The sequence below is a fragment of the Bradyrhizobium sp. UFLA05-125 genome, assembly GCF_059803515.1.
Window position 1 is genome coordinate 1 of record NZ_JBANBJ010000069.1, and the last position, 45,441, is coordinate 45,441.

The 45,441-nt window shown below is 63.9% G+C and carries 48 protein-coding genes and 1 pseudogene; 29 read left to right on the forward strand and 20 right to left on the reverse strand.

Annotated elements, in window-relative coordinates; all coding sequences use genetic code 11:
- On the reverse strand, positions 1-259 hold a 259-nt coding region (locus SO156_RS36300), incomplete at its 3' end, for a DUF4142 domain-containing protein (RefSeq protein WP_498538135.1).
- 94 nt (positions 260-353) lie between these two features.
- On the reverse strand, positions 354-581 hold the full coding sequence (locus SO156_RS36305; protein ID WP_458150618.1) for a hypothetical protein: 228 nt from the start codon (positions 579-581) through the stop codon (positions 354-356).
- 181 nt (positions 582-762) lie between these two features.
- Here SO156_RS36305 and SO156_RS36310 point away from each other — a divergent pair, with 181 nt between their 5' ends.
- The 13 genes from SO156_RS36310 (at position 763) to SO156_RS36370 (ending at position 13,828) form a co-directional block, all read left to right on the forward strand.
- Positions 763-1,122, forward strand: a complete 360-nt coding sequence (locus tag SO156_RS36310) for a PRC-barrel domain-containing protein (protein ID WP_458150619.1) — start codon at positions 763-765, stop codon at positions 1,120-1,122.
- A gap of 25 nt (positions 1,123-1,147) precedes the next feature.
- On the forward strand, positions 1,148-1,306 hold the full coding sequence (locus SO156_RS36315) for a hypothetical protein (RefSeq protein ID WP_283036784.1): 159 nt from the start codon (positions 1,148-1,150) through the stop codon (positions 1,304-1,306).
- Positions 1,307-1,509: 203 nt separating this feature from the next.
- Positions 1,510-2,676, forward strand: a complete 1,167-nt coding sequence (locus SO156_RS36320) for an HlyD family secretion protein (protein ID WP_498538136.1) — start codon at positions 1,510-1,512, stop codon at positions 2,674-2,676.
- Positions 2,673-4,292 carry a DHA2 family efflux MFS transporter permease subunit gene (locus SO156_RS36325; RefSeq protein WP_498538137.1) on the forward strand — a complete coding sequence of 540 codons (1,620 nt, stop codon included), beginning with the start codon at positions 2,673-2,675 and terminating at the stop codon, positions 4,290-4,292. Before SO156_RS36320 ends, SO156_RS36325 begins: the two co-directional genes overlap by 4 nt.
- 213 nt (positions 4,293-4,505) lie before the next feature.
- Positions 4,506-5,243: an SDR family oxidoreductase gene (locus tag SO156_RS36330; RefSeq protein ID WP_498538138.1), complete on the forward strand. Its 738-nt coding sequence runs from the start codon at positions 4,506-4,508 to the stop codon at positions 5,241-5,243.
- 59 nt (positions 5,244-5,302) lie between these two features.
- Positions 5,303-6,304, forward strand: a complete 1,002-nt coding sequence (locus SO156_RS36335) for an NAD(P)H-dependent flavin oxidoreductase (protein ID WP_458150493.1) — start codon at positions 5,303-5,305, stop codon at positions 6,302-6,304.
- Positions 6,305-6,529: 225 nt separating this feature from the next.
- A complete protein-coding gene (locus tag SO156_RS36340; protein ID WP_498538162.1) occupies positions 6,530-8,050 on the forward strand; it encodes a flavin monoamine oxidase family protein in 1,521 nt (506 codons plus the stop codon).
- Positions 8,050-8,472: a c-type cytochrome gene (locus tag SO156_RS36345; protein WP_498538139.1), complete on the forward strand. Its 423-nt coding sequence runs from the start codon at positions 8,050-8,052 to the stop codon at positions 8,470-8,472. The genes SO156_RS36340 and SO156_RS36345 overlap by 1 nt, the downstream gene beginning before the upstream one ends.
- Positions 8,473-8,496: 24 nt before the next feature.
- Positions 8,497-8,991 (forward strand): RidA family protein, encoded by a 495-nt coding sequence (locus SO156_RS36350; protein WP_458150495.1) that lies wholly within the window; start codon positions 8,497-8,499, stop codon positions 8,989-8,991.
- A gap of 95 nt (positions 8,992-9,086) precedes the next feature.
- On the forward strand, positions 9,087-10,523 hold the full coding sequence (locus SO156_RS36355; RefSeq protein WP_498538140.1) for a M20/M25/M40 family metallo-hydrolase: 1,437 nt from the start codon (positions 9,087-9,089) through the stop codon (positions 10,521-10,523).
- 135 nt (positions 10,524-10,658) lie between these two features.
- The gene (locus tag SO156_RS36360; protein ID WP_498538141.1) at positions 10,659-11,069 is read left to right on the forward strand and encodes a hypothetical protein; all 411 of its coding nucleotides are present in this window, start codon (positions 10,659-10,661) and stop codon (positions 11,067-11,069) included.
- Positions 11,070-11,279: 210 nt separating this feature from the next.
- The gene (locus SO156_RS36365) at positions 11,280-12,854 is read left to right on the forward strand and encodes an alkaline phosphatase D family protein (RefSeq protein ID WP_498538142.1); all 1,575 of its coding nucleotides are present in this window, start codon (positions 11,280-11,282) and stop codon (positions 12,852-12,854) included.
- Between the two features lie 155 nt (positions 12,855-13,009).
- Positions 13,010-13,828 carry an aldo/keto reductase gene (locus tag SO156_RS36370; RefSeq protein ID WP_498538143.1) on the forward strand — a complete coding sequence of 273 codons (819 nt, stop codon included), beginning with the start codon at positions 13,010-13,012 and terminating at the stop codon, positions 13,826-13,828.
- A gap of 57 nt (positions 13,829-13,885) precedes the next feature.
- Here SO156_RS36370 and SO156_RS36375 read toward each other — a convergent pair whose 3' ends face one another.
- Together SO156_RS36375 and SO156_RS36380 are read right to left on the reverse strand one after the other, a co-directional pair.
- Positions 13,886-14,110 (reverse strand): hypothetical protein, encoded by a 225-nt coding sequence (locus SO156_RS36375; protein WP_498538144.1) that lies wholly within the window; start codon positions 14,108-14,110, stop codon positions 13,886-13,888.
- A 106-nt stretch (positions 14,111-14,216) separates the two neighbouring features.
- On the reverse strand, positions 14,217-14,663 hold the full coding sequence (locus SO156_RS36380; protein ID WP_498538145.1) for a hypothetical protein: 447 nt from the start codon (positions 14,661-14,663) through the stop codon (positions 14,217-14,219).
- A gap of 171 nt (positions 14,664-14,834) precedes the next feature.
- Between SO156_RS36380 and SO156_RS36385 the strand changes: the two genes are divergently transcribed.
- Entirely contained in the window at positions 14,835-16,115 is a 1,281-nt protein-coding gene (locus tag SO156_RS36385; RefSeq protein WP_498538146.1) for an amidohydrolase family protein, read from the forward strand.
- Positions 16,116-16,203: 88 nt separating this feature from the next.
- Positions 16,204-16,476, forward strand: coding sequence for a helix-turn-helix domain-containing protein (locus tag SO156_RS36390; RefSeq protein ID WP_458150503.1), 273 nt, complete (start codon positions 16,204-16,206; stop codon positions 16,474-16,476).
- A gap of 8 nt (positions 16,477-16,484) precedes the next feature.
- On the opposite strand, the gene SO156_RS36395 is transcribed toward SO156_RS36390, so the two are convergent.
- Together SO156_RS36395 and SO156_RS36400 are read right to left on the reverse strand one after the other, a co-directional pair.
- Positions 16,485-17,720: an aminotransferase-like domain-containing protein gene (locus SO156_RS36395; protein ID WP_498538147.1), complete on the reverse strand. Its 1,236-nt coding sequence runs from the start codon at positions 17,718-17,720 to the stop codon at positions 16,485-16,487.
- The gene (locus SO156_RS36400; RefSeq protein ID WP_498538148.1) at positions 17,717-18,283 is read right to left on the reverse strand and encodes a DUF3124 domain-containing protein; all 567 of its coding nucleotides are present in this window, start codon (positions 18,281-18,283) and stop codon (positions 17,717-17,719) included. The genes SO156_RS36395 and SO156_RS36400 overlap by 4 nt, the downstream gene beginning before the upstream one ends.
- A gap of 67 nt (positions 18,284-18,350) precedes the next feature.
- Here SO156_RS36400 and SO156_RS36405 point away from each other — a divergent pair, with 67 nt between their 5' ends.
- From SO156_RS36405 to SO156_RS36420, 4 genes are all read left to right on the forward strand, one after another.
- The gene (locus tag SO156_RS36405; protein WP_498538149.1) at positions 18,351-20,075 is read left to right on the forward strand and encodes a cation:proton antiporter domain-containing protein; all 1,725 of its coding nucleotides are present in this window, start codon (positions 18,351-18,353) and stop codon (positions 20,073-20,075) included.
- A gap of 171 nt (positions 20,076-20,246) precedes the next feature.
- Positions 20,247-21,323, forward strand: a complete 1,077-nt coding sequence (ribB, locus tag SO156_RS36410) for a 3,4-dihydroxy-2-butanone-4-phosphate synthase (RefSeq protein ID WP_458150507.1) — start codon at positions 20,247-20,249, stop codon at positions 21,321-21,323.
- A 128-nt stretch (positions 21,324-21,451) separates the two neighbouring features.
- Positions 21,452-22,666 carry an acyl-CoA dehydrogenase gene (locus SO156_RS36415; RefSeq protein ID WP_458150508.1) on the forward strand — a complete coding sequence of 405 codons (1,215 nt, stop codon included), beginning with the start codon at positions 21,452-21,454 and terminating at the stop codon, positions 22,664-22,666.
- Between the two features lie 140 nt (positions 22,667-22,806).
- Positions 22,807-23,730 carry an MBL fold metallo-hydrolase gene (locus SO156_RS36420; protein WP_458150509.1) on the forward strand — a complete coding sequence of 308 codons (924 nt, stop codon included), beginning with the start codon at positions 22,807-22,809 and terminating at the stop codon, positions 23,728-23,730.
- Positions 23,731-23,758: 28 nt separating this feature from the next.
- Here SO156_RS36420 and SO156_RS36425 read toward each other — a convergent pair whose 3' ends face one another.
- On the reverse strand, positions 23,759-24,613 hold the full coding sequence (locus tag SO156_RS36425; RefSeq protein ID WP_458150510.1) for a DUF1499 domain-containing protein: 855 nt from the start codon (positions 24,611-24,613) through the stop codon (positions 23,759-23,761).
- 262 nt (positions 24,614-24,875) lie between these two features.
- Complete coding sequence (locus SO156_RS36430; protein ID WP_498538150.1) at positions 24,876-26,504, reverse strand: fatty-acid--CoA ligase; 1,629 nt, start codon at positions 26,502-26,504, stop codon at positions 24,876-24,878.
- Between the two features lie 64 nt (positions 26,505-26,568).
- Between SO156_RS36430 and SO156_RS36435 the strand changes: the two genes are divergently transcribed.
- Positions 26,569-27,663: an extensin family protein gene (locus SO156_RS36435; RefSeq protein WP_498538151.1), complete on the forward strand. Its 1,095-nt coding sequence runs from the start codon at positions 26,569-26,571 to the stop codon at positions 27,661-27,663.
- Positions 27,664-27,697: 34 nt separating this feature from the next.
- On the opposite strand, the gene SO156_RS36440 is transcribed toward SO156_RS36435, so the two are convergent.
- Positions 27,698-28,381 (reverse strand): L,D-transpeptidase, encoded by a 684-nt coding sequence (locus tag SO156_RS36440; RefSeq protein ID WP_498538152.1) that lies wholly within the window; start codon positions 28,379-28,381, stop codon positions 27,698-27,700.
- 344 nt (positions 28,382-28,725) lie between these two features.
- Here SO156_RS36440 and SO156_RS36445 point away from each other — a divergent pair, with 344 nt between their 5' ends.
- A complete protein-coding gene (locus tag SO156_RS36445; RefSeq protein ID WP_458150514.1) occupies positions 28,726-29,703 on the forward strand; it encodes a magnesium transporter CorA family protein in 978 nt (325 codons plus the stop codon).
- Positions 29,704-29,891: 188 nt separating this feature from the next.
- A complete protein-coding gene (locus SO156_RS36450; RefSeq protein ID WP_498538153.1) occupies positions 29,892-30,110 on the forward strand; it encodes a hypothetical protein in 219 nt (72 codons plus the stop codon).
- Between the two features lie 122 nt (positions 30,111-30,232).
- On the opposite strand, the gene SO156_RS36455 is transcribed toward SO156_RS36450, so the two are convergent.
- Genes SO156_RS36455 through pdxH form a run of 3 tightly spaced genes read right to left on the reverse strand, consistent with a single transcriptional unit; the run spans position 30,233 to position 32,438 of the window.
- Positions 30,233-31,003 (reverse strand): class I SAM-dependent methyltransferase, encoded by a 771-nt coding sequence (locus SO156_RS36455; protein ID WP_458150516.1) that lies wholly within the window; start codon positions 31,001-31,003, stop codon positions 30,233-30,235.
- A 26-nt stretch (positions 31,004-31,029) separates the two neighbouring features.
- The gene (locus tag SO156_RS36460) at positions 31,030-31,782 is read right to left on the reverse strand and encodes an SDR family NAD(P)-dependent oxidoreductase (protein WP_458150517.1); all 753 of its coding nucleotides are present in this window, start codon (positions 31,780-31,782) and stop codon (positions 31,030-31,032) included.
- Positions 31,783-31,796: 14 nt separating this feature from the next.
- Positions 31,797-32,438: a pyridoxamine 5'-phosphate oxidase gene (gene pdxH / locus SO156_RS36465; protein WP_498538154.1), complete on the reverse strand. Its 642-nt coding sequence runs from the start codon at positions 32,436-32,438 to the stop codon at positions 31,797-31,799.
- Between the two features lie 113 nt (positions 32,439-32,551).
- Here pdxH and SO156_RS36470 point away from each other — a divergent pair, with 113 nt between their 5' ends.
- The gene (locus SO156_RS36470) at positions 32,552-32,962 is read left to right on the forward strand and encodes an RT0821/Lpp0805 family surface protein (protein WP_458150519.1); all 411 of its coding nucleotides are present in this window, start codon (positions 32,552-32,554) and stop codon (positions 32,960-32,962) included.
- Between the two features lie 112 nt (positions 32,963-33,074).
- Complete coding sequence (locus SO156_RS36475; protein WP_458150520.1) at positions 33,075-34,028, forward strand: DnaJ C-terminal domain-containing protein; 954 nt, start codon at positions 33,075-33,077, stop codon at positions 34,026-34,028.
- A gap of 343 nt (positions 34,029-34,371) precedes the next feature.
- Here SO156_RS36475 and SO156_RS36480 read toward each other — a convergent pair whose 3' ends face one another.
- Both SO156_RS36480 and SO156_RS36485 read right to left on the reverse strand, forming a co-directional pair.
- Positions 34,372-35,142 carry an anti-sigma factor family protein gene (locus SO156_RS36480; protein ID WP_458150521.1) on the reverse strand — a complete coding sequence of 257 codons (771 nt, stop codon included), beginning with the start codon at positions 35,140-35,142 and terminating at the stop codon, positions 34,372-34,374.
- 112 nt (positions 35,143-35,254) lie between these two features.
- Complete coding sequence (locus tag SO156_RS36485; RefSeq protein WP_449378652.1) at positions 35,255-35,743, reverse strand: sigma-70 family RNA polymerase sigma factor; 489 nt, start codon at positions 35,741-35,743, stop codon at positions 35,255-35,257.
- A 173-nt stretch (positions 35,744-35,916) separates the two neighbouring features.
- Here SO156_RS36485 and fabI point away from each other — a divergent pair, with 173 nt between their 5' ends.
- The 5 genes from fabI (at position 35,917) to SO156_RS36510 (ending at position 41,560) form a co-directional block, all read left to right on the forward strand.
- The gene (gene fabI / locus SO156_RS36490; protein WP_498538155.1) at positions 35,917-36,732 is read left to right on the forward strand and encodes an enoyl-ACP reductase FabI; all 816 of its coding nucleotides are present in this window, start codon (positions 35,917-35,919) and stop codon (positions 36,730-36,732) included.
- Positions 36,733-36,807: 75 nt separating this feature from the next.
- The gene (locus SO156_RS36495; protein WP_458150523.1) at positions 36,808-37,407 is read left to right on the forward strand and encodes a histidine phosphatase family protein; all 600 of its coding nucleotides are present in this window, start codon (positions 36,808-36,810) and stop codon (positions 37,405-37,407) included.
- A 177-nt stretch (positions 37,408-37,584) separates the two neighbouring features.
- A complete protein-coding gene (aroC, locus tag SO156_RS36500) occupies positions 37,585-38,673 on the forward strand; it encodes a chorismate synthase (RefSeq protein ID WP_498538156.1) in 1,089 nt (362 codons plus the stop codon).
- Between the two features lie 64 nt (positions 38,674-38,737).
- Positions 38,738-39,934 (forward strand): adenylate/guanylate cyclase domain-containing protein, encoded by a 1,197-nt coding sequence (locus tag SO156_RS36505; RefSeq protein ID WP_498538157.1) that lies wholly within the window; start codon positions 38,738-38,740, stop codon positions 39,932-39,934.
- A 444-nt stretch (positions 39,935-40,378) separates the two neighbouring features.
- The gene (locus SO156_RS36510; protein WP_498538158.1) at positions 40,379-41,560 is read left to right on the forward strand and encodes a radical SAM protein; all 1,182 of its coding nucleotides are present in this window, start codon (positions 40,379-40,381) and stop codon (positions 41,558-41,560) included.
- A gap of 80 nt (positions 41,561-41,640) precedes the next feature.
- Here SO156_RS36510 and SO156_RS36515 read toward each other — a convergent pair whose 3' ends face one another.
- The 6 genes and pseudogenes from SO156_RS36515 to SO156_RS36540 form a co-directional block, all read right to left on the reverse strand.
- The gene (locus SO156_RS36515; RefSeq protein ID WP_498538159.1) at positions 41,641-43,119 is read right to left on the reverse strand and encodes an FAD-dependent monooxygenase; all 1,479 of its coding nucleotides are present in this window, start codon (positions 43,117-43,119) and stop codon (positions 41,641-41,643) included.
- 508 nt (positions 43,120-43,627) lie between these two features.
- Positions 43,628-43,933, reverse strand: a complete 306-nt coding sequence (clpS, locus tag SO156_RS36520) for an ATP-dependent Clp protease adapter ClpS (protein WP_498538160.1) — start codon at positions 43,931-43,933, stop codon at positions 43,628-43,630.
- Between the two features lie 39 nt (positions 43,934-43,972).
- Entirely contained in the window at positions 43,973-44,314 is a 342-nt protein-coding gene (locus tag SO156_RS36525; RefSeq protein ID WP_458150529.1) for a DUF190 domain-containing protein, read from the reverse strand.
- A gap of 2 nt (positions 44,315-44,316) precedes the next feature.
- Positions 44,317-44,745, reverse strand: coding sequence for a fluoride efflux transporter CrcB (gene crcB / locus SO156_RS36530; protein WP_498538161.1), 429 nt, complete (start codon positions 44,743-44,745; stop codon positions 44,317-44,319).
- 5 nt (positions 44,746-44,750) lie between these two features.
- The gene (crcB, locus tag SO156_RS36535) at positions 44,751-45,140 is read right to left on the reverse strand and encodes a fluoride efflux transporter CrcB (protein ID WP_458150531.1); all 390 of its coding nucleotides are present in this window, start codon (positions 45,138-45,140) and stop codon (positions 44,751-44,753) included.
- Between the two features lie 25 nt (positions 45,141-45,165).
- A pseudogene (locus SO156_RS36540) lies at positions 45,166-45,441 on the reverse strand (MFS transporter); the annotation flags it as partial.

A 45,441-nucleotide genomic window follows, 5' to 3' on the forward strand; every position in this document is an offset into this window, starting at 1 on the left:
GCTTCAGCTCCGTCGAGGTCTTGGTGTGATCGGTCACCATCTGCTGCGCGAAGGTCTTCTCCTGCGCATAGCCCTTCTGCTCGGCGAGCTTGCTTGATTCGATTTCGAACATGTCGCTGATCGCAACTTCCTTGACGAAATCGGCCGCGGCGGGAGCCACGCCGAGCACCGAGTTCACGCCGGTCTTCTCGCCAACCGATTGCGCGAGCACGGGGCTTGCGAGCAGGCAGCAGCCGAGTGCGATCAGTGTGCTTCTCATGATCCTCCGAACTTGACGGCGTACAGAAACCGGTCGCCGCACTGGTTTTGTGCGGCGACCAACATTCGGGTTGAGCGCTTGTTCCAATGCGCCGCTAGTCGGTCGGATTGCGGCCGGCGCGCGGGTTAAGCGGCTTGGTCGGCGGCCGGCGCAGCCCTTCGGGGAGGAACGGCTCGTCGGCTTGCGCGCTCGGCATCGCGCGCACGTCGGCGTAACGCTGTGCCCTTTCGTGCGGTGTCTCGTTGTTGTTGATCCGCCGCTTCACGTCGACGCCGTCCACGGGATCGTTGACGCCATGCTGGATGTCGCGAAAGTCGCTCATGTCTCACTCCTTTCCCGGCATGATGGATTCGAACACTGGTGCTCTTGAATTCGCGTCAGGGAAAACTGCTGCTTTTCAGCGTTGTTCCAGGCCGCAGCGGGGAACACGTGGCGAGAGCGCCGGAACGATCGCTTCGCGGCTTGGTTGATCCGTAAAAGCGAGTCTCAACGGAGATCTCAAGATGATGGATCAAGGTGAAACAGGCGCTCTGATCGGCAGCGACAAGGTCGAGGGGACTTCGGTCTATGGCGTCGACCACAACAAGATCGGTTCGATCGAGCGCGTCATGATCGACAAGAAGAGCGGCAGGGTTTCTTACGCCGTGCTCGGCTTCGGCGGGTTCCTCGGGCTCGGCAACGATCATTATCCGCTGCCCTGGCAGTCGCTGAAATACGACACCGACCTCGGCGGCTACGTCACCGGCATCACAGCCAAGGAGTTGCGCGGTGCCCCGCACTATGGGGAGGCGGCCGAGTGGAACTGGAGCGACGAGGCCAGGGTGCGCGCGCTGAACGCCTACTATGGCGTGCCGATCATCTAGCGCAGGTTTCGAACAGGAGTTTCCGATGAGCAGGGAAAAGCCCACGGACGATCCCCGGCAGCAAAACGACTGGGGATCGCACGCACAGACGGACAAGCCCTGGAAGGGCAATCCGGAGAAAGAACAGAGGTCGGGTGAGGCGAAGCCCGATCTGGAGAAGTGGCACGAGAGCAAGACGCATTGAGTGTGTGATTGATGAGCCGCGCGCCACGCACTCCGACGTCATGTCCCGGCTTGACCGGGCGATCCAGTACGCCGCGACGGTCGTGATGAAACTCGCTGTCTCTTGAATACTGGATGCCCCGGTCAAGCCGGGACATGACAGCAGTGGTTGGCGCTTGGGCCGAACGAGCCATGACACCTTTGAACTGACCGAGGAATGAAGCCGTGGATGCTCAAACACGAGCGCGTGGGCCATCCGCGGAGCAGCCGCAACAGCCCCCGCACAAGGACGGCCCTCAGGACGCCTCGGACAAGGCGCACAAGGCGCCCGATGCATCGCGCGCGGCAACACCCGCACCCTCGTTGCGCGACCGCCTGCGCGAGCACTGGTTGCTCACGACAGCGGGTGCCCTTGTTCTGATCGCCGTGCTCGTGGCAGGCCTCGTCTACTGGCTGAACATCCGGCACTATGAATCGACCGACGATGCCTTCATTGCCGCGCGCAGCTTTTCCGTCGCCTCGAAGGTCGGCGGCTACGTCACCGAGATCCCCGTCACCGACAACCAGCACGTCAATGCCGGCGATCTGCTGGCGCGGATCGACGAGCGCGACTATCAGATCGCGCTCGACCAGGCTGAGGCGCAAGTTGCGGCCTCGCAGGCCAATATCGGCAACGTCGAGGCCCAGATCGAGTCCCAGAAGGAGCAGATCAACGAGGCCAAGTCCCAGCTCGAACAGGCCCAGGCACAGCTCAAATTTGCGCAGGAAGAAGACGCGAGGGCGCAGGATCTCGTCCAGAAGGGCGCCGGAACCGTCCAGCGCGCGCAGCAGACTCACTCCGACCTTCAGGCGCAGCAGGCCAACACGGAGCGTGCGAAGACTGCGGTAACCAGCGCCGAGCTCGGAATCAAGACGCTCGAGGCGCAGCTCAAAGGTGCGAAGGCGCAATCGAAGCAGGCCGAGGCGCAGCGCGATCAGGCCAGGCTGAACGTCGACTACACGAGCGTGCTCGCAGCCCAGCCGGGGCGCGTCGTCAAGCTCAGCGGTGCCAAGGGCACCTACGTCACGCCAGGTCAGAGCCTGATGATGTTCGTGCCCGACGATGTCTGGATCGTCGCGAACTACAAGGAAACGCAGCTCAAGGACATGCGGCCCGGCCAGTCGGTCGAGATCCGCATCGACGCTTATCCCGATCGCAAGCTCACCGGTCACGTGGCGTCGGTGCAGCCGGGCTCCGGCACGGCGTTCAGCCTGCTGCCGGCAGAGAACGCGACCGGCAATTACGTCAAGGTGGTGCAGCGCGTGCCCGTGAAGATCGTGGTCGACAGCTGGCCGGCCGATCTGCCGGTGGGGCCGGGCATGTCGGTCGTGCCCTGGACGAAGGTGCGATGACCGACATCGCGCACGGCGGGGCGGCGGCTGGCGGCTGGTCGCCGGAGCGCTCCGCTGCGGGCGGACACAATCCCTATCTGATCGCCTTCGTGGTGTCCATCGCCACCTTCATGGAGGTGCTCGACACCACCATCGCCAACGTCTCGTTGCGCCACATCGCCGGCGGGCTCGCGGTCGGCCTCGACGAGAGTACCTACGTCATCACGAGCTACCTCGTTGCCAACGCCATCGTGCTGTCGATCTCGGGCTGGCTCTCCACCGTGATCGGCCGCAAGCGCTTCTACATGATGTGCGTTGCCACCTTTTCGGCGGCATCGCTGCTCTGCGGCTTGGCCTGGAGTCTCGAGGCCCTGGTGCTGTTCCGAATCTTGCAGGGTCTCGGTGGGGGCGGCATGGCGACCAGCGAGCAGGCGATCCTTGCCGACTCCTTTCCGCCGCACAAGCGCGGGCAGGCGTTCGCGATCTATGGCGTCGCCGTCGTGGTCGCGCCCGTGATCGGCCCGACGCTCGGAGGCTGGATTACCGATACCTATTCCTGGCACTGGGTGTTCTTGATCAACGTGCCGATGGGCCTCGTCTCGCTGTTCCTGGTCGGCACACTGATCAAGGAACCATCGGGTGCGGAAGAGGAGAGGGCAGCCCTGCTCGCCAAGGGGCTGCGTGTCGACTATATCGGCTTCATCCTGGTGGCGATCGGACTCGGTTCGCTCGAGTTCGTGCTCGATGAAGGCCAGCGCAACGATTGGTTCGGATCGAACATGATCGTTGCCTTTGCCTGTCTTTCCGCGTTTTGCCTGTTAGCGCTAATCCCCTGGGAATTGCTGCGCGACGATCCCATCGTCGATATTCGCCTGCTCGGGCGGCGGCAATTCGGCGCCTGCTTCGTGGTCATGCTGGGCACCGGCGCGGTGCTGATCTCGACGACGCAGCTCATACCGCAGCTCTTGCAGACAGAGCTGAACTATACGGCGATGCTTGCGGGTCTCGCTCTGTCGCCCGGCGGCATCGCAACATTGGTTCTGATGCCGGTGGTCGGCCGCCTCGTCGGCATGGTGCAGTCGAAATATCTCATCATGACGGGTGCGGCCATCTGCGCGGTCGCGATGTGGCATCTCACCGGAATCAACGGCGACATCACCTATGGCTATGCGGCGATGGTGCGCATCCTGCTCGCGCTCGGTCTTCCCTTCCTGTTCCTGCCGGTGACGACGGCCTCTTATGATGGCGTGCCGCCGGACAAGACCAACCAGGCATCTGCGCTCATCAACGTCGCGCGCAATATCGGCGGCTCGATGGGCGTTGCGCTGGCGCAAACCATCCTCGCCCAGCGCCAGCAATTCCACCAGAGCCGGTTGATCGAGCATCTCGCGCCGTCCGATCTCGGCTATCAGCAGAGTATAGACGCAATGACGCAGTTCTTTCAGGCGCAGGGCTCGAACGCGTCGGATGCGGCTTCGCAGGCGATCGCCTGGGTCGGCAGGACCTTGCAGCAGCAGGTCGACTTCCTTGCCTATATCGACGTGTTCTGGACGCTCGCGATCATCGCCGTCCTGATGATCCCCGTCGCTGCGATCATTCGCCCGATCGACCTGCGCACCCCGGCCCGCGGGCATTGATTGCTTTGCCGGGTTCGCAAGAGCTAGCGCGGTAAGTTGGGAAAAGAAACTTATGTGAAAGATCAGGATATTTTGGCCTGACTTATGGCCAGTGCGCCGAGAATTTGACAGTTCTGTTTTAGAACTATACGTTCGATATCAATATCACCGAACGGCCTGCGCTGTGTAGGCGGGCGACACCGCCGTGGCGCGGCCCCTCAGAGGGAGGCGAGCTTGTCCAAGCGAAACGCCACGGCTGCCATCATCGGCGCCGGTGACTATATCGGCACCGATATCGCCAAGAAGTTCGCATCTGAAGGCTTCACCGTCTTCGCCGGCCGTCGCAATGGCGACAAGCTCGCGCCGCTGGTAAAGGAGGTTGAAGCGGCCGGCGGCGAGATCCACGCCCGCTCGCTCGATGCGCGCAAGGAGGAGGAGATCATTTCCTTCCTCAATGAGGCCGACAAGCAGGCGCCGCTCGAGGTCTGCATCTTCAACGTCGGCGCCAACGTCAATTTTCCGATCCTCGACACCACCGAGCGCGTATTCCGGAAAGTCTGGGAGATGGCATGCTATTCCGGCTTCCTCGCGGGGCGCGAGGCGGCACGGTTGATGCTGCCGCGCGGCGGCGGCAACATTTTCTTCACCGGCGCAACCGCGTCGTTGCGCGGCGGCAGCGGCTATGCCGCGTTTGCCAGCGCCAAGTTCGGCCTGCGCGCGGTCGCCCAGGCGATGGCGCGCGAATTGGGACCGAAGAACATCCATGTCGCGCACCTCATCATCGATTCTGGTGTCGACACCGAATGGGTACGGCAGCGCCGCCTCGAGGCGCTCGGCCCCGGCGCGCTCGACAATCCCGATCTCCTGATGCCGCCGGCCTCGGTCGCGGAGTCCTATTGGCAGCTCTATCAGCAGCCCAAGAGCGCCTGGACCTTCGAGATGGAGATCCGTCCCTTCGGAGAGAAATGGTGACCGCGGCGCAGGACTACGGCTAAACTCGCGCCAGGCAAATCATCCCGGAGGACGTCTACGTGAAGACCGCGATCACCGAACTGTTCGGCATCGAGCATCCGATCATCCAGGGCGGCATGCATTTCGTCGGCTTTGCCGAACTCGCCTCCGCCGTCTCCAATGCCGGCGGGCTCGGCATCATCACCGGACTCACCCAGAGGACGCCGGAGCTGCTTGCCAAGGAGATCGCGCGCTGCCGCGAAATGACCGACAAGCCGTTCGGCGTGAATCTCACTTTCCTCCCGACTTTCTCGGCGCCGCCTTATCCGGAATACATCGCCGCGATCGTCGAGGGTGGTGTCAGAATCGTGGAGACCGCAGGCCGCAGCCCGGAACAATACATGCCGGCGCTGAAGGCAGCCGGCGTCAAGGTGATCCACAAATGCACCTCGGTGCGCCATTCCCTGAAGGCCGAGCGAATCGGCTGCGACGCGGTCAGCGTCGATGGCTTTGAATGCGGCGGACATCCCGGCGAAGACGACATCCCCAACATGATCCTGCTGCCGCGTGCGGCCGAGGAGTTGAAGATCCCCTTCGTTGCCTCCGGCGGCATGGCCGACGGCCGCAGCCTCGTCGCCGCGCTGTCGCTGGGTGCCAGCGGTATGAACATGGGCACGCGCTTCATCGCCACCAAGGAAGCCCCGGTGCACCAGAACGTGAAGAACGCGTTGGTCACTGCGACCGAGCTCGACACCCGTCTCATCATGCGCGCGCTGCGCAACACCGAACGCGTGCTGAAGAATGCCAATGTCGATCGTCTGCTCGAGATCGAGCGCGAAAAGGGAGGAAAGCTGAAAATCGACGACATCCACGACCAGGTTGCGGGCGTCTATCCCAGGATCATGATCGAGGGCGAGATGGATGCCGGCGCCTGGAGTTGCGGCATGGTCGCAGGCCTCATCCACGACATTCCTTCCTGCAAGGAACTCGTCGACCGCATCATGAGCGAGGCCGACGAGATCATTCGCGACAGGCTGATGGGCTTCCTCGACGGCAAGGCGGCAACGCGCAAGGTCGCGTGACGTCGAATCTGCGGCGCAAACGATGAGGACCGCGATCAGCGATTCTCATCGCGCCGCGCGAAGGCGCGCTGATCAACAACGCGTGTGTTGCCTCGCTACGCGGCGTGCTGTTTTCTGACGGCTCAGGACTGGGCCCTTTCCCGTAACGCCATGCGAAGCGAACCCGTGACCGTCAGGCGACGTGATCTTCTTGCGTTGATCGGCACGGTGGCCGGCAGCGCGGCCATGTACCATGCGATGACGAGCCTCGGGCTCGCATCGGAATCGCGGTACAAGGGGCCGATCCGACTGGAAGGCGATCCCAAGGGCGCCTCCGTGCTCGTACTCGGTGCGGGCCTTGCCGGCATGACCGCGGCGCTGGAGCTGCGCAAGGCGGGGTACAGTGTCCAGATCCTCGAATTCAACAGCCGCCCCGGCGGCCGCAATTGGACGCTGCGGGGCGGCGACGTCTTCACCGAGCTCGGCGGCCACAAGCAGGTGTGCGAGTTCGAGGACGGGCTCTATCTCAATCCGGGGCCGTGGCGCATTCCCTATCATCACCGCGCGCTGCTCGACTATTGCAGGCGGCTGGGCGTCGCGCTCGAGCCGTTCAACCAGCTCAATCACAACGCTCTCTTGCATTCGGTGCGCGCCTTCGGCGGCAAGCCCCAGCGTCTGCGCGCCGTAAAGGCTGATTTCCAAGGCCAGATCGCCGAGTTGCTTGCAAAAGTGACGCAGCAGGGCAAGCTGGATGAGAGCGTGTCGAAGGAAGATCAGGAGATCCTGCTCCAGGCGCTGCGCTCGTGGGGCGCGCTCGACAATGGCTATGGTTACAAGGCCAATCTGATCTCGGCGGAATTCCGCGGCTACACCAAGGATCCCGGCGGCGGATTGACGGCGATGCCGGAGCCGAGCGAGCCGGTTGGCCTGTCGGAAGTGCTGAAGTCGCGGCTCTGGCGCTATTTGCGCGGCTTTGCGCACTACAATTTCCAGACCACGATGTTCCAGCCGGTCGGCGGCATGGACATGATCGGCAAGGCCTTTGCGAAGGAGGTCGGCGATCTCATCCGCTACAACGCCAAGGTGACGCAGATCCAGCAGGACGCCCGCGGCGTCACCGTGAGCTATGTCGATGCCAAGAAGCCGGGCGCGGTGCAGCAGGTGCACGCCGACTGGTGCGTCTGCACGATCCCGCTGACGATCCTGAGCCAGTTGCCGCTCGACGTCAGCGCCGCCATGAAATCGGCGATCGATGCTGTTCCCTATGCCGCGTCCGTGAAGATCGGCCTGCAATTCAAACGCCGGTTCTGGGAGGAGGACGAGGCGATTTATGGCGGCATCAGCTACACCGATCTGCCGATCCGACAGATCGCCTATCCGAACTACGACTACAACCGCGCAGGGCGCGGTGTGCTGCTCGGCGCCTATCTGTTCGACGGTCCGAACTCCTACGAATTCAGCGCGATGTCTCCGGCGGAGCGGGTCGCACGCGCCGTCGAGTTCGGCGCCGTCATTCACCCGCAATACAAGAGCGAATTCGAAAACGGCATCGCGGTCGCCTGGCACCGGGTGCCCTTCGTGCTCGGTTGCAGCGGCGACTGGAGCGATGAGGCGCGCGCCGCGCACTACGACAATCTCTGTCAGATCGACGGCCGCATCGTGCTCGCGGGCGAGCACGCCTCGGCGCTGCCGGCCTGGCAGGAGGGCGCGATCCTCTCCGCGCTCGACGCGATTGCGCGGCTGCATGACCGCGTGGTGAGAACGTGATGAGTAAGGGTTTTCGATGGGAGCGATGGCCGGTGCGGCTTGCCATGTCGACACTCATGATGCTGTCGGCAACGGCGCGGGCGCATGACGGCCCCGAAAACCGCATCTTCAGCTCGGGCTTCAATTTCGCGGAGACGACGGGTGAGGAGCTGTTCGCCAATATCTGCCAGGGCTGCCACATGCCCGATGCCGGCGGGGCCTCCGGCGCCGGCGCCTATCCGTCGCTCGTCGCCGACAAGAATCTGGAAGCGCGCGGTTATCCCATCTATCTCGTGCTCAACGGCCGGCGCGCCATGCCGCCGTTCGGCGAGATGATGACCGACGCGCAGATCGCCGCCGTCGTGAATTATCTGCGCACGCACTTCGGCAATGCTTACGATGATGTGGTGACGGCGAACGAGGTGAGGGACGCGCGTCGCTGACGCACCGGCAAGAAGGGGGAACCAATGAATTTCAAAACCGGCGCCGTCATTGGCGCGTTGCTCGCGATTTCCCATGCGGGTACGGCTCACGCCGAGGTCATCCGGCATCCCATTCCGAACTCTACCTTTCCGATCGCGCAGGCCGTGCAGGTCACCGGCAATGCTACGACCTATTATGTCAGCGGCCAGGTGCCGCCGGTCGCCAACAAGGATGCCGATGCCCAGAGCCGAGAGGCCTATGGCGACACCAAGACTCAGACCGTCGGCGTCCTAAACCGCATCAAAGGCATTTTGGAGGGGCTCGGCCTCACCATGGGCGACGTCGTCAAGATGCAGGTCTTCCTGGTGCACAATGCGTCTGCACCGATGGACTTCAAGGCCTTCATGGAGGGCTACACCCAGTTCTTCGGCGGCAGCCAGCCCAACCTGCCGGCCCGCTCGGTGGTCGGGGTCGCCGCGCTCGCCAATCCAGGCTTCCTGGTCGAGATCGAGGTGATCGCGGTGAAGGACGCGAAATAGGCCGGGGGCCGTTGCAAAAACGGCAGAACGATCGCGCTTGCCAAAGCGCGCCTGCGCTGTCTGAATTCAGCGAGGCTGCATTCTGGGAGCACGAGATGAAGAAGACGATCACCAACGACGATTTCTCGTGCCGTAACGCGCTGCTCGCGGTGGCTTGCACGGCGCTGCTGCTCACCGGCGGGGCGGCCGCCGAAGGCCTGAGCCCGCAGCAACAGCTCTCCCACGACGTCTACAAGGAGCTCGTCGAGATCGATACCACCACCGCGACTGGCGACACTGCGCGCGCGGCCGAAGCGATGGCGGCGCGGCTGAAGGCGGCGGGCTTTCCCGATTCGGACGTGCACGTCTTCTCGCCCGCGCCGCACAAGGGCAATCTTGTCGCCCGCCTGCACGGCAGCGGCGCCCGCAAGCCGATCCTGCTGGTCGCGCATCTCGATGTCGTGCCCGCGCTGCGCGAGGATTGGTCGGTCGATCCGTTCAAGTTCACCGAGAAGAACGGCTACTACTACGGTCGCGGCACAGCCGACGACAAGCACATGGCGTCCGCCTTCATCACCAGCATGATCCGTTTCAAGCAGGAGGGCTACAAGCCCGACCGCGACATCATCGTTGCGCTGGAGACGGACGAGGAGATATTCGACCGGGACGCCCTCGGCATCCAGTGGCTGATACGGAACAAGCGCGACCTCATCGATGCCGAGTTCGCGCTCAACGAGGGCGCCGGCGTGGGCCTGAAGGACGGCAAGCCGATCCGCGTCGGCGTCCAGACCAGCGAAAAAATCCCCGTCAGCTTCCAGCTCGACGTCACCGATCCCGGCGGTCACAGCTCGGTGCCGCGCAAGAGCAACGCGATCTACAAGCTGGCCGAGGGCCTCGTGCGCCTGTCCAAGTTCAACTTCCCGCTCAAGCTGAACGCGACGACGCGCGGCTATTTTGAGAAGAGCGCGCAGTTCGAGAACGACCAGACCGCGGCCGACATGCGCGCCGTGATGTCGGATAAGCCTGATCCTGCGGCGCTATCCTTTGTCCGGCTCGCTGCGAACCCGGTCTACAATGCCCAGCTCCGCACGACCTGCGTTGCGACGATGCTCCAGGGCGGGCATGCCATCAACGCGCTGCCGCAGTCGGCGAGTGCCAAGGTCAATTGCCGCATCATGCCGGGCGAGCCGGTCGAGGAGGTCAAGGCGACGCTGGAGCAGGCGCTGGCGGATCCCGACATCAAGCTGACGCAGATCGATACGGCTGTGATCAGCGCGCCCAGCGAGCTGCACGAGGAGATCATGGGCGCGATCGAGAAGCTCTCGGGCGAATTCTTCCCCGGCGCCATCGTGCTCCCGGTCATGAGTTCCGGCGCCACGGACGGCAGCTACCTGCGCAATGCGGGCATCCCGACCTACGGCCATTCCGGCATGGCGATCGACATTGGGGAAAACCGCATCCATGGCAGGGACGAGCGTGTTCCCGTGACGTCGTTTTACAACGGACAGGAATATCTCTACCGGCTGGTCAAGATGCTAGCCGGCGGTTCCTGAGCGTGCGAAAGGCCTGAGAATCCGAGGTCGGCTTCGCTGGCCAGTAACCCTGACGACAATCTGCCGCTGGAAATCCGGCTCACGCCTCCTAAATAAGGGTAAAATTGGCCCTTAATTGATTTCAGGAGGCATCTCTTGGTCCTGAAAGGCGTTTCTTTCGGTCTCGCCACCGCGCTCATGCTGGCATGCAGCAGCGCGGCGATGGCTGACGACTACAAGCCTGACGACTATCTCGGCCTCGATCTCTCCAAGGCGGTGCTGTCGCCGAAGCGGCTCGGCCCTGCGACGCAATTCGCGCCGGTCCGGGTGGAAGCAAGAAGTGACGCGGCGCGTGCCGTGCCTGACGTCACGCCGAAGACGGTCGCGACCGAGCGCGTGAAGGCGCCGGAGCCGTGGGTTGCTCACGCGAAGAGCGCGCAACCGCGTGGCGCTGCTCGTGCCAAGCTGGTGCATCGGCACACGAATCCGCTGGATGCGCAGGCGATGGACACGCGCGTCCAGACCTGGCCGTGCAGATCGGGCGGCATCTGCAACTGGAAACGCTGAGCGTGGTCCTGCCCGAAGGGCCGCGTTAGCGCAAAGTGTGAAACGGTTTTCCCTCGCGACAAACGCGGAACGCGTTTGCGCGGAGATCATGCTCAAATAATTAGGCGTCATCCGCCCGTCGCAAAACGGTAGGCGCGGAGTCAAAAAACCGTCGGTTTGGAGTCAAGGAGCTCAGGCACCTTTCGTCGCGATTCGGCGAAGGTTTTCTGAATGGCAACGCTCCGCGCCTCGCGCGCATGGACCCGGCGGCAGTTTCTGGTCCGCTCCACATCCTCCCTCGCGCTCGCCGGTCTCGGTTCTCTCGCCAAACCATATCTCAGCCGCGCCGCTGATCGACCGCTGATTGCAGGCGGCATCCAGTCGGGCGACGTGTCCGAAGGCTCTGCCGTCATCTGGGCGCGCGCCGATCGGCCTGCGCGAATGCAAATCGAATGTGCCACCGCCGAAAGCTTCAAGACGATCCTGTGCACGGCGTCCATTGACGCGCTGCCGGATGCCGACCTCACCTCGAAGGTGCTGCTGCGCGACCTCCCGCCCGGACAGGACATCTTCTACCGCGTGCGCTTCGACGACATCGCGACCGGCGTTGCCGGCGAGACGCGCACCGGACATTTTCGCACCGCGCCGGCTGCCGGCAGGTCGATCTCGTTCGTGTGGTCTGGCGACACCGCCGGGCAGGGATGGGGCATCGATACGTCGCGCGGCGGCATGCGCAGCTATCGGACCATGCTCGACAATCGCCCGGATTTCTTCATTCATTCCGGCGACCACATCTATGCCGACTGCACCATTCCTGCCGAGTTGAAGCTGCCGAACGGCGAGATCTGGCGTAACCTCGTCACCGAAGAGAAATCGGAAGTCGCGCACACGCTGGCGCAGTTCCGCGGCAACTACAGATACAACCACCTCGACGAGAACTTCCGCGCCTTCCATGCGGAGGTGCCGATGTTCGCGCAATGGGACGACCACGAGGTTACTAACGACTGGTCGCCCTATGGCAGTGTCGACGAGACAGGATTTGACGCCGACGGCACCTCACGCCTCGTCGCGCGCGCGAGGCGTGCGTTTTTCGACTTCATGCCGGTCCTCGAGATTCCGCGGCAGCAAGGCCGTATTTATCGGAAGATCGCTTGCGGACCGCTGCTGGACGTCTTCATGATCGACATGCGCAGCTACCGCGATGGTACCTGGAACAAGGGCGAGGACCACGACGGCTGGATCCTGGGCCGTGATCAGCTCGCCTGGCTGAAGCGGGAACTTGCCGCTTCGCGCGCGACCTGGAAGGTGATCGCGGCCGACCTGCCCATTGGCCTGATCAGCCTCGATGCCGTCGCGCTCGGCGACGGACCGCCCGACCGGCGCGAGCACGAGATCGCGGATCTGCTGTCCTTCATCAAGCGCGCCAGCGTGCGCAACATCGTCTGGCTCACGGCCGACATGCACTACACCGCGGCGCACTACTACGATCCCAACCGCGCGGTGTTCTCCGATTTCGAGCCGTTCTGGGAATTCGTCTCAGGTCCTCTCCATGCCGGCACCTGGGGGCCGGGTGAGCTCGACAACACCTTTGGACCGGTCGCGCTGTACCAGCATGGCTGCAATGCCGAGCAGGGCGAGAACCTTGCGCCTTGCTTCGGACTCCAGTTCTTCGGCCGCGTCGACATCGACGGCGGCACGGAGGTCATGACAGTGACGCTGAAGGACGTCGACAATCGCGACCTCTGGTCGGTCGACATCCACCCGCAGCCGCAAGGGCGATCTGCTGTGGTGGCACAGCATTCGTAAGAGGCTGGCGCCAACTAACCCGATCTTGATTGGCCGCGCGGTGGCCGCCCCGCTATAGTGGTCGTCCCGCCACCGCCCTCCATTACCGAAAAGTCTGTATGCGCGGCCTTTGTTGGTGCGCGTCCGGCGGCCTGGAATTCGTCAGGAGTGTTTCCATGGAAAGTCTGAAAACCCAGGGCATCGGCATGCCCAAGCTCGGCCTCGGCACGTTCCGCATGCAGGGCGATGTCTGCCGCGCCGCAGTCGAAAGCGCGCTGTCGCTCGGTTATCGCCATATCGATACCGCCGAGATGTACGCCAATGAAGAGCCGATCGGTGCGGCGATTGCCGGCGCCGGCGTGCCGCGCGGCGAGCTGCACGTCACGACGAAGGTCTGGCACGAGAACCTCGCGCCGGAGGCGATCCGCCGCGCCTTCGACGCCAGCCTGGACAAGCTACGGCTCGACCACGTCGACCTCTATCTCGTGCACTGGCCGTCGCGCAATGCGAACTGGCCGGCGGTTTTCGAGACGCTGATGAAGCTGAGGGAAGAGGGCCGCACCCGCGCCATCGGCGTCGCCAATTTCAATACTGCGCTGCTCAAGCTCGCCGTCGAGGAGATCAAGGCGCCGATTGCCTGCAACCAGATCGAATATCACGTGATGCTCGATCAATCGAAGGTCATCGACTATCTCGCCGCAAAGTCGATTCCGCTGGTCGCATACTGCCCGCTCGCGCAGGGACGCATCGCCTCCGATGAGGTCTTTGGCGAGATCGGCCGCAAGCACGAGGCGACCGCCGCGCAGGTCGCGCTGAAGTGGTTGCTCGATCAGAAAGGTGTCGCGGCGATTCCGAAGGCGTCGCGGCGAGAGAGCCAGCAGGCCAATCTCGACGCTCTGAAGATCACACTCGACGACGACGATCGCAGAAAAATCGCGGCGCTGCCAAAGGACAGGCGCTGCGTTAGTCCCGGCTTTGCGCCGGCGTGGGATTGATCTCATAATAAATGGACGCAAGGAAATGGCCCCGTCGGGGCCATTTCAGCGTGCGCATCAATAGTCGTAGTGGCGATGACCGCGCTTGATCACCACGACCCTGTCGCCGTGATGATGCCAGCCACGATGCATGCCGTAGTCGCGGTGCTCGCGGAATTCGGCGCGGGCGCCGTAGGGGCCGTGATGATGGTTCTTGATCACCACCGTCTCGGCGCTCGCCATCGTCGGCACCGCGATCGCAAGTGCACCGATGGCAGCGACGACATAGCCAAGCTTCCTCATAATATCCTCCTCCAATGAACGCCAATTTAAACCGCGCATGCGCGTGAACGTTCCGGAGGAACTGCAAGGAGAATTCTGAACGGCTGTTCAGCTTCGGCCTTCGCGCTCACGTGCTGTTGCCGCAGCGGTGCTGCGCAGGTGTCGGCACGCCGGTCTTCACGAACTTGCCGTCGCGGATGGTGTAGTCGCCGCGCTCGCCGCGATTGTACATCGCGCGCAGGTTACCGTCCTCCTGCAACGCGAGGCCGAACTCGCGCGCCTGATGCAGCGATGGGAAGAACACGATGATGTTGAGTTGGCCGTCTGCGTCGGTCGAAGCACCAACGACTTCGTTCTCGTCTGTGGCATCACCGAAGTTGCGGCGGTACATCACCCTGCCGTCCGGCCTGACCTCGTAGGTGAGCACTGCGCCCTTGTCGCGGCCGGGCGGGAGCGAGCAATCGATCGCCCAGGTGCCGAGCAGCCCCCAATTGATAATCGTTGCCGCCAGCGTCTCGGCACCGGCTGTGTGTATGAGCGCAAGCCAGACCAGCGCCGCGCTGGCCCCGCGCATCAAGAACAATCCCGTCACTTCTGAAAATCCCCGCTATTGCCCGCCGCAATGGCTTGAAGCCTAGCATTGTTATGCCGCACTGCAACTCGGCACGCTTATGCATGGTGCTTGCACCCGCACACCGCGGGGCGCATCATCTCCACAACAAACAGATGAAGGGGGAACGTCGCCATGACCGAGTTGTCGCGTCGCCAGCTTCTCATGTTCGCCGGATCGTCTGCAGCGGCGGCCCTCTCGGGCCGAGCCGAGGCGGCCATGGGGCCGGTCGACAAGTTCGATCTCGTTATCAAGAGCGGTGATGTGATCGATCCTAGCCAATCGTTTCGCGGCAAACGCGATATCGGCATCCGCTGGGGCGTGATCGAGGCGGTCGAGTCGGAGATTCCGGCGGAGCGTGCCCTGAAAAGCATCGACGCTTCCGGCAAGCTGGTAATGCCCGGACTCGTCGACTTGCATTGCCACGTCTATCCCTATGGCTCGGCGATCGGTATTCCCGCCGACGAGCTGGTGCAGTTTCAGGGTACCACCACCGTGGTGTCGGCCGGCGATGCCGGCGTCAACAATCTCGCGGCGCTGCGCCGCTACATCGTCGCGCAGTCACGGGCGCGCATCTACGCCTTCGTGCATATCGCCAACAACGGGTTATCGGCATTCCCGGTCGCCGAGCTCTACAACATCGACAATGCGCAAATGGAAGCGTGCGCGATGGCGCTGGCGGAAAATCCGGACTTTCTCATCGGCGTCAAGGTGCGGATGTCCGAGAACGTCATCTTCAAGCACGGGCTCGAACCGCTCAAGCGCGGCATCCAGGCCTGCGAGCTCTGTGGCTGGCCGGCCAAGATGATGGTCCATATCGGCGGCGTCGAGACCAAGGAGCTGATGTCCGACATCCTCAACCTGCTGCGCCCCGGCGACGTGCTGACGCATTCCTATTCCGGCGCGCCGAACATGTCGGGCGCTTTTACCAACATCGTGCAGGACGGCCGGCTGTTGCCGGCAGCGCTTGCCGCCAAGCAGCGCGGCGTGATCTTCGATGTCGGGCACGGCGGCGGCAGCTTCGATTTCACGGTCGCCGAGGTCGCGATTCCCGGCGGCTGCACGCCGGACACCATTTCGTCCGACATCCACGTCTTCTCCGGCAACTCGCCGGGGATACCGTTCCTCCCCAACGTCATGAGCAAGTTCATGACGCTCGGCTTCACGCTCGAGCAGGTGGTGTCTATGACGACCAGCGCGCCGGCGAAGATCATCAACCGGGCGCCCAAGCTCGGCACCCTTCAGCTCGGCGCCCCCGGCGACGTCGCGATCATGGAGCTGGTCGAGGGCCCCGTTACCTTCGTCGACACCCGCAACAACAAGCGCGACGGCAAGGCCTACCTGAAGCCGGTGCAGACCGTGATCAACGGCGTGCCGTTCGGCCGGCCCTACCAGGCGCCGTTCGCGGTGCGCTAGCCGATCGCTCCGCTATTTGATCCGCGTCAATGAGACGGCCCGAAGTCGCGCCATAATGCACTTTCGGGAGGCGATCGTGGATAGATCAATGCTGGATGAAGTCACCGATTTTGCGGGCGAAGCGCTGCCGGGCGGTAACGCCGTCCCGCCTTACTCGGAAACCGAATTCTTGGCCGAACTCGGCGAGCGGGTGCGCTCCTCGCGCATGCGCTGCGAGCTCTCGCGGCGGGAGCTCGCGCGCAAGTCGGGAATTTCCGAGCGCTACATCGCGCAGATCGAGGCGGGCAAGGGCAACGTCTCGATCGTGCTCTTGTTGCGGCTGGCGTCCGCGATCCACGGCAGTCAGGCGCAGGCCGCCTGACGCCTGTCTCAAGCGCGTGCCTTCTCGACATTCGCGATCCGCGCCGGCACGCCGAATTCCCTGCGGCAGATCTCGGCGAGCGCGGCGACGCCCTCGCGGATTTGCTGGTGTGTGGGACTGGCAAAGCAGAGCCGCAGCCGCGCACCTGAATGGCTCTTGCTGGTCGACCATTCCGGACCCGGATTGATCGAGACGCCGGCCGCGAGCGCGGCCTGGTACAGTTTTAGCGTATCGACATGGTCCGGCAGCTTCACCCAGAGGAAGATGCCGCCCTTGGGCTCATCGAACTCGGCCGCGGTTCCGAACTGCTCGTTCAGTGCTTCCATCAACGTGTCGAGTTTTGTGCGCAGCGTACGGGTGAGTGCCGGCACGTGGATCGAAAAGTGCGGCCGGCAATATTCGGCGAGCACCATCTGCTCCAGCGCGCCGGAGCCGGCGTCCGTCTTCAGCGCAAGCATCCGCGACATCACCTCCCAGGGCGCAACGATGAAGCCGACGCGGAGCGCTGGCGCGATCGATTTGGAGAATGATCCGATATGGATGACGCCGCCCGTATCGCTCATCGCGTGGATGGCGGGCGGCCGTTCTCCTGACCAGACGAGGTCGGCATAGCAATCATCCTCGAAGATCGGGACACCGTAGTCGGCCGCAAGCCGCAACAGCTCTGCGCGGCGGCTTTCCGGCATGATGCTGCCAGTCGGGTTCTGCACTGTCGGGATGGTATAGATGTATTTCGGCCGGATGCCGCGGCTTCTCAGCTCGGTAAGCGCAGACGCCAAAGCGTCCATACGCATGCCCTCGCCGTCGAGGGGAATGCCGACCGTATTGACGCCGAGCCGTGTCAGGCGGTTCAGCGCGCCCTGATAGGTTTCCTGCTCGACGATCACGGTATCGCCGCGCGCGAGCAGCGTGTGGTTGACGAGGTCGAGCGCCTGCAAGGAGCCCGAGACGATCAGGAGATCGTCGACCGTACAATTGATGCCGGCGTCGCGCTTCAGCTTCGCGCTCAGGAATTCGCGTAGCGGCAGGTAACCCTGCGGACCATGCGCCAGTCCGTAAGTGGCGAGGCTGCGGCCCTCGCGCCGCAGCACCGCATCGACCGCCGCGATCAGGTCATCGACCGGCACCTGCTCGGAATCATTGTTGCCGCCGACGAAGCTGTATTTGGCAAGCCCGGTCCAGCGTGCAGAAGGAGCAGGCAGCCCCGGCGGGAACAGGGGCGCGAAGTCGAAGTGGGCAGTCATGGGCAGTTTCCTCTGTTCTTGTTGAGCCAGCCGGCATTGCCGACCGTCCGGGTCGGGCGGCCTTGGCTGATGAAAGCGTAGTGCGCATTGGCGACGCCGCCAACCATCAAGGCCTCGACCACGGGCTCGGCGATCTCGCCGGTGGCCGCCCAGTCGACGACGAAGTTGGCGCCGGTGCCGCCGCGCACGTCCTCGGTCGGGATGACGACGGAGATCGTCGCGAGCGGCTTCAGGGCGACCGGCGATTTCAGGTAGCTCTCGATCATCTTGCCGGCGGTGTCGAAATAGGCGATCCGCTTCAGCACCAGGGGCTGGGTCTCCGACGCATTGTGGACGCTCAACGTCACCGAGAAGTCGACGCGTAGCTTGCCCTGGCTCATCGCGACGCTGGAATAGGCCGGTACGTAGAAGCCGCCGAAGGCGACGAGTTCCTCCCTGGGCATCGCCGTCAGCGAATCTGCAAAAGCCTGTTCGATATTCGCCTTCGGCTGCGCCGCGGCAGGCAGCGCCATGCCGCGCAGGCCGCCTATCAATGCGAGCACGATTGGCAACACGATCGGCATGTGACGAATTGCTCGTTTGCCGCGCTGCGAGCCGCCTCTAGGGTGCGGCAAAAAGGGCTGCTTTGAGATGCACGAACTCATTGGTGATATCACTCTTTGTATCTTGTTCGCTTGGATGCTCGGGCTTTTGGCCCATTTCTCCCGTCAGCCGCTGATCCTGGCCTACCTTATCGCCGGCTTCTGCATAGGTCCATTCGGCGCTGGCTGGGTCAAGTCGCAGGAATCGATCAGCATCATTTCCGAGCTCGGCTTGATCTTCATGCTGTTCATGATCGGGCTCGAGATCGATTTGAAGAAGATCGTGCGGGCGGGACGGGTGATCCTGTTCGCGGCCGGTGGCCAGCTCCTCGGCGGCTGCCTGCTTGGCATCCTGTTTTTCGCCGCCATCGGCTTGACGTTCGGCGGCGGTCATTTCGATGCGCTCTATCTCTGCGTCGCCTGCGCGCTCTCCAGCACGGTCATCATCGTCAAGGTGCTCTATGAGAAGCGCGAGCTGGACACGCTGCCCGGCCGCATCACCCTTGGCGTGCTGGTGCTCCAGGACATCTTCGCCATCCTGTTCCTCGCCGTGCAACCGAGCCTTGGCGATCTGCAGGCGAGCGTCATCCTGCTCTCGATCGTGCGCGTCGCAGTGCTGGTCACGGCCGCGCTCCTCGTCAGCCGTTTCGTGCTGCCGCGCTTGTTCCACCAGATCGCCCGCCGCCCCGAGCTGATCCTGCTCGGCGCGCTCGCCTGGTGCTTCCTGGTCGCCGAGACCGCAGAGCGGCTGTCGCTGTCGCGCGAGATGGGAGCGCTGATCGCCGGAGTCTCGCTTTCGACTTTCCCATATGCGCTCGACGTCACCGCCAAGGTCACCACCTTGCGCGATTTTTTCATCACGCTGTTCTTCGTCGCCCTGGGCATGACCATTCCCGTGCCGAACATGTCGGTGATCGGGCTTGCCCTGATGATCGCGGCCTTCACGGTGGTGAGCCGGCTGGCGACCACCTTCGTGCCGCTCTATCTGATGCAGCAGGGCCTGCGCGCCAGCCTATTGCCGGCGATCAACCTGGCGCAGATCAGCGAGTTCTCGCTGGTCGTGATCCAGACCGGGGTCGCCGACAACCACATCGCCCAGGAGACCGCCAACGCCGCCTCCTTCGCCTTCGTGGTGCTCGCGGTGCTCTCGACCTTCGTGATGGTGAGGAGCGACGAGATCACGCGCCGGGCGATCGGCCCCCTGAAGCGGTTCGGCCTGCGCGACCTCGATCACGCTGACGCCGAGGAGGGACACGAGGGCGGCCATGGCGAGGCGCGGCGCATCATCATTCTCGGCTTTTTCCGTGCGGCGAGCGCGCTGCTCGCGGAGATCGAGCGGCAGGCGCCGGTGCTGCTGGAGCAGATCACGGTCGTCGATTTCAACCCCAATGTGTACCAGACGCTGCTTTCGCGCGGCCTGCACGTCATCTACGGCGACATCAGCAATGTCGACACGCTTGTTCATGCCGGCGTCGGCAAGTCCGAGATGATCATCCTCAGCGTGCCCGACGCGCTGTTGAAGGGGGCTACCAACGAGAAGCTCGTCCGCCACGTCCGCGTGCTCAACCCGAAAGCACTGATCGTTGCAACCGCCGACCTGTTGTCCGACGTCGGCGAGCTCTACACGGCGGGCGCCAACTATGTCACCGTCACCCGCCTCAGCGATGCGCATGAGCTGTTCACGGTCATCGAGGCAGCTCAAGCTGGCCTTCTCGAGGACAAGCGGACCGAGCTTGACCTGCGATTGAGCGAGCGGCGCGAAGTGCTGCCATAGGCTCGCTCGGCGGCCTTCCAGGCGGCCGGGCTCGACCTATATCTCTGGTATTTCCGGTGCAAGCCTGGGTGCTGGCGGGACCTCCCGAAGGCATAAGCGGTTGCGTCCGGGACACTAGCGCGCGGATCGAAGTCCGGCTAAGCCTCCGGCCACCATAGCCAGAGATTGGACATGCCCGATACCGTACAGGAAGTCTTGCAGGCCTTTGCCAAGGGTGAGCTCGTCGTCGTCACCGATGACGAGGACCGGGAAGGCGAGGGCGATCTGATCGTCGCCGCTTCGCTCTGCACCGCCGAGAAGATGGCGTTCATCATCCGCCATACCTCGGGCATCGTCTGCGCGCCCGTCACCACAGAGGACGCGCGCCGTCTGCGGCTCGATCCGATGGTTGCCCACAACGACTCCGCCCACACCACGGCCTTCACGGTCTCGATCGACTACAAGCCCGACGGTGGCACCGGCATCTCCGCCGAGGAGCGGGCCTCATGCTGCCGCGCGCTCGCCAATCCCAATGTCGGCGCCGGCGATTTCGCCCGTCCCGGGCACATCTTTCCGCTGATCGCCAAGGATGGCGGCGTGCTGCTGCGCTCCGGCCATACCGAGGCCGCCGTCGACCTCTGCAAGCTCTCGGGCCTGCCGCCGGTCGGTGTCATCAGCGAGCTGATGAACGACGACGGCAGCGTGATGAAGGGCGAGCAGGTCGCGCAATTTGCCGCCCGGCACAAGCTCAAGCATGTCACGATTGCCGACCTGATCGCATACCGCCAGGCGCGCGAAAAGCTGATCGAGCGGGTCGCGACCTTCGTGACCGAAAGCCCGATCGGGCCGTTGCAGGGCTATGCCTACCGCTCGCCTTTCGATTCCATCGCCCATGTCGCCTTCGTCTACAACGGCGTCGGCGACGGCAAGAACGTACTGACGCGCTTCCACAAGCCGAACATCGTCAAGGACATCTTCACCGGGCACAAGCGCATGCAGCTCGTGCTCGATCATTTCAAGACGGCTGGTCGTGGCGTCCTGGTCTACTTGCGTGATGGCGCCGCCGGCGTTCCCGTGGAGCCCTTGCCGGATGAGTCGACGGCGGAGGCCGACCGCAACCGGCAGTGGCGCGAGGTCGGCGTCGGCGCGCAGATCCTGCGCGATCTCGGCGTCACGTCGATCCGGCATCTGACGTCGTCGGTGCATGACTACAAGGGCCTCTCCGGCTTCGGCATCGAGATCGTCGCCAACGAGCAGCTCGAGACCTGACGCGCGGTCATTCCGTGCGCGCGCCACGCGGCTCCGGAATGACCGAAACCAGGACGCAATTGCAACTGGCGCTGCGGCGCTTTAATTTAATGGTCAATTAGACGGAACCAGACGCGAAAGGACGTTTCATGAGCGTGCGCCCTCAGGCCAAGGACAAGCCGGCTGCGGCTTCTTTCCAGTGGGACGATCCGTTCCTGCTCGACGAGCAACTCACCGAAGACGAACGCATGGTGCGCGACACCGCGCGAGCCTACGCCCAGGACAAGCTGCTGCCGCGGGTCACCAAGGCTTATCTGGAAGAGAAGACCGATCGCGAGATCTTTAACGAGATGGGCGAGCTCGGCCTGATCGGGATCACGCTGCCGGAGGAATATGGCTGCGCCAATGCGGGCTACGTCGCCTATGGCCTCGTCGCCCGCGAGATCGAGCGGGTCGATTCCGGCTACCGTTCGATGAACTCGGTGCAGTCCTCGCTGGTGATGTATCCGATCTACGCCTATGGCGACGAGAGCCAGCGCAAGAAGTACCTGCCGAAGCTCGCCAGCGGCGAATGGGTCGGCTGCTTCGGCCTCACCGAGCCCGACGCCGGTTCCGATCCCGCCGGCATGAAGACCCGCGCCGAGAAGGTCTCGGACGGTTATCGCCTCACCGGCAGCAAGATGTGGATCTCGAATGCGCCGATCGCCGACGTGTTCGTGGTCTGGGCCAAGTCGGCCGAGCACGACAACCAGATCCGCGGCTTCGTGCTGGAGAAGGGCATGAAGGGCCTCTCGGCGCCGAAGATCGGCGGCAAGCTGTCGTTGCGCGCCTCCATCACCGGCGAGGTCGTGATGGATGGCGTCGTCGTTCCCGAGAGCGCGCTGCTGCCCAACGTGTCCGGCCTGAAGGGTCCGTTCGGCTGCCTCAACCGCGCCCGCTATGGCATTTCCTGGGGCGCGCTCGGCGCGGCCGAGGATTGCATGCACCGCGCCCGGCAGTACACGCTCGACCGCAAGCAGTTCGGCAAGCCGCTCGCCGCGACCCAACTCGTGCAGAAGAAGCTTGCGGACATGGAGACCGAGATCGCACTGGGCCTCCAGGCAAGCTTGCGCGTCGGCCGCCTGATGGACGAAGGCAAGTTCGCGCCCGAGATGATCTCTATCGTCAAGCGCAACAATTGCGGCAAGGCGCTCGACATCGCCCGCGTCGCGCGCGACATGCACGGCGGCAACGGCATCCAGATCGAGTATCACGTGATGCGCCACGTCCATAACCTCGAGACGGTCAACACCTATGAGGGCACGCACGACGTCCACGCCCTGATCCTCGGCCGCGCGATTACGGGCATCCAGGCGTTTTTCTGAGCGCGCGCCTGCGTGCGGCGCCATAGAACTCTCCAAGCGTCATGGCCGGGCTGTGTCCCGGCCATCCACGTTCTAGCCCGCACGAAGAACGTGGATGCCCGGCACAAGGCCGGGCATGACGAAGTCAGCAAGGCACGAGCATGTCCGACAACGACGACGTCCCGTTCAACCGCAATTTTCCGCTGAAGCCCGGCGTCGTCGAGGAGGTCCGTCCCGGCGTGCGCCGCGTGCTTTGCAACAATCCGAGCCCGTTCACCTTCACCGGCACGGTCAGCTACATCGTCGGCCAGGGCAAGGTTGCGATCATCGATCCAGGTCCCGACAACGAGACCCATGCGGCGGCGCTGCTCGATGCCGTCAGCGGCGAGACCGTGACCCACATCCTGGTCACCCACACCCATCGCGACCATTCGCCGAACACTGGCCGCATCAAGGCGGCAACCGGCGCGACTGTCTATGCGGAAGGCCCGCATCGCGCCTCGCGCCCGCGTTTCGAGAGCGAGAAGCACAATCCGGAATCGGGCTCCGATCGTGACTTCGTGCCCGACGTAAGGGTAGGGCATGGCGACGTCATCGAAGGCTCGGGCTGGCGGCTCGAAGCCGTCGCCACGCCGGGCCACACGGCCAACCACCTCGCCTTCGCCTGGCCCGAACGGAAATTCAGCTTCGTCGGCGATCACGTGATGGGCTGGTCGACCTCGATCGTGGCTCCGCCCGACGGCTCGATGATCGATTACATGGACTCGCTCAACCGGCTCGCTTCGCGCGAGGAGGATCTCTATTTCTCCGGCCACGGCGCCGAGATTCCTGAAGGGCCGCGCTATGTGCGCTTCCTGATCCGCCACCGCAAGGCGCGCGAAGCGTCGATCCTGCATCGCCTCGCCAAAGGCGAGGCCGACATCCCGACCATGGTGCGCGCGATTTATATCGGCATCGATCCGAGGCTCACGACCGCGGCCGGCTATTCCGTCCTGGCGCATCTGGAGGACCTCGTTGCGCGCGGCGTGGTGACGACGGACGGGGATCCCGTGATCACGGGGACGTACAGGATGGCAAGCGACTGATCGTGATGCCGGGAATGACGCTATCGCGTCATTTCTTTACCGTCTTCGCCGGCGGCTTGACCGGCACGACTGGCGTCTTCTTCGCCGGCTTGAGCGCGTCGGCGTCGGCTGCAGTGTTGAGATCGTCGATGAACTTGCTGACGCGCGCGGCGTTGCTGCCGAGGTCGCTGTCGAAGTAGCGCGAGGCGGAGCGGATATCGACGCGGGAATCGTCGCCGTCAGGCACGACGCGGATCGAGACATCCTCGCGAAAACCCATGATAGGCGTGCGGGCCACTGCCTCGATGCGGCCGATGCGGCGCGGCAGCTGCGGTGGACGCTCGTCGATGATCAGCCATTTGCGCTTGTTGGCGATCTGGAGCGACAGTGCATAGGCGCGGTCGACGGAAATCTCGAGCTCGATCGGCTCGATGTCAGGATAGAAATGGCGTTGCTGCTCGGCCGAATAGAGGCCGGCATAGACGGCCGGATTGGCGCCGTCGCCGGTGCGAAGTCGCGCCAGCGCCTCGAAGCGCGGCGGGTCGATCGGATCGGTGGTGATGTCGTGGATCGCCGGCAGCCTGCGGTATTGGAAGGCGAGATAGGCGGGATAGGCGAGGATCAGCGCGTTGATCAGGAAGGCGAACAGGATGCGCGCCATGCCGCGCGACCCGTTCTGCCAGATCGCCGCAAAGCCCGCGAGCCCGAACAGGATGGAGAGCCCTGCGATCGAAAGCCCGCCGAAGAAGGTCGCCAGCGCCGGCTTGATCTCCAGAAAGCCGAAGCGGACGACGAGGATCGAAACCAGGACCGCCACCACCGCGAACACGGCCAGATTGCGCGCCCAGCTGGCGAGCCCGGACACGGGCTCCGACTGGTAGGGAGCGGAAAACCTGCGGGCCATAATGTTCCATCACCGGTGTCAGTCGCCGGTTGCGGGGCACGGGCGACGGGAGCAAGCTGACCTAGCGCATTTTCCGCAGGGCTGTGAAGCGGTTTATCCCCCGCCTTTATCCCCGTTCCGGCTCCCCTGTGGTGGTCGAACAAGCGGATGTTCTTCAGCCGGCGGGAGGCGGACTTTCGCTGCTCGCAATTGCAAGCGCTCGAAAACGGCGCGGCCCCTGCCGATGCCGTAGGGGCCCCGCCGCCGATGCTCTTGCAATCCCCTACGCCACCGCGTTCGGGAAGCGGTAATCCCTGAACTGGTCGCGCAGCGCGGTTTTCAGGATTTTGCCGGTCGCGGTATGCGGGATGCCGTCGACAAAGGCGACGTCATCGGGCATCCACCATTTGGCGATCTTGCCGTCCATGAACTTCAGGATGTCCTCGCGTGTGGCCTGCTGGCCCTGCTTGAGCTGCACGATCAGCAGCGGGCGCTCGTCCCATTTGGGATGGAAGACGCCGATTACGGCCGCTTCCGCCACCGCGGGGTGGCCGACCGCGAGGTTTTCCAGATCGATCGAGGAAATCCACTCGCCGCCCGACTTGATCACGTCCTTGGAGCGGTCGGTGATCCGCATGTAGCCGTCCTGGTCGATGGTGGCGACGTCGCCGGTGTCGAAGAAGCCCTCTTCATCAAGGATGTTGGCGTCGACGCGGTAATAAGCCTTGGCAACCGCGGGCCCCGACACCTTCAGGCGGCCGAACGTCGTGCCGTCCCAAGGTAGTTCCTTTCCGGCGTCGTCGGTGATCTTCATCTGCACGGCGAACGGCGCATAGCCCTGCATTTGGAGCACATCGAGCCGCTGCTCGCCCGTCGCGTTGGCAAACGGCGGCTTCAGCGCCGATACGCTGCCGATCGGGCTCATCTCGGTCATGCCCCAGGCGTGGCGCACGCTCGAGCCCATGTCGAGGAATGCCTTGATCATCGAGCGCGGCATCGCCGAGCCGCCGCAGATCACCATCTTCAGATGCGGCAGCTTCAGATTGTTGGCGGTCATGTGTTGCAGCAGCATCAGCCACACGGTCGGAACGCCTGCGGTGTGCGTCACCTTCTCGGTCTCGAGCAGCTCGTAGACCGACGCGCCATCGAGCTTGGCGCCGGGCATTACGAGCTTGGTGCCCTGCGAAGGCGCGGAGAAGGCGATGCCCCAGCTGTTGGCATGGAACAGCGGCACCACCGGCAGCATTGTCTCGGAGGCGCTGGTGCCGAGCGCGTCGACATTGTTGGCCATCAGGGCGTGCAACACGTTGGAGCGATGCGAATACAACACGCCCTTGGGATCGCCCGTCGTGCCGGAGGTGTAGCACATGGCGGCGGCCGTGTTCTCGTCAAAATCCTTCCATGCGAACTTGCCGTCGGCCCTCGCGATCCACTCCTCATAGGCGACCGCGTTCTTCAGCGTGGTCTGCGGCATATGCGCCTTGTTGGTGAGGACGACGTAGCGCTCCACGCTTCCGAGCTTGTCGGCGATCTTCTCCAGGATGGGCACGAAGGTGATGTCGGTCATCACGATGCGGTCCTGCGCATGGTTGATGATCCAGGCGATCTGCTCGGGGAAAAGGCGGGGATTGACGGTATGGCAGATGGCGCCGATGCCCATGATGCCGTACCAGACCTCGAGGTGGCGCCAGGTATTCCAGGCGATGGTCGCAACGCGGTCGCCGAGCTTGATGCCGTCGCGCTCCAGCATCTGCGAAACCTTCAGGGCGCGCGCGTGGATTTCGGCATAGTTGGTGCGATGGATCGGCCCTTCGACCGAGCGTGTGACGACCTCCTGGTTGCCATGAATCCTGGCGGCATGTTCGATGATCCGGTGGCAGAGCAGGGGCCAATCTTGCATCAAACCAAGCATTCCGACGTTCCTCCGAGTAGGGCTGGACTTGTTATCGCTGTCAGCTCTGGGCCAAATAATTGTCATGAATTTTAGCCTGCCGGACTTTTGCCGCAAATGGTCTTGTCGCGGCTATATGTCCGCCGCCGCAGCAATGGTTACCGCCGCGCTGGTGTTGTCGCTTGCGCCTGCCGAGGCGCGGAAATATGCCGCGCCGCTCGACCTGTTCGGCTTCGGCTGGCCGCGATCTCGCGGCACCGTTCATCCGGCCAAGATTCCGGCCAAAATTCCCTTGCCGAGACCGCGTCCGGATGATGCGCCCAAGGAAGTGGCCAAGCCCGCAACGCAGCAGCCGGCGGTCGAAGGAAGACCTGCGGCCGACAAGCCGGCCGAACCTGCGGCACCGCCAGAAAAGCAAGCCTCGGCCTGCCGCCTCGCCCTGACCGAGGAGATTGCGATTGCGCCCTCGATTCCCGACATTCATGGCCCAGGCGGCTGCGGGGGCGTGGATCTGGTGCGGCTCGAGGCGATCGTGCTGCCGGACAAGCGCAAGGTGCAGGTCAAGCCGGCCGCGATCCTTCGATGCAGCATGGCATCGGCCATTGCCGACTGGGTTCGCTCGGACATGGCGCCGCTTGCGGCGAACCTCGGGAGCACCATCAGCGATCTCGACAATTTCGATTCCTTCGAGTGCCGTGGCCGCAACCGCATCGTCGGCGCCATGCTGTCCGAGCATGGCCGCGCCAATGCGCTCGACGTGCGCGCGTTCAAGCTTGCCAACGGACAGTCGATCGGGCTGACCGACCGCAGCGTGCCACGGGAGTTGCGCGAGCGCGTCCTGCATTCGGTCTGCGCACGCTTTTCAACCGTGTTGGGGCCGGGATCGGACTGGTATCACGAGGACCACATCCATCTTGATCTGATGCAGCGCCGCAATGACTACCGGATCTGCCAGTGGAACGTCTGGGATCCGCTGCCGCAGGTCGCCCCGCTGCTGCCGGCCGAGCGGCCGGAGGAAGCCCCGCCGCGGGAGGTGGCGGCCAAATCGGATGCAAAGCCGGAGGAGACCAAGGATGGCGCGGAGCAGGGCGATGCGGCGAAGTCCGGCGCGCCACAGCCGGACGAGCCTGCCGGCGCCGCCCAGGCGCCCCGAAAGTCGGCAACAAAAAGGCGCCGGTAGCGAGCCGGCGCCTTTTCGAAAGCCTCAGGAAAGCTCAGTACTGTGAAGTGCTGTTGCCGCCACCACGCAGGGCGAGCTGCGAATTGTACGGGGAGTCGCCGTGCTTCGGCTCGAGCACGACAACGATGGTGCCGACCTTGACGCGGTTGTAGAGGTCGATCGCGTCCTCGTTGGTCAGGCGGATGCAGCCCGAGGAGATCGAGGCACCGATATATTCAGGCTGGTTCGTACCGTGGATGCGGAACAGCGTGTCCTTGCCGCCCGAGTAGAGATACATCGCGCGGGAACCCATCGGATTGTCAGGACCGGGCGCCACATAGGTCGGCACGCCCAGGCGCGAAATTTCGCCCGGGGTCGGATGCCAGGCCGGCCATTCGGTCATGCTACCGACTTTGGCGATACCCGACCAGGCCATGGCCTCTTCGCCGACGGTAATGCCGTAGCGGATCGCCTTGCCGCCATCCATCACGTAGTAGAGGTAATGATTGTCGGAATCGACCACGATCGAGCCCGGCGATTCCTTGCGGTGGTAATCAACGATGGCGCGCCGGAACGGCTCGGCGACGGGGGTGTTTTCATACCGAATTTTGGCAAGGAGTTCCTTGTCCTTCGGCTTGAAGGCCTTGGTATCGGTCGCCTCGTAATGCGTGGCCTGCATGCAGCCCGACAGCATCAGGCCGGCGGCCAAAATTCCCAACTTAACTTTCAGCGACGACATTGGCAGGTTCCAATCGAAACAAATACCCATGCGCAGACCCTGAGCTTACCGCCCAAGTTCCACGATTCCGATGGAGCTATTATCGGTTGAAACCTGCCACAATTCCAGCTTTTAGGGCTTTATCCCGCGCTGCAAGGCCCAAGCTGTGGCTTTTTTGCCGCAAGTTTTGAGGCCCTGCGGTCATTTTTGGGCAAGAAATGCCCTGCTCTCGGTTCCGCGCCATGGTTACGCCACCGGCCGGCCACAAATGCAAACACCTCGTTAATGTGATTGTCATCCTGCACCTGTCAGAATCGCGCTAAGGGCCGTAAATCGGCCTTTTCGGTCCCCCGCTGGAGTTGTTCATGTTTTCGGTGTTCGTTCCCTCCGAGTCCTCCCTGAAGAAGGCCGTCGTCGAAGATCTCGCGGTGCTGCCGGAGAACGCGGTGTGGATCGACCTATTCAATCCCACCGCCGCCGAGGACAAGGCGGTGGAACGGCTCGCAGGTATCGCGATCCCGACCCGGGAGGACATGCAGGAGATCGAGATCTCCAGCCGCCTCTATATCGAGAACAGCGCGCGCTACATGACGGCGACGCTGATGTGCCACTCCGATACCGACATGCCGCGGACCACGGCGGTCACCTTCATTCTCGGCGATCATCGCCTGGTGACGGTACGCTACGACCTGCCGAAGCCCTTCGCGCTGGTCGAGGCCAAGCTGGCCCGCTCCTGTACCCCCGCCATCACCGGCGAGATGGTGCTGATGGAACTTCTGGATGCCGTGATCGACCGCTGCGCCGACATTCTGGAACGCTGCGGCGCCGACATCGACCAAGTCTCGCACGACATCTTCGAGCCCGAGAGCGAGCGCCACGGTCACGCCAAGCAATATTCCCAGATTCTGATTGCGATCGGCCGCAAGGGCGACCTGACCTCGAAGGTTCGCGAAAGCCTGGTGTCGATCGGCCGCGTCGTCACGTTCCTCTCGGCCATCGTGGAGGGCGTGAAATGGTCCAAGGACATGCGCGAGCAGCTCAAGACAATGCAGCGCGACGTGGCTTCATTGACCGACCACGCTTCGTATCTCTCCAACAAGATCACCTTCGTGCTCGACGCCATGCTCGGCGTCGTCAATCTCGAGCAGAACAACATCATCAAGCTGTTCTCGGTGATGGCCGTGGTCCTGATGCCACCGACATTGATCGCGTCGATTTACGGCATGAACTTCAAGGCGATGCCGGAGCTCGAATGGGCGCACGGCTATCCGATGGCGCTGGTGATGATGATCGCTGCGGCGATTGTTCCGTACTGGATATTCAAGTGGAAGAAGTGGCTGTGAGATAGCTACCGAACTGTTACGCCGCTCACGGAGAGACGGTGAACGCGCGTTGTGAAATGTGGCGCTACGTAGACCGTAGCTGGGTCACATTCTCTGCCTCATTTCCTCAGCTAAAATTTGAGCGTTGGGCTGAACGTTTGGGCGAAACTTGTCTGCGATAAGCAGCGGGTAAGCCGCGAGGAACAGCCATGGTTGAAAAACGCATAACGACGCCCCGCAACGTCATCGATCTGGCGAGCCATCGCCAGGTCCTGGCGAACGGCAAGGCGTCGTCGATGTCGGCACGGCTGTGCCGGCACTGTGGTGCTCCGCTGCTCGATGGTGAGAACGACGACGACTGCTCGACCGCATTCAATGCAGCCGCTCCGCGGCTGCGCGAGACATCGCGTCGGATTCGTGCCGATTGAGAAACGGGAGGGGTTAAGGCAATCCGGGTCTTGCGGCGGCTTTGTCTGGATTGCCTTGCTTCCGTCCCCAAACACGGATCATTCTGGGAAGCCCGCCGCATCGCCGTGCAATTCCAGCGCCCTTAGCGCCTCACGATCTCGGCCACGGCTAGCAGCGTTTCGGTAATCACACCGTCGCGGCAGAATGGCCTAAGACGCTCCTCGACATCGCGCAGCATCGCCTCGACGTTGTCACCCAATGCTCCGGGCGATGACGAGGAAAAGGTGAGCACACGCCGCGCCAGGTCACTTACGCTGATCTCGTGCCTCGTCTCGACCCTGATCACATCCGCTACCGTGAATGCGCTGCCACGGAAGAAGGTCGGCAGGTCGCGGTGTGTTCGCTCGCCGCGGCCAGCATCCTCCCAGAGGCCTGCCGGCGACCAGTTGCGGCGCACTGCATTGTAATCGTCGAGCCACGGATTGCGGCCATCGGGGGTTGAAAACGATGCGCAGATGGCGATCGCGCCGTCCTGCGCGACCAGCCGCTCGAACACTGCAAGGATAGGCGTACGATCCATCCAATGCAGGGCGCGCCCGATCGTCACGAGGTCGAAGAGGCCGATGTCGGCGGGAAGCATCTCGGCTTTGCCCTCGATCAGCCCGAGATCCTGGCCGGCGCGCGCGGCCGCACGCCGTGCGGCATCGAGCATGTCCGGTTCCGGGTCGACGCCGACAATGCGGCCGACATAAGGCGCGAAGCCGAGCGCGAGCAATCCGGGCCCGGTACCGAGGTCGATCAGCGCGGATCGCTCGGTGAGGGCGAGCCTCTGCGCGACGCTCCGAAAGAATTCCGGTGGGTAGGGCGGCCGCAGGTTCTCGTAGAGCGCCGCCGTAGTCGCAAACCGACCCATTGCTTCGCCCGCAGTCCTTTCCTCACCTACACGTGCTGGCCGCCGTTGATGTGAATCTCGGCGCCGTTCACGTAGGACGACGTCTCCGTGCATAACACGTAGATGATCTTGGCAACCTCGTCGGGGGTGCCGAGGCGGTGCATCGGGATTTGCTGGTCGACGATCTTTTCGGTGCCCGGCGACAAGATCGAGGTGTCGATCTCGCCCGGCGCGATCGCGTTGACGCGCACGCCGACGCGGCCGAAGTCGGAGGCCATCTCGCGCGTCAGCGCGGCGAGCGCGGCCTTCGAGGTGGCGTAGGCCGCCCCCGCAAAGGGATGCACGCGCGAGCCGGCGATCGAGGTGACGTTCACCACCGATCCCCTCGCCGCCTTCAACTCCTCGATCAGCCCGCGCGCCATCATGATCGGCGCGAAGAAGTTGACGTGGAAGACATGCGTCCAGGTGTCGAGATCGGTATCGACCGAGCCCAGCCTGGAGCCGCCGGGGCCCTTCGGCGAGATTGCGGCGTTGTTGACGAGCGCATGCAGCGTGCCGTCTTCGAGCCGGCGCCGGATTTCGTTGATTGCGCGCGCCGTGTCCTCGGGATCGGCAAGGTCGACCTGGATGTGATCCTCAGGGCCGGCGTCCCACGGGCAGTCTTCCGGAAACGGATGCCGCGAGCAGGTGATGACGCGCCAGCCCGCCGAGGAGAAGCGGATCACGGTGGCGTGGCCGATGCCGCGACTCGCCCCGGTCAGGAGCAACGTGCGGCGTGGCGCATTGGACGAATGCGGCATGGAGGTCTTTCGGCTCAGGGATACATCCGCGTCTTGGACCATGGCTGGCCCGCCGCGTCACGTCGAAATTCGATGCGATCATGCAAGCGGAATGGGCGGTCGTGCCAGAACTCGATACGCAAGGGCGTGATGCGCCAGCCGCTCCAGCCCGGAGGCCGCGGCACCTCGCCGATGACGTATTTGGCAGCGAACTTCGCGATCGCCTGCTCGAAGGCGAACCGGCTCTCCAGCGCCTCGGACTGCTTGCTGGCCCAGGTGCCGATCTGCGCCTGCTTGGGGCGGGTGGCAAAATAGGCGTCCGCTTCGGCGTCGGTCACCGGCGTCACGTTGCCGCGGATGCGCACCTGCCGACGCAGCGACTTCCAGTGAAAAAGTAACGCGGCCTTAGGATTTGCGGCGAGTTCGCGGCCCTTCTGGCTTGCGATGTGGCTGTAGAAGACGAATCCGTTGGAATCGAAGCCTTTCATCAGCACCATGCGCACGTCGGGGAGGCCCTCCGCGTCGACGGTCGAGAGCGCCATGGCGTTCGGATCGTTCGGCTCGCTCTTGATCGCCTCGTTCAGCCAGGCCTCGAACAGCGCGAACGGCTCGTCGGCGGCGGTGAAATCACCGGATGTTAAGGGTGTCTGGTGTTTCATCGAGGTCGTATCGGTCATGTCTGGAGTCCGAGTTGCGTTCCGCGGCCCAAAACGCGTTGTCGTCCGCTTCTGCCCTATATAGGGCATGGGGCAGCGTTGGCCTATCGGCGATCCGGCCCTGCAGCCTCGTCATGACAATGATTCTAATCGGGCTCGGCACGGGCGGCTGTAGTTTCTCCCGCAATGACGGGGGCATCCTTGCCAAGGGGCCGTTCGCCAAGATGGACGAGAGCGACGTTACCGGCTCGATCACCTCTCGGGCGCCGACCGAGAGCGATCTCGCCTTCGCCCGCAACGCTGCCTCCGACGTGCTGAGCCAGGGCGACAAGGATGCCAGCCAGCACTGGGAAAATCCGGAGACCGGCGCACGCGGCTCGGTGACTCCGATCGCGCAGTCCTACGCCGCCGAGGATGGTCGGAAATGCCGGGATTTCCTGGCCAGCTACGTCAACGGCCGGACCGAAAGTTGGCTCCAGGGCGCCGGTTGCCAGAGCGGCCATGGCCGTTGGGAGATTCATACGCTAAAGCCATGGCGGAGCTAGGATTCGCTCCGCGACCTAGTTGCAAAAATGCCACGGGCACCCCAGATGATCCTCAGACGGGGGCGGGGAGCCCTTTTGACACTATCGATTTCCGTGAAGGGAGACGTGACGGATGCGCGACCCCTATGAGGTCTTGGGGGTGCCGCGGAGCGCCAACGCTGCCGCGATCAAGAGCGCCTATCGCAAGCTCGCCAAGAAGCATCATCCCGACAGCAACAAGAACGACCCGAAGGCAGCCGAGCGCTTCGCCGAGATCAACACTGCGAACGAGATTCTCGGCGACGAGGACAAGCGCAAGCAGTTCGATCGCGGTGAGATCGACGCCGAGGGCAAGCCGCGCTTCCAGGGCTTTCCGGGCGGCGGGGGCGCGCGCGGGCGCGCTGGCCCGGGCGGCTTCGAATATTCGTTCCGCTCGGGCGGAGGTGGTCCGGGTGGAGGTGCGTTCGAGGACATCCTCAACAGCATGTTCGGCGGCGCGGCGCGCGGTGCGCGGGCCGGTGGCGGCGGACCCCAGTTCGAGTTCGACACCGGCGGGGTCGGGGTCGATCTCGACCTCAACGTCGCCATGACGGTGTCGCTTGAGGAGGCGGTCAATGGCGGGGACAAGCGCGTCCGGCTGCCGACCGGCAAGGAGCTCAACGTCAAGATTCCGGCCGGGGTCACCAGTGGCCAGCAGATCCGGCTGAAGGGGCAGGGCGAGACTGCGCCAGGCCATCCGCCGGGCGATCTGCTCATCACCGTCACCATTGGCCCGCACCCGTTCTTCAAGGTTGATGGCGCCGATTTGCGGATCGATCTGCCGGTCACGCTCTATGAAGCGGTGCTCGGCGGCAAGGTCCGCGTGCCGACGCTCGGCAATGCGGTCGAGCTGACGATCCCGAAAAACACCTCGAGCGGCCGGACTTTCCGGCTGAAGGGCAAGGGCCTGCCGAAATCAGGCGGAACCGGCGACCTCTTCGTCACCACCCGCATCATGCTGCCGGACGGGAACGATGCCGAGCTTGAAGCATTGATGCAGAAGTGGCGGGACCAGCACCCCTACAATCCGCGTAGTGGGCTCGGCTAACGCATGGATCGGGACGAGCGGGGCGCGCTTGTCGAAACGGATCATGCGCTCGCAGAGAGCATTCTTTCAGCAGGTAATGCTCCAATAGACGCATGGAGCGCGGTAGCGCTTCGACGCTATCGTGTCCGGCGTGCCGGCTGCCGCAATGCAGCCGCGAAAAGAGTGCGGCCTCGAGAGGGGGACCAGCGCGGTACCAAAAACCCCAATCGAGGCCGCCTGCGCCGATCGGCGGATCGAACGCTGCTCATTTTCGCGTGATCATCCGGTGCGATAATGAGACGTGTCGATGTCTTCATTCCAAATTTTCAATGACCGAATTTTGGCGAATGCGCCTTTGCGTTGCTCAGGTGCCGTTCTTCTCCGCCTGGTCGTAGACGGCGCGCGCCACCTTGGTGAGCCGGTCGCGGTCGCCACCGCCGCTGACGACATAGCCGACGCCGCGGTCGGCCCAGAATAGCGCGCCGTCCCTGTCCATGGTGGTGTAGCGCATCTGCGTCTCGCCGGCCTTGGTCTTGGCGGTGTAGATCGTGAACCGCTCCCCAGAGGCTCCCTCATACATCAGGAAGGAGGCCGGGCCGTTCGGTCCCGGCAGCAGCCGGCCGCCGACGAGCTTGAGCCCGCTCGCCTCGAGGTTCGGCGCGAACACCGTCCAGCCGCAGCGCTTGGTCAGCCAGGCCTGGAGATGGTCGCGCTCGTTGCCGGGGACCTCGACGGGGTGGCGGACCTCGACGACATAGAGGCGGTGGGCGTCGAGTGCGTCCTCGGTGAAGCTCTGGAAGGTCGATGGTGTATTGGCGGCGCCGTGCGCTACCCAGCCGGCCGCGCCGCCGGCCATGAAGGCCAGCAGGGCCGCTGCCGCGGCGCCATAGAGCCATTGCTTGGGGCGGCGCTCCAGCCGTTCGAGCTCCAGGCGCGTCGGCACCGGCTCCTGCGCGACGGCGTCATAGCGGGCGTGCAGCAACTCGGCCATCGCGCGCCAGGAGTTGACCCGCTCGGCTTCCTCGGGATTGGCGGCAAGCCAGGCCTCGACGTCGGCGCGGCGCTCGGCCGGCAGTTCGCCGTCGACATAGGCGTGCAATTCGTCCTCGGTCACGGAAATCCTGCGCTCGGTCATATCGCTCGTCTCTGACTCGGACCCGTCAGCCCGGAATATCGTTCGTCGTTCAAATCCATTCGTCCCCGCTGCGTGCACAGGGCGCGAAAATTCCGATGTATGGACCCTGCCATCATTTCACCCGCCTCAGCGCCGGCCGCTCGCCGTCCAGCGCCGCCTTGATGTGGGCCCGGGCGCGCGCAAGGCGCGACATCACCGTGCCGATCGGCACGCCCTGGATGTCGGCGACTTCGCGGTAGCTCAGGCCTTCCAGCATCACTAGCAGCAGTACCGAGCGCTGCTCCTCCACCAGCGTCGCCAGCGCCTTTTCTATGTCTCGCCCTTCGGCTTCCGTCCCGCTGGCGTCGGGATTGTTCTCGGAGAGCTGCATGAACTGCGGTCGCCTCGCGAGCGAGCGACGGCGGTTCTTGTTGAGGTTGGTCAGGATCGTGTAGAGCCAGCTCCTGACGTCGCCCCCGAGAAACAGCCGCTCCGAGCGCAGCGCCCGCACCAGCGTGTCCTGCACCAGATCGTCGGCGATGTCGGCGTCGCGTGCGAGCGCACGAGCATAGCGCCGAAGCGCCGGGATCATGGCTTCAACACTCTGGCGAAACGCGCTCATGCCCCTCGATTGTCCTTCACCTTCGGCGCGAGCGCCTTCACTGATCATAACACCCGAATGGAACGGCTATTCCGGCAACCGAAACAGCGTTAACGCGGCGGATTAGGACTGTACCGCAAGGAGGCGCTGGTGTACCTCCAGACCTCAAGAACCAGCTCGATTGGATGACAGGCATGGCGCAGAATTCGGGTCTGATGCAGGGCAAGCGCGGGGTGATCCTCGGCGTTGCCAACAACCGCTCGATCGCCTGGGGCATCGCCAAGGCATGCCACGCTGCCGGCGCCGAGCTCGCATTCACCTATCAGGGCGACGCGCTGAAGAAGCGGGTCGAGCCGCTCGCCGCCGAGATCGGCGGCCTCGTGCTCGGCCATTGCGACGTCACGGACGCTGCGACCATCGACGCGGCGTTCGCGGTCGTGCAGGAGAAATGGGGCAAGATCGATTTCGTGGTGCACGCGATCGCCTATGGCGAGCAGCTCGACGGCCGCTATGTCGACACCACGCAAGAGAACTTCACCAAGTCCATGCTGATCTCCTGCTACTCGCTGACCGCGATCGCGCAGCGCGCCGAGAAGCTGATGACCGACGGCGGCTCGATCATCACGCTGTCCTATTACGGCGCCGAGAAGTGGATGCCGCATTACAACGTCATGGGCGTGGCGAAGGCCGCGCTGGAGGCCAGCGTGCGCTATCTCGCCGCCGATCTCGGCGAGAAGAACATCCGCGTCAACGCGATCTCGGCGGGACCGATCAAGACGCTCGCCGCCTCCGGCATCGGCGATTTCCGCTACATCCTGAAATGGAATGAGGTCAACGCGCCGATGCGGCGCAACGTGACGACCGAGGACGTCGGCGGCAGTGCGCTCTATCTCCTGTCCGACCTGTCGCGCGGCGTCACCGGCGAGGTGCATCACGTCGATTCCGGCTACCACGTGCTCGGCATGAAGCGGCCGGATGCGCCGGACATGGCGCTGGGCGGGAAGGACTGAGCATAATCCGGAAAAGTGTGTAGCGGTTTTCCGAAAAGATCATGCTCAAAAAATAAGAGTTAACGCCACCCGACAATGCCCGCGCCCACGATCTACTACCTTCGCCACGGCGAAACCGAGTGGAACGCGCTCGGGCGCCTTCAAGGCACACAGGACATTCCCCTGAACGCGCGCGGCCGTCGCCAGGCCGTGCAGGCCGCCGGCATCCTCGCCGATCTCTTTGCGCGCGAGGGTCGCGACAAGGCTTTGCTGCCCTATGTCTCGAGCCCGCTCGGGCGCGCGCGCATGACCATGGAGCTCGCGCGCGGCAAGCTCGGCCTGCCGGTTGCCGACTATTCGCTCGACGACCGCCTGCGCGAGATCGGCTACGGCGCCTGGGAGGGACTGACGCTGCCGGAGAGCGAGGCTGCCGATCCGGACGTCTACGCGCGGCGCCTGGTCGACAAGTGGACGGTGGCGCCCTCGAACGGCGAGACCTATGCCGACGTCCAGGCCCGCATGCGCGAATGGTACGACCAGCTCCGGACCGACACGGTCGCAGTCGCCCATGGCGGCACCGCGCGTGCCCTGATGGTGACGCTCGGGCTGGAGACGCCCGCGAGCGCCGCCGAGCTCTATGTCGAGCAGGGCGTCGTTTACGTGTTCCGAGACGGCCGCCTCGAGAAGCATGGTTAACCTGGGATACCCACCCCCGGCGGGCATTTCGGGTTCCGGCAAAAAAGCCGCAAAACAACCCCATGCAAAGTAGCCAATGGGCGGGTTGTGACCGCCCCGCGGCGCGGTCGCGAGGCGCCATTTGACCCTCCTTCGAGGGCGCGTTACCACTCGCCGGAACCGATCCAGCGAGCAGCGATGTCCTTCAACACCTTCGGCCATATGTTCCGTGTCACCACCTTCGGCGAGAGCCATGGGGTGGCGATCGGCTGCGTGGTCGACGGCTGTCCGCCGCTCATCCCGCTCGTCGAGGCCGACATCCAGCGCGACCTTGATCGCCGCCGGCCCGGCCAGTCGCGCTTCACGACCCAGCGCCAGGAGCCGGACCAGGTGAAAATCCTCTCCGGCGTGATGGCGCATCCGGAGACCGGCGAACAGGTGACCACGGGGACGCCGATCGGACTTCTGATCGAGAACACCGACCAGCGCTCGAAGGACTATTCCGAGATCAAGGACAAGTTTCGCCCCGGCCACGCCGACTTCACCTACGAGGCCAAATACGGCCTGCGCGACTATCGCGGCGGCGGGCGCTCCTCGGCGCGCGAGACCGCGATGCGCGTCGCCGCCGGCGCCATCGCGCGAAAAGTGCTGCCCGACGTGACCGTGCGCGGCGCGCTGGTGCAGATCGGTCCGCACAAGATCGATCGCGCCAAATGGGACTGGGACGAGATCGCCAAGAATCCGTTCTTCTGTCCGGACAAGGACAAGGCGGCGTTCTTCGAGAGCTATCTCGACGGCATCCGCAAGAGCGGCTCCTCGATCGGTGCCGTCATCGAGGTGGTAGCCGAGGGCGTGCCGGCAGGATTGGGCGCGCCCATCTACGCAAAGCTCGATTCCGATCTCGCGGCCGCGATGATGACGATCAACGCGGTGAAGGGCGTCGAGATCGGCGCAGGCTTCGGCGCGGCCGAGCTCTCCGGCGAAGAGAATGCCGACGAGATGCGCACCGGCAATGACGGCACGCGCTTTTTGTCCAACCACGCTGGCGGCGTGCTCGGCGGCATCTCCACTGGACAGCCGGTGGTGGTGCGTTTCGCGGTGAAGCCGACCTCGTCGATCCTGCAGCCGCGCCTGACCGTCGATCGCAAGGGCGCCGACACCGAGATCTTCACGAAGGGCCGCCACGATCCATGCGTCGGCATCCGCGCGGTTCCGGTCGGCGAGGCCATGATGGCCTGCGTGCTTGCCGACCACTTCCTGCGCAACCGCGGGCAAGTCGGACGTTAACGTCCGACGCCAGCCGCCCGCGCGGCTTGACGGGGCGCAAGGTTCGCCCGCAAATTGTGGCGCCATGGATGCAAGCGAAATCAACGCCATCACCGACTGGCTGATCGACGGCGCGCGCTCGGCGCCGATGCCGAGTCAGATGATGGCACAGGCTTGCGAGCGCATGGTCGCAGCCGGCCTGCCACTGTGGCGGGTCGGCGTTTTCATCCGCACGCTGCACCCCGAAATCTTCGGTCGCAATTTCATCTGGCGGCAAGGCGCTGCCGAGGTTGAGGTCGGCACGGTGGATTTCGAGATCCAGGAGACGCCGGAGTTCAAGAAGAGCCCGCTCAGCCTCGTCTTCAACCAGGGCCTCGAGGTGCGTGGCAATCCCGACAGCCCCGGCGACGTCGAGCGCTTTCCGTTTCTCGGGGATCTCAAGCAGGAGGGCGCCACAGACTACGTCGCGATGCCACTGCGCTTCCTCGACGGTACCGTCCACGCGATGACCTTGACCACCAAGCAACCCGGCGGCTTCAGCGATGCGCAGGTTGCGGCGCTGCGCGCGCTGACGAAACCTCTGACGCGCATCACCGAGATCATCACGCTGCGCCGCACCGCCACGACGTTGCTCGATACCTATGTCGGTAACCGCGCCGGCGAGCGCATCATGGGCGGCCAGATCCGCCGTGGCCACACTGACACCATGCAGGCCGTGATCTGGCTGTCGGACCTGCGCGGCTTCACCGCGCTGTCGGACCGTCTGCCGGCCGAGACCGTGGTCGAGATCCTCAACCAGTATTTCGACTGCCAGGTCGCCTCGATCCGCGCCCATGGCGGCGAGGTGCTGAAGTTCATGGGTGACGGCCTGCTCGCGGTGTTTCCAATCGACGAATACATCGGCGACGCGAACCACGTCTGCGCGCGCGTGCTCGAGGCCGCGCGTGAGTCCCGCTGCAGCGTCGATGCGCTGGCATTTCCGGTCGGCGAGGCGATCGAGCGCTTCCGCTTCGGCGTCGCGCTGCATGTCGGCAACATCCTCTACGGCAATATCGGCGGCGGCAACCGTCTCGACTTCACCTGCATCGGCCCCGCCGTGAATCTCGCGGCGCGGCTGGAGAAGATCGCCGGCCGCGTGGGGCGGACGGTGGTGGCCTCCGAGAATTTCGTCCGCGCCTGCGGCGCCGCGTGGAACGAGCTTGGCGAATTTCCGATCGCGGGGTTCTCCAAGGCGCAGCTTGTGTATGGGCTCGCTGACGAAGCGCCGGTGGTGATGGCGTAGGCGTGTCCTGCGGACTGGGCCCGACACATTGCCGCTACAATGGAAAGGGTATACTATTCGTCATTGCTCAGCCGGTACGACACACCGGCCTTTCGTTCGATCCTGCATTGCGTCGCGAAAACAGGAGCATCACCATGCCGATTACGACGCTGAAGGTCTTGGCGAGCCTCATACAGCTGCATGGCCCAGGCGCAACAATTCAGAGCGACCATCAGGGTATCGACGCATTGCTGAACGATCTGCGTGGGCAGGGTGCGGAACAAGGCGTTGTCGCCGGCGACCCCGTAGTGACTCAGGCCGCTTTCCGACGAGGGGCTTTTGCCAAAGGGCCGAATGCTGGCGCCTTTCGCAGAGGGGGATACGCTCCCGGCGTGGGCGCGTTTCGCCGAGGGGGATTTGTTCGAGGATACTAGGTAGGTCCTTCAACCCCGTCTCGGTGTCGGCATGTCGGCTGACGGTTCAGATTTAACCGCCTTCGAGGATCAGCCGATCACGCAGTTGCTGGTCAAGGTCGCAACGCGATGTAACATCGACTGCTCCTATTGTTACTGGTTCCGCGACGCATCCGTTTATAGCAAGCCCAAGCTGATGAGCCCTGATGTGCAGCAAAAGTTGCTGCAACGCATCGAGGAGCACGTCGTCAGATACTCCCTCGGCGATTTTCCCATCATTCTGCACGGCGGTGAGCCGTTGCTGTGGGGCGCCGAGAACTTCCACCGCTTTGCCGAGGCCTGCGAAGGCATTTCATCACGGACTGGCTGCGACATACCCATTGCGGTCACGACCAACGGCGTGTTGATCGATGACGAATGGCTCGCCTGCTTCGAGGCCCGCAACATTTCGGTTGCGATCAGCCTGGACGGGCCGGCACATATTCACGACCTCCATCGCAGGACGTTTCAGGGTACGGGCACCCATGCCGGCGTAGAGCGTGCCGCGCGCATGCTGGTATCGCGCGACATTGGCGTCATTGCCCTGGCAGTCTGCAATCCCGCTTACGCGCCGCAGCAATACGCCGATTTTTTCGCCGCGTGCGGAATCTCCAGCTACGACATCATGATCCCGGACGCGACGGTGGACGAGAAGCCGCCATCCATTGCCGCATTCTACGAGGGTCTGTTCGACCTGTGGCTGAAATCGAATCGCGAGGCGCCGACGACCAATATCCGTATCATTTCCGACATGATCACGGCCCTGCTTGGCAACGATTCACCGACCGAGGGCGTGGGCCACAAACCCGTCGAACTTTGCACCGTCATGACGGATGGCACCGTGGAGGCCCACGATGTGCTGCGGATTGCGGGCGACGGCTTCACGAACACCAAGTTCAACATCTTCGATCATGCGATCGACGAGGTCAGGAACGAGCCTCGCTGGAAGGCCGCGCGCGATGCTTCAATCAATCTTTGCGCGAAATGTCGCCAGTGCAAGTTCATGAATGCCTGCGGGGGAGGCTACCTTCCGCATCGTTTCTCCAAAAGGAACGGCTACGACAATCCGTCGGTCTATTGCGACGATCTCTATTCGATGTTCGAGACCATGCAGTCCGTGCTGGCGAGCCATCTCTATGTCAGCAAGCCAGGCGGCGAGCGCGTCAATCTGCCCGATACGTTGGCTGGCGCCTAGCGGACCGCGCGAGCCGTGGGAGCAAAGTTGGAAATGCCTCAGGCCTCTGGTCATCGCGCTTTGGGACACGGAAGCCCACGCTAGGTCGCAACGGGCGGTCCAAACCATGTGCTGAGCGCGTCGGCGAGCCCCGACCGCGTCCGGTCGCCTACCCACGCCACATGTCCGTCGGGCCGAACCAGCGTGACGTCGGGCGCCGCTACTGCGCCGATCACCGGAAGCTCCCAAGTCGCGGCGCACCTTGCATCGATCATCTGAACTCGATCCTGCCACGGCGCGATGTCGAGGCCGACGGGCTCACCAAAGTTGAGCAGGACCGGTCGTGCATCGTGCAGAAGACTGAAGACTCGCAGCGAGCCGTTCGCTGTGACGAGATCGAGATCGGGCATGCGGCGTCCGAGCAGCGGATGTCCCGCGCCGAGATCGTAGCGAATGTCGAGACCCGACATCATCGCCGCGACCCGCTTGCGCGGCTCGTCCATACCGAGCAGCTCGGATACGACCTCGCGCAAGGCCTCGACGCGGTCGTCATATCGAAGCAGCGCGGTCTGCGCCATCGTGTTGCGCAGGACGCGCGCGGCGACCGGGTGGCGCTCGGAATGGTAGGTATCGAGGAGCGTTTCCGGCGAGGTGCCCTTCACCACCTGCGCAACTTTCCATCCCAGATTCACCGCGTCTTGCACGCCGATCTGGAGGCCCTGTCCCCCCATCGGCGGATGCAAATGTGCAGCGTCGCCGGCCAGCAGGACTCGTCCGCTCCGGTAGGACGCTGCCTGCCGCGTCATGTCCGTGAATCTGGAGATCGAGGTGGGGCTGTGGATCCCGTAATCGGTTCCATAGACGGCGATGAGCGCCTCGCTGAGATCGCGCAGCGTGGGCTCGACGGTGTGCCGCGTGTGCCGTTCGGTTACCATGACGCGTACCGGGCCGTTCTCGAGGCGAGAGAAGGCATGGATGCCGCTGTCATCGCGGCGAAGACCCCATTGCGGCTCCTTGGCCGTCTCGATCTCGGCGAGCAGGCAACTGATCGTCGGATCCCAGCCGGGGAAGTCGATATTGGCACCTTTCCGGACTGAGCTGCGTCCGCCGTCGCACCCGACGAGATAGTCCGCCCGCAGCGAATGGCCATCGGCAAGTGCGATGTCGACGCCGGTCTCGTCTTGCGCGATACCGGTTACCTCGCGCCCACGATAGATCGCCACTCCCAATTCATCGACCCAGCTGGCGAGGATGCGCTCGATCTGGTTCTGCCGCAGCGCGAGCCCATAGGGGTGCCGGGTGGGAAAGTCGCTGATGTCGAGACGGATCCAGGCGAAGCCCGCGACCTGCGCCACCTGACCCTGTGCAAGGAACCGGTCGGCCAGTCCACGTTGATCGAGCACCTCGATGGTGCGCGCATGCAGTCCGCCCGCGCGCGAGCCAATGAGGTCCTGGTTGACACGCCGCTCGACGATCGCGACGTCGATGCCCGCCAGCGCCAGCTCGCCTGCCAGCATCAATCCCGTCGGACCTGCTCCGACGATCACCACCGCATGCCTGGTCGACAGCAATTCAGTCATTCCGCGCTCCCGTAGGTTCTGGCTTGGGCCGGCGGTTCTACGGGATGGTCGGGGTCTTGAAGCAAGCCCCTTGCGCGCTACATATTTAAGTGGGAGGTAACAGTGTTGCCGTCCTCCGTCCGTCCGCGACAGAGCGGAATTTCACCAGATCAGTTTATCGTAGCGTCTTTCTGTCCCTCGGCCGTCAGGCCTGGGTCCGGGCGCTAATCGGTGCGCTTCAGATTATCGCGCAGCTTCAACTGGGCTCTGCAACTAACTGCGATCCCTATGGATATACGACTGCGTCAAGCCGTGCGTCAGGATCGTCAGGGTGATCCATAGCCGCAACATGGCGAAGCTGAAGATGAAGATGAAGACGAAATAGATCAGGTTCTGGATGAACTGGCTCGCGAGTGCACCAGTGCGGCGATCAACGCGCTCCAGAAGCGTCCGATATGGGTGAACTGGTCAAAGGCCATGCCGTCCAGCCCGGCCATCGACGCAAACGCGTGCGGCAGACTGGCACGCTCTATTCCTCAGGCTCGGTCGTGAACAATAGCGGGTAGCCCTTGGCGCGACCGGCGTCGGTGGCGCGCGTCGCCTTGGTCTCGGCGACGTCCTTGGTGAAGACGGCGACGACGCAGGCCCCGAGCTTGTGCGCGGTGATCATGACCTTGTAGGCCTGATCGGCCGTCATGCGAAATTCGGCCTTCAGCACCAGGGTGACGAAATCGCGCGGCGTGAAATCGTCGTTGAGCAGGACCACCTTGTGCAGCCGCGGCCGCTCGACCTTGGTCTTCGTCTTGGGCTTAGGCTTGGTGACGGTGTCGTTCATTCCGCCTCCGAAACACGCCTCGGGTTCCAGCCGCGGCGCTTAAGGCGCGGCCTTCGCACCATATTGCAGGACCTGCACCTTCTCCAAGGTGACCAACCCGCTCGACATCATGCCATCCAGGATGGGCAGGAATGCGTTGATGTTGTCCTCGCTGTCGACGATCTCGATCACCAGCGGCAAGTCCTCCGACAGCCGCAGGATTTTCGAGGTGTGCAGCCGGCTCGATTTGCCAAAACCCATCGGCCCGCGCAGCACGGTGGCGCCGGCAAGGTGGCGCTCGCGCGCGCTGATCACGATCGCTTCATAGAGCGGCTTGCCGTCGAAATGGTCGTTCTCGCCGATGAAGATGCGGAGCAGGACGGCCTGACGGGGAATCTGCATGATCAGCTCCTTTTCAAGCGGTTGTAGCGGCTCGCCATCATATGACCGAGCCACACCGACGCCAGCCAGCAGATCAGGGAGGCGGCGACATAGGCCAGCGCGGTGTATTTCATGCCGCCATGGAACAGGCGGAAGGTCTCGAGGCTAAAGGTCGAGAAGGTGGTGTAGCCGCCGCAAAAGCCGGTCATGACGAACTGCCGGTGCTCGGGCCGCGCCAGCACGCGACCGTCGGGGCCGGTGAGCGTCGCATAGAAGCCGATGATGAGGGATCCCGTGGCGTTGATGAACAGAGTCGCGAAGGGAAAGCCGGGACCGGTGTCGAGCAAGAGTCCGACGAGCCAGCGCGCCAGCCCGCCGATGATGCTGCCGGCCGCGACCCAGGTATAAAGCAGCGCAGTGCGCCAGCGGTCCTTGGAGGTGAGGGTGGTCATCGCCTCTAGCCTCCGAGCCTGTCAGCAAGCAGGAAGCCGCAGGTCACCGCGGTGAGGCACAGGCCGACCGAGAACACGATGTTGCCGAGCGCGTGAAGCTGCTCGCCGTTGCGCGCGAGGGTCAGGGTCTGGAGGCTGAAAGAGGACACGGTGGTGTAGCAGCCGAGGAAGCCGGTCACCGCGAACAGCCATGGCGTCGGCGCGGCGAAGATCGAGCCCGGATGGGTCGCCAGCGCACCGAAAATGCCGATCAGGAAAGCGCCGGTGACGTTGATGGTCATGGTGCCCCAGGGAAACGTCTCGCCGAAGCGCCGCGCGATCGCGCCGGATAGGAAATAGCGCGCGCAGCCGCCGAGCACGCTGCCGATTACGATTGCAAGAACACCGCTTACCACGTCGAATGATCCCCCAGTTTTTCCATCAATGCCCCGCCGGTCTCGCGAAGCTCAGCCCGATCGCAAGCAGTCCCGCAAGCGAGATCAGCGCAAAGCCGAGCCCGGCGAGGAAGGTGCCGGCCGGCCCATAGACGTCCCATAGCGCGCCCGCGAGTATGCTGGCCGCCAGCGTCGCCAGCCCCGTGAACAGATTGAAGTAGCCGAATGCGGTGCCGCGTAAGCTTGACGGCGCGGTATCGGTGACGAGCGCCGCGAACAACCCCTGCGTCAGTCCCATGTGCAGGCCCCACAGCACGACGCC

Coding starts and splice junctions, on each gene's coding strand:
- SO156_RS36395 (WP_498538147.1), bottom strand. CDS start 17,720: ATGACTGCCCACTTCGACTTCGCGCCCCTGTTCCCGCCGGGGCTGCCT.
- SO156_RS36430 (WP_498538150.1), bottom strand. CDS start 26,504: ATGCTTGGTTTGATGCAAGATTGGCCCCTGCTCTGCCACCGGATCATC.
- SO156_RS36440 (WP_498538152.1), bottom strand. CDS start 28,381: ATGTCGTCGCTGAAAGTTAAGTTGGGAATTTTGGCCGCCGGCCTGATG.
- aroC (WP_498538156.1), top strand. CDS start 37,585: ATGTCCTTCAACACCTTCGGCCATATGTTCCGTGTCACCACCTTCGGC.
- SO156_RS36425 (WP_458150510.1), bottom strand. CDS start 24,613: ATGGCCCGCAGGTTTTCCGCTCCCTACCAGTCGGAGCCCGTGTCCGGG.
- SO156_RS36380 (WP_498538145.1), bottom strand. CDS start 14,663: ATGCGCGGGGCCAGCGCGGCGCTGGTCTGGCTTGCGCTCATACACACA.
- SO156_RS36510 (WP_498538158.1), top strand. CDS start 40,379: ATGTCGGCTGACGGTTCAGATTTAACCGCCTTCGAGGATCAGCCGATC.
- SO156_RS36475 (WP_458150520.1), top strand. CDS start 33,075: ATGCGCGACCCCTATGAGGTCTTGGGGGTGCCGCGGAGCGCCAACGCT.
- SO156_RS36355 (WP_498538140.1), top strand. CDS start 9,087: ATGAAGAAGACGATCACCAACGACGATTTCTCGTGCCGTAACGCGCTG.
- SO156_RS36460 (WP_458150517.1), bottom strand. CDS start 31,782: ATGCCGCATTCGTCCAATGCGCCACGCCGCACGTTGCTCCTGACCGGG.
- SO156_RS36415 (WP_458150508.1), top strand. CDS start 21,452: ATGAGCGTGCGCCCTCAGGCCAAGGACAAGCCGGCTGCGGCTTCTTTC.
- ribB (WP_458150507.1), top strand. CDS start 20,247: ATGCCCGATACCGTACAGGAAGTCTTGCAGGCCTTTGCCAAGGGTGAG.
- SO156_RS36315 (WP_283036784.1), top strand. CDS start 1,148: ATGAGCAGGGAAAAGCCCACGGACGATCCCCGGCAGCAAAACGACTGG.
- SO156_RS36390 (WP_458150503.1), top strand. CDS start 16,204: ATGCTGGATGAAGTCACCGATTTTGCGGGCGAAGCGCTGCCGGGCGGT.
- SO156_RS36480 (WP_458150521.1), bottom strand. CDS start 35,142: ATGACCGAGCGCAGGATTTCCGTGACCGAGGACGAATTGCACGCCTAT.
- SO156_RS36310 (WP_458150619.1), top strand. CDS start 763: ATGATGGATCAAGGTGAAACAGGCGCTCTGATCGGCAGCGACAAGGTC.
- SO156_RS36340 (WP_498538162.1), top strand. CDS start 6,530: ATGTACCATGCGATGACGAGCCTCGGGCTCGCATCGGAATCGCGGTAC.
- SO156_RS36455 (WP_458150516.1), bottom strand. CDS start 31,003: ATGGGTCGGTTTGCGACTACGGCGGCGCTCTACGAGAACCTGCGGCCG.
- SO156_RS36420 (WP_458150509.1), top strand. CDS start 22,807: ATGTCCGACAACGACGACGTCCCGTTCAACCGCAATTTTCCGCTGAAG.
- SO156_RS36485 (WP_449378652.1), bottom strand. CDS start 35,743: ATGAGCGCGTTTCGCCAGAGTGTTGAAGCCATGATCCCGGCGCTTCGG.
- SO156_RS36370 (WP_498538143.1), top strand. CDS start 13,010: ATGGAAAGTCTGAAAACCCAGGGCATCGGCATGCCCAAGCTCGGCCTC.
- clpS (WP_498538160.1), bottom strand. CDS start 43,933: ATGAACGACACCGTCACCAAGCCTAAGCCCAAGACGAAGACCAAGGTC.
- crcB (WP_498538161.1), bottom strand. CDS start 44,745: ATGACCACCCTCACCTCCAAGGACCGCTGGCGCACTGCGCTGCTTTAT.
- SO156_RS36525 (WP_458150529.1), bottom strand. CDS start 44,314: ATGCAGATTCCCCGTCAGGCCGTCCTGCTCCGCATCTTCATCGGCGAG.
- SO156_RS36505 (WP_498538157.1), top strand. CDS start 38,738: ATGGATGCAAGCGAAATCAACGCCATCACCGACTGGCTGATCGACGGC.
- pdxH (WP_498538154.1), bottom strand. CDS start 32,438: ATGACCGATACGACCTCGATGAAACACCAGACACCCTTAACATCCGGT.
- SO156_RS36365 (WP_498538142.1), top strand. CDS start 11,280: ATGGCAACGCTCCGCGCCTCGCGCGCATGGACCCGGCGGCAGTTTCTG.
- SO156_RS36385 (WP_498538146.1), top strand. CDS start 14,835: ATGACCGAGTTGTCGCGTCGCCAGCTTCTCATGTTCGCCGGATCGTCT.
- SO156_RS36470 (WP_458150519.1), top strand. CDS start 32,552: ATGACAATGATTCTAATCGGGCTCGGCACGGGCGGCTGTAGTTTCTCC.
- SO156_RS36400 (WP_498538148.1), bottom strand. CDS start 18,283: ATGCCGATCGTGTTGCCAATCGTGCTCGCATTGATAGGCGGCCTGCGC.
- SO156_RS36435 (WP_498538151.1), top strand. CDS start 26,569: ATGAATTTTAGCCTGCCGGACTTTTGCCGCAAATGGTCTTGTCGCGGC.
- SO156_RS36325 (WP_498538137.1), top strand. CDS start 2,673: ATGACCGACATCGCGCACGGCGGGGCGGCGGCTGGCGGCTGGTCGCCG.
- SO156_RS36405 (WP_498538149.1), top strand. CDS start 18,351: ATGCACGAACTCATTGGTGATATCACTCTTTGTATCTTGTTCGCTTGG.
- SO156_RS36495 (WP_458150523.1), top strand. CDS start 36,808: ATGCCCGCGCCCACGATCTACTACCTTCGCCACGGCGAAACCGAGTGG.
- SO156_RS36375 (WP_498538144.1), bottom strand. CDS start 14,110: ATGAGGAAGCTTGGCTATGTCGTCGCTGCCATCGGTGCACTTGCGATC.
- SO156_RS36345 (WP_498538139.1), top strand. CDS start 8,050: ATGAGTAAGGGTTTTCGATGGGAGCGATGGCCGGTGCGGCTTGCCATG.
- fabI (WP_498538155.1), top strand. CDS start 35,917: ATGGCGCAGAATTCGGGTCTGATGCAGGGCAAGCGCGGGGTGATCCTC.
- SO156_RS36305 (WP_458150618.1), bottom strand. CDS start 581: ATGAGCGACTTTCGCGACATCCAGCATGGCGTCAACGATCCCGTGGAC.
- SO156_RS36515 (WP_498538159.1), bottom strand. CDS start 43,119: ATGACTGAATTGCTGTCGACCAGGCATGCGGTGGTGATCGTCGGAGCA.
- SO156_RS36445 (WP_458150514.1), top strand. CDS start 28,726: ATGTTTTCGGTGTTCGTTCCCTCCGAGTCCTCCCTGAAGAAGGCCGTC.
- SO156_RS36450 (WP_498538153.1), top strand. CDS start 29,892: ATGGTTGAAAAACGCATAACGACGCCCCGCAACGTCATCGATCTGGCG.
- SO156_RS36350 (WP_458150495.1), top strand. CDS start 8,497: ATGAATTTCAAAACCGGCGCCGTCATTGGCGCGTTGCTCGCGATTTCC.